The sequence below is a fragment of the Erwinia psychrophila genome (assembly GCF_039023475.1).
Lineage (GTDB): Bacteria > Pseudomonadota > Gammaproteobacteria > Enterobacterales > Enterobacteriaceae > Erwinia.
In genome coordinates this window covers 1-57,671 of record NZ_JBCHVB010000002.1, presented here as the reverse complement: position 1 = coordinate 57,671, position 57,671 = coordinate 1, and the positions used below count along the sequence as shown (strand labels likewise).

Sequence of the window (57,671 nt, the reverse complement as noted above, 5' to 3'; positions counted from 1 at the left end):
ATTTTTAATTAACTCTCAATCCCGAATTTCGGAATGGGGGGCATTATGGACCCATTACTTTCCGATGACAAGCTCTTTTTAGCCCTGCAAATAAGCGCAGGCGGCGTAATAAATCAGAGAGGATAGCGCGTGCTGATTGAGCCTGGTGCCTAAAAAAGCTGGAGAATCAAGGGGTCGCAGTAACCAGTATTAGCCATCCCGCCACAGCCAGCGCCGGCCCAAAAGGCACGGGGCTGGCGAAGGTTTTTTTTCCGCGTAGCCAGGCCACCGTTAATCCCGCCAGTCCGATCGCTGAAGCCAGCAGCAGAAGCTCTGGCAGGCTTTGCCATCCGGTCCATGCGGCCAGACCTGCCGCCATTTTACAGTCCCCATACCCCAGACAGGGTTTACGAAAGATCCCCTCCCCCAGCGCACCAAGCAGTCTTAACGCTACGTACCCCACTATTACCCCGATCACCGCGTCGGATAATGAGGTGAAAGCGCCGTTTAAATTGAAGAGTAATCCCGACCAGAGCAGCGTGAGCGTCAGGCTGTCCGGCAAAAGCAACGTATTAAAATCAATGACCGACAGCGCCAGCAGTAACCAGCTGAAAATAAGCAGGCCCGCCAGATGAGGACCAGGCGGATAAAAGAGGCCCACCAGCAGCGTCAAACTAAGGGAAAGCGCTTCAACCAGGGGATACTGGCGGCTGACAGAGCGCCCGCAACACCGGCATCTCCCCTTTAACAGCCCCCAGCTTATCAGCGGTACTTTGTCGTACCAGCGAACAAGCGCATGGCATGATGTGCAGTGTGAAGGCGGGTAAAGCAGCCTGAAGATGCCAGCAGCAGCAGGCTCTGCTGATAATGCCAACGGCAAACGGTAGATCACAACGTTCAGAAAACTTCCCACGCACGCTCCCAGTATCGCCAGTCCTGAAAACCACACTTCAGGAAAGCGCTGCCACATCTCTTCGGGCACGTTCATCTGTTCTCCTCCCTCCGCCAGTGGAATTGTCGGGGCAGAAGGTAGCAGCCGCTTAGCGCAGGCTAAAGCGTAAGAGCGTTCATATGCGGCACGGGTTCAGAGAAACACTGCCCGGTTACTCTGTTTTGCTGTTCGCTGCGATACGTGCCGCAGGCTGACACACAGGAATGGGAGGTTCGGGAAGCGGGACAGCACAGGGATGCCAAAAGTTGGGTGTTGGGTGTTGGGTGTTGGGTGTTGGGTGTTGGGTGTTGGGTGTTGGGTGTTGGGTGTTGGGTGTTGGGTGTTGGGTGTTGAAATTATCGGATTTCAGGCACAAAAAAAGGAACCGCAGTTCCTTTTTCCGTTTATTGCACGCTGAGAGCCTGCAAATACTATCTGGAGCGGGAAACGAGACTCGAACTCGCGACCCCGACCTTGGCAAGGTCGTGCTCTACCAACTGAGCTATTCCCGCATTGATGCTGGTATCCTGCTGTCGCGTTTTGGAGCGGGAAACGAGACTCGAACTCGCGACCCCGACCTTGGCAAGGTCGTGCTCTACCAACTGAGCTATTCCCGCATTAACGCTGATACCTGTTCTGACATTCTGGAGCGGGAAACGAGACTCGAACTCGCGACCCCGACCTTGGCAAGGTCGTGCTCTACCAACTGAGCTATTCCCGCTTAAAATGCTGCCTGCAGGCCAGATAACGTTAACTTATAACAACAAAACTCGCCACCTGTTTAAGGTAACTGGTTGTTTAAAAAGAACTTTATCAAAACCGCATTCTGGAACGTGGGGAATTATGAACGCATCAGGAGGGAATGGCAAGCCCTTTCTTCGCCCGCGCGGCTAAGTGGTTATTACGCAACCAGGCGCGCCGGAAACAGCCTTTCAGGCACTTCCTGTCTCTTCTCCTTAGGCAATTACCTCAGTAAGCGTTCAGCCGGTATGGCGGCGCTAAGGGCAGCTTCCCTCATATCCCGTAGATACGGTCTGCTTAGCGACGAATGAAAAGCAAAGTTTTGCAGCCATACCGCAGACTTTTTTACGGGTAAGCGCATAGCGGGAAGCCAGCCCTCAGTAACGCCCGGATGCGGGTGTTACAGCTTGAACAACTGCTCGCGATACCAGCTCAGTTCAGCTACGGATTCGCGGATATCGTCCATCGCCTGATGCGTCCCCTGCTTTTTAAAGCCGGTCAGTACCTCAGGCTTCCAGCGGCGGGCAAGTTCTTTAACGGTGCTGACATCCAGATAGCGGTAATGGAAATAAGCTTCCAGCTCCGGCATATATTTAAACAGGAAGCGGCGATCCTGCCCGATGCTGTTACCGCAGATCGGCGAACTGTTCTCCGGGACCCACTGCTTTAAGAACTCAATTGTCGCCAGTTCCGCGGCGCGATCGTCAATGCTGCTCGCTTTAACACGATCCACCAGACCGCTGCCGGTATGAGTACGTACATTCCACTCATCCATTAACGCAAGCTGCGCGTCTGACTGATGAACGGCAAAAACCGGGCCTTCTGCCAGAATGTTCAGATCGGAATCGGTGACCAGCGTGGCGATCTCAATAATACGGTCCTGCTCCGGGTCCAGCCCGGTCATTTCAAGATCAATCCAAATCAGATTATTGGCATTTACAGTCATGGGGTTCCTCGCCGTGGCTTATATCATCAAACGTAAGGGTGTATCATAAACGTTTTGCCCTGCCAGGGCGAAACCTGCCAAGCCGTGTGAGGAAGAGTGAGTAAAAACAAACTGTCGAAAGGTCAGCAGCGTCGCGTCAGCGCCAACCATGAGCGCCGCCTGAAGCAGCGTGCGGATAAGCCGGAACCGGACGACAGCCTGTTCGGTGAAGCGCGCGATGGCGTGGTAATCAGCCGCTTTGGTATGCACGCTGATGTGGAAGATGCGGATGCATCGGTTCACCGCTGTAATATCCGCCGTACTATCCGATCGCTGGTGACCGGCGATCGCGTACTCTGGCGTCCTGGTCAGGAGGGCGGCGCCACCGTCAAAGGAATTGTTGAGGCCGTGCACGAGCGCACCTCTGTCCTGACCCGCCCCGATTTTTATGACGGCGTAAAGCCCATTGCCGCCAATATTAATCAGATCGTTATCGTTTCAGCCATCCTGCCGGAGCTCTCGCTCAATATTATCGACCGCTATCTGGTCGCCAGTGAAACGCTGGATGTTGAGCCGCTGCTAGTCCTGAATAAAACCGATCTGCTGGATGAAGAAGGCCGTGCATTTGTCGATAAGCAGATGGAGATTTACCGCAAAATTGGTTACCGCGTGCTGATGGTTTCCAGCCACCGCAAGCGGGGCCTGGAAGAACTGGAGGCAGAGCTGACCAACCGGATCAGCATTTTTGCCGGGCAGTCCGGCGTGGGGAAATCCAGCCTGCTTAACGCTCTGCTGGGTCTGGAACTGGGTGACGGAGAAATTCTGACCAACGACGTGTCCGACGTTTCCGGGCTGGGGCAGCACACGACCACCGCCGCCAGGCTCTATCACTTCCCTCACGGCGGCGATGTTATCGATTCCCCCGGCGTGCGCGAGTTCGGTTTATGGCATCTTGAGCCGGAACAAATCACGCGGGGATTTGTCGAATTCCGTGAGTTTCTGGGCCATTGTAAGTTCCGTGACTGCAAACATGACACCGATCCCGGCTGCGCCATTCGTGAAGCGGTGGCAAACGGCGAGATCGATAAGGCGCGCTTTGAGAGTTATCACCGCATTCTGGACAGTATGTCGGATATGCAGCTCAAAACGCGCCGTAACTTTTCTGAGAGCAGCGACTGAACTTGCCTGCCCGCGCTTCCGGGCGGGCAACATAGCCTATTTGTAAGGGCACTGGTACAATCCGCCCCCTTTTCTCTAACTGCTATCTGATCAAGCCAGGAGGCTACCGTGTTGGATCGTTTAAAACTCGGCCTGAATCATGTTCTACCTAAAAAAGCCCTGACTGAACTGGCGGGCTGGGGCGCAGGCAAGCGCGCCGGCTGGCTCACCAAGGCCGTCATTGACGCTTTTGTCTGGTTCTACAAAGTGGATATGGCTGAAGCGCAGAAGCCGGATACCGCCAGCTATCGTACCTTCAATGATTTCTTCGTCCGTCCGCTGCGCGATGAAGCCCGTCCGATTGAAACCGATCCTAACCTGCTGGTACTGCCCGCTGATGGCGCAATCAGCCAGCTGGGTCACATTGATGGCGACCAGATTTTCCAGGCTAAGGGACACACTTACTCGCTGGAAGCGCTGCTTGCCGGCAACACCGCCATGACAGAAATGTTTCGTGACGGCGAGTTCGTGACAACGTATCTGGCGCCTCGCGACTATCACCGTGTGCATATGCCCTGCAACGGTATTCTGCGCGAAATGATCTATGTGCCTGGCGATCTCTACTCGGTTAATCCGCTGACGGCGCAGAATATCCCTAACCTTTTCGCCCGCAATGAGCGTGTTATCTGTCTGTTCGACACCGAATTTGGCCCGATGGCGCAAATTCTGGTTGGTGCGACCATCGTGGGCAGCATCGAAACGGTCTGGGCCGGCACGGTGACGCCGCCTCGCGAAGGCGTGATCAAACGCTGGAGCTGGCCGGGCGCGGAGGAAGACGGTGCCGTGGTCCTGCTGAAAGGCCAGGAGATGGGCCGCTTTAAGCTTGGCTCAACGGTTATCAACCTCTTTGCCTCCGGCAAGGTCAAACTGGCCGAAAGCCTGACGCCGGAAACCCAAACGCGTCTGGGCCAGACGCTGGCTATCGCACTGCAAAAAACCAGTGCGGAAGACGTTTTACATCACCCATAGCAGATACCTATGTTACGCCTGATTCTTACTATTTTGTTGAGCTGGATGCTTCTCCAGCCCGCCTGGTCAGCCAGCCCGCCGGATGCCGGCCAGATCAGAGAGCAGCTTGAAGAAGCCCAGTCTGACAAAAATGCCCCTAATCAGGCGGAAAGGGTGGACATCCTTCAGTCCACCCTAAACTGGCTGGAAGAGCGGCAGAAATCGCTCGATAACACTAAAACCTACCAGCAGGTTATCGACGATTTCCCCAAATTAAGCCGCGAGCTTCGCCAGCAGGCGGCCTCGCTGCTGGACAATGAAAAAAACGTTCGCAGTACGATGACGGCCGCCGAACTGGATCAGGAGATCCTGCAGGTCAGCAGTCAGCTACTGGAGGAGAGCCGTCAGGCACAGCAGGAGCAGGAGCGCGCGCGTGAAATCAGCGATTCGCTTTCCCAGCTTCCGCAACAGCAGTCTGAGGCCCGGCGGGCGCTGAATGAAATTGAACGTCGTTTGCAGGGCCAGCCCTCGCCCACCACGCCGCTGGCGCAGGCACAACTGGTCTCCCGCCAGGCTGAGTCTGCCGCCCGTAAAGCGCGGGTCGATGAACTGGAGCTGGCCCAGCTTTCGGCGAACAACCGCCAGGAGCTGGCGCGCATGCGCAGCGAGGTGCATCAGCGCAAGGCTGCCCAGCTCGACAGCTATCTTCAGGCTCTGCGTAACCATCTCAACAGCCAGCGTCAGCGAGAGGCGGAACTGGCGCTGGAGCGTACCGAACAGCTGGCGGAAAACAGCGGCGATCTGCCGGAAAGTATCAGCCAGCAGTTTCGCGTAAACCGCGAGCTCTCTGCCGCCCTCAATCAGCAGGCGCTGCGTCTGGATCTGATCGCCTCGCAGCAGCGGACGGCGATGAACCAGACCATTCAGGTACGCCAGGCGCTGGGAACTATCCGCGAGCAGTCAGAGTGGCTGGGCGTATCAAACTTGCTCGGCGAAGCTCTGCGGGCGCAGGTAGCGCGCCTGCCGGAGATGCCGAAACCGCAGCAGCTCGATAATGAGATGGGGCAACTGCGGGTGCAGCGCCTTCGCTATGAGGATCTGCTTGAACGCCAGCAGTTATTACGCCAGCAAAAACAGGACGATGGCTCGCCGCTAACCAACAACCAGCGCCGTATCCTTGATGCTCAGCTTAAAACCCAGCGCGAGCTGATCAATTCCCTGCTTGCCGGCTGCGATAACCTGATTCTGGAAGTCACCAAGCTGAAAGTGGCCAACGGACAGCTTGAAGATGCCCTGAATCAGGTGAAGGAGGCCGCCCACCGTTATCTGTTCTGGACGGCGGATGTCAGCCCCATTGGCCTGAGTTTTCCCCTCGATCTGGTGCGGGACCTGAAGAGTCTGCTCTCACTGGATACGCTGGGACAAATGGGCGGCGCGCTGGTGATGATGTTCACCAGCAAGGAAACCGTCGTGCCTGTTCTGGGCGCCCTGCTGCTGGTCGGCTTCAGCCTTAGCTCACGCCGTCACTATCGGGACTTCCTCAACCGCTCCTCCCAAAAGGTGGGTAAGGTCACTCAGGACCATTTCAGCCTGACGATGCGTACCGTTTTCTGGTCGATTCTGGTGGCGCTGCCGCTGCCGGTTTTGTGGATGGCCTTTGGCTACGGGTTACAGCATGCCTGGCCCTGGCCGATCGCGGTGGCAATAGGCGACGGCGTGACCGCAACGGTTCCCCTGCTCTGGGCATTTATGATCAGCGCCGCCTTTGCCCGTCCTCAGGGCCTGTTTATCGCCCACTTCCGCTGGCCAAAAACCCGCGTGGCGCGGGCGATGCGCTTTTACTCCCTCTGCGTCGGCCTGGCCGTGCCGCTGATCATGCTGCTGATTAGCTTCGATAATCTTGACGACCGTCAGTTCTCTTCCACGCTGGGGCGGCTCTGCTTTATTCTGATTTGCGGCACGCTCAGCCTGGTCACCGTAAGCCTGAAGCGGGCCGGCATTCCACTCTATCTGGATAAGGAAGGCAGCGGCGAGAACCTCATTAACAGTATCTTATGGAACATGATGATCGGCATCCCGCTGATCGCCGCGTTCGCCTCCTGCATCGGCTATCTCGCCACGGCGCAGGCGCTGCTGGCGCGGCTGGAAACCTCGGTGGCGATCTGGTTCCTGCTGCTGGTGATTTACCATATTATCCGGCGCTGGATGCTGATCCAGCGTCGTCGTATCGCTTTCGATCGCGCCCGCACGCGCCGCGCGGAGATCCTGGCCCAGCGCGCCAAAGGTGAAGACGAGATTGCCGCCCAGCAGACCAGTTCCGATGCGCTTGACGTGGAGGAACCGGTTATCGATCTGGACGCGATCAGTGCGCAGTCACTGCGTCTTGTCCGCTCGATCCTGACGCTGATCGCGCTGCTCTCGGTCATTGTCCTCTGGTCAGAGATCCACTCCGCTTTCGGTTTTCTGGAGAATATCCGGCTGTGGGACGCCAGCACTACCGTGCAGGGCGTGGAAAGCCTGCAACCTATTACGCTTGGTTCGGTGCTGATCGCCATTCTGGTGCTGATTATCACCACGCAGCTGGTACGTAACATGCCTGCCCTGCTGGAGCTGGCGCTGCTTCAGCACCTTAATCTGACGCCGGGAACCGGCTACGCCATTACCACCCTGCTGAAATATATGCTGATTCTGGTGGGAGGATTGCTCGGCTTTTCCATGCTTGGCGTGGACTGGTCGAAGCTTCAGTGGCTGGTGGCGGCTTTAGGTGTGGGACTCGGTTTCGGTTTACAGGAGATTTTCGCCAACTTTGTCTCCGGCTTGATTATCCTGTTCGAAAAGCCGATTCGCATTGGCGATACCGTCACCATCCGCGATCTCACCGGCAGCATTACCCGTATTAATACGCGTGCCACCACCATCACCGACTGGGATCGCAAAGAGATCATCGTGCCGAATAAGGCCTTTATCACCGAGCAGTTTATCAACTGGTCGCTTTCCGATTCGGTCACGCGCGTCGTCCTGACTATTCCCGCCGCGGCAGAAGCCAACAGTGAGGAGGTGACCAACGTGCTGCTGACGGCCGCCCAGCGCTGCCAGTACGTGCTGGATACGCCGCCGCCGGAGGCTTTCCTGGTTGATTTACAGCAGGGGATTCAGCTGTTTGAGCTGCGTATTCACGCGGCGGAGATGGTGCACCGTATGCCGCTACGCCATGAACTGCATAAGCTTATCTTGCAGGGCTACCATGAACATGGTCTGGAAATGCCGTTCCCGCCGTTCCAGGTCCGGATGGAAACCGTTGGCGGTAAAACGCCGCTAAACCCTGCCGCGCCGGTGGCGCGCACCTACAAATCGGGCGGGCTCTGACTGAATGAGCGGGGCGGCCACCAGACCCCCCGCTCACCCTCAGCAGCGATCGACGGAAAAAGCGATGACCTCGCTCAGCGTCTCCGCTTTCAGGGCCAGCATCACGATGCGATCCACGCCCAGCGCCACGCCGGAACAGTCGGGCATGCCATGCGCCAGCGCGTCCAGCAGGTGGGTATCAATCGGCTGCTGCGGCAGGCCGCGGGCGGCACGCTTGCGGTTATCCTGCTCAAACCGCTGACGCTGCTCGCGGCTGTCCGTCAGCTCCCGGAAGCCGTTTGCCAGTTCAATTCCCCTGAAGTAAACCTCAAAGCGTTCCGCGACGCGGTGATCTTCCGTACTGATTTCGGCCAGCGCCGCCTGCGATGCCGGGAAGTGATAGACGAAGGCCGGCTTCTCTTTGCCGATATGCGGCTCCACGCCCACCATAAACAGCAGCTGTAACAGCGTATCGCGATCGTCGATACGTTCAGCAATTTCTCCCTCCCCCAGCTTAACGGCCGCTTCACGCAGCTGCGGCTTATCGGCGGAAAGCGGATCGATCTCCAGATGGCGAATAAACGCCTGCTGGTAAGAGAGCGTCTCTGCCGGCGCGCACTCCAGTACCTGCTGAAGCAGATCGTCCACTTCGTTCATCAGCCGGTACATATCGTAATGGGGACGATACCACTCAAGCATGGTGAACTCGGGATTATGATGGCGGCCCGCCTCTTCGTTACGAAAGCTGCGGCAGAGCTGATAGATCGGCCCGCTGCCCGCCGCCAGCAGCCGTTTCATATGGTATTCCGGGCTGGTCATCAGATAGAGGTCAATCCCTTCCGCCGCGCCCGGTCCGACAAACCGCGTCTGGAACGGCACCAGATGGATATCGGTCACGGTGGCCTGGCTCATCGCCGGGGTCTCCACTTCCAGCACGCCACGATCGGCAAAGAAACGTCGTATTTCCGCCATAATCGCCGCGCGTTTCAATAAGTTGGCGATGGGGGCGCTCGGCTGCCAGCTGGCCGTATCGCTCATAGTTTTAACTCCTCAGGAAGAAGGTGAAGCAGTCTACCCGTACAGGCTGAGACACACAAATCTGCGGGAAGATAAAGCCCGCTTTGTTGTTTTGCTTTTGCCCGGTAAATCTTCCGGTTTATAAAAAACGGCGGCCCGATCGCGCTTTTCCTGTTTATTTTTCACCCCAATACCTGAACACATCAAGTTTAGCCCCCTCAGGCACTTTTATACTACCTCGCGCCAAGAGTGAGGGGGCATCCCCAACTTTCATCATGACAAGCTGACAGGGAGAACACCGTGCAAAGCTATACAGTCGATCTGGTCATTGTCGGGGCGGGCGGAGCCGGACTGCGGGCCGCTATCGCCGCCGCCGAGGCCAACCCCACCTTATCTATTGCGCTGGTTTCCAAAGTCTACCCGATGCGGAGCCATACCGTTGCCGCTGAAGGCGGCTCCGCCGCAGTCACCCAGTCCCATGACAGTTTTGAACTCCACTTTCAGGATACCGTCTCCGGCGGCGACTGGCTGTGCGAGCAGGATGTGGTGGACTATTTTGTCGCGCACTGCCCGCGCGAGATGGCGCAGCTGGAAAGCTGGGGCTGCCCGTGGAGCCGGCGCGAAGATGGCTCAGTTAACGTACGCCGCTTCGGCGGCATGAAGATAGAGCGCACTTGGTTTGCCGCCGATAAAACCGGCTTCCATATGCTGCATACGCTGTTTCAGACCTCGCTGAAGTATCCTCAAATCACCCGTTTCGACGAGCATTTCGTCCTGGACTTGCTGGTCGATGAGGGCGAAGCTCGCGGGCTGGTGGCGATGAATATGATGGAAGGAACGCTGATTCAGATTCAGGCGAATGCCGTGGTGCTGGCTACCGGCGGCGCCGGACGCGTTTATCGCTACAACACCAACGGCGGCATCGTTACCGGGGACGGTATGGCCATGGCCTTGCGCCACGGCGTACCGCTGCGCGATATGGAATTTGTGCAGTATCACCCTACGGGACTGCCCGGCTCGGGGATCCTGATCACCGAGGGCTGTCGTGGTGAAGGCGGGATCCTGATCAATAAGGATGGCTATCGCTATCTACAGGACTACGGTCTGGGACCGGAAACACCGGCAGGTCAGCCAAAGAATAAATATATGGAGCTTGGTCCCCGGGACAAGCTTTCCCAGGCCTTCTGGCACGAATGGCGGCAGGGCCGCACTATTTCCAGCCCGCGTGGCGATGTTGTCCACCTCGACCTGCGTCACCTTGGCGAGAAAAAGCTGCTTGAACGACTGCCTTTTATCTGCGAGCTGAGCAAAGCCTACGTTGGTGTCGATCCGGTCAGCGCCCCCATTCCTGTCCGGCCCACCGCGCACTATACGATGGGTGGGATCGAAACCGATGCGCGCTGCGAAACCCGCATTCGCGGCCTGTTTGCGGTAGGGGAATGCTCTTCTGTTGGCCTGCATGGCGCAAACCGTCTCGGCTCCAACTCCCTGGCGGAGCTGGTGGTATTTGGCCGGCTGGCAGGAGAGCAAGCCGCCGGACGTGCGCTTCAGGCCGGCAAAGCCTCCGCCTCCGCGCTGAATGCACAGGCCAGCGACTGCGAACGACGGCTGCACGCGCTCGTCGCTCAGCAAGGGGATGAAACCTGGTCCGGGCTGCGCGATGAAATGGGCATGGCGATGGAGGAAGGCTGCGGCATCTACCGCACGCCGGAGCTGATGCAGAAAACCATCGACAAGCTGGCCGAACTTAAAGCCCGCTTCGCCCGGGTACGTATCACCGACGCTTCCAGCGTATTCAATACCCAGCTGCTCTACAGCATTGAGCTGGCCCAGGGGCTGGACGTCGCCGAGTGCATGGCGCATGCCGCCTTTCAGCGCAAAGAGTCCCGCGGCGCGCATCAGCGGCTTGATGCGGGCTGCACCGAAAGAGACGACGCCGGTTTCCTCCGGCATTCACTGGCTTTTTACCGTGCCGGGAGCGCGCCCGATATCGCCTGGGATGCGGTAACCATCACCCATCTTCCGCCTGCGAAGCGCGTTTACGGTGAGGAGTCTGAGCGAAAGGAGAAGATCAATGAGTGACAACATGCGCTGTAAAATTGCTATCCAGCGCTATAACCCTGAAGCAGACAAAGTACCGCGCCGGGAGATTTTTGAGGTGCCCTGGGATGAGCAGACCTCCCTGCTCGACGCGCTGGGCTATATCAAAGATAACCTGGCGTATGACCTTTCATACCGCTGGTCCTGCCGTATGGCAATCTGCGGCTCCTGCGGCATGATGGTGGATGGCGTTCCAAAACTGGCCTGTAAAACGTTCCTGCGTGACTACCCTGAAGGGCTTTCCGTAGAGCCGCTGGCGCATTTTCCGGTTGAGCGCGACCTGATTGTGGATATGAGTCACTTCATCGAAAGCCTTGCCGCAATCAGGCCCTGGATTATCGGCAATAAGTCCGATCCGCAAGCGGGCCCGGGCATCCAGACGCCGGGCCAGATGGCGAAGTATCACCAGTACGCAGGCTGTATTAACTGTGGCTTGTGCTACGCCGCCTGCCCGCAGTTTGGTCTCAATCCAGCCTTTCTCGGACCGGCGGTTATCACCCTCGCGCACCGCTACAATCTGGACAGCCGCGATCGGGGTAAGGCGGAAAGGATGCCGCAGCTAAACGGCGAAAATGGCGTCTGGCCCTGCACCTTTGTAGGTTACTGTTCTGAAGTCTGCCCGAAACAGGTCGATCCCGCCGCCGCCATCCAGCAGAGCAAGGTGGAGAGTGCGAAAGACTTTATGATTACCCGGCTCAGACCGCAATAAGGAGTGGCTGATGATGACAAAACGTAAGCCCTATTCCCGGCCAATGGATGCCAGCTGGTGGCGCAGGTCCGCCTTTTACCGGTTTTATATGCTGCGCGAGGCAACGGCGCTGCCCGCGATCTGGTTCAGCATTGAGCTGATTGCCGGCCTCTTCTCCCTCCGGCACGGCCCTGAAAGCTGGGTCGCGTTTGTTGCCTTCCTCCAGCACCCTGTCGTGCTGCTGTTAAACGTGGTGACGCTGGCTGCTGCCCTCCTGCACAGTAAGACCTGGTTTGAGCTGGCGCCGAAAGCGTCCATCATCATCCTGGGCGATAAAAAGCTGCCGCCCGGTCCGGTTATTAAAGGGTTATGGGCGGTGATGCTGTTAGTGAGCGCAGGCTTACTGTTCTGGCTGGTATGGTCATAAGGAGACGAAGATGAAATCGCAACCGGTGCGTTCTGACGAACCTCTGTTCTGGGGATTATTTGGTGCGGGCGGCATGTGGGCGGCGCTAGTTTCACCAGCGCTGGTGCTGCTGGTCGGGTTACTTTTGCCGCTGAGCGGCGCGTCAGATCCAACCTACAGCTATGAGCGAATTTTAGGCCTGGCCCAGTCGCTGCCCGGTAAAGGCTTTCTGTTTCTGGCTGTTGTGATGCCGTTATGGTGCGGCTTGCACCGACTTCATCACGGCATGCACGATCTGAAGATCGCGGTGCCAGCCGGCAAATGGGTCTTTTACGGCCTTGCCGCCATCCTCAGCGTGGTGACGGCAACGGGTCTGCTGGCGCTGTGAATTAAGCCGCTGAGCGCTGGTTGCCCGCTGAAAATACCCTATACTTAAGCCATTCATACTTAAAGGAATAGCTTATGTCTCTCTGGAAAATGGTGGCAGCAGGCGGCGCAGCGCTGCTTTCGGTTGCCTGTAGCACCACGCCGCCCAAAGGCGTTACGCCAGTGGCCGGTTTTAACGCAGAACGCTATCTGGGTAGCTGGTATGAAATTGCCAGGCTGGATCATCGTTTTGAGCGCGGCCTTACTCAGGTAACCGCGACCTACAGCAAGCGCGAAGACGGCGGCCTGAAAGTGGTTAACCGGGGCTTTAATGAGAAAAAGCAGCGCTGGCAGGAAAGCGTGGGTAAAGCGTATTTCACCGGACCGGCCGATCGGGCGGCGCTTAAAGTTTCCTTCTTTGGCCCCTTCTATGGCGGCTATAACGTTATTGCGCTCGATGATGCCTATCAGCATGCGCTGGTATGCGGCCCGAACCGGGACTATTTATGGATTTTAGCGCGAACGCCGGAGATTGCGGATGACGTAAAAGCGTCGCTATTGACGAAGGCTAGTCAGGCAGGTTTTGACGTGTCGAAGCTGATCTGGGTAAAACAGGGCTAAGGGAGCCGGTGCCCATTGTGCACCGGCACGCGGATTACTGTGCGCTGCGCTGAATGGCTTCGCCGCCCGCTTCCACATCTTCACCTACGCCCTGCGTGGTGTTACAGGCGGAGAGCAGAGAAGAAAGCACCAGAACGGAAAAAATTGTAGCAATACTTTTCTTTAACATAACAATTTCCTTTTAAGTAGAAGTCGAAACCACGCTTTAAGCATAGCCGTAATTCAGCCGAATGCTTCAGCTACGAAGAAGGAAACAGAAATTTCTGACAGGAATAGAGGGCAGGTATAAAGGGACTGAGAAAGCAGGAGGGGCCGTCAGGCTATTGTCATCCTCAGCGAAGCCGCAGAGCGTTTATTCAGGAGCGCCCGGACGACATCCACGGATAAAAACGGGGCCTGAGGTTCAGGCCCACAGCACGCAAATTTATTTTACGCGTGAAACGTATTCGCCAGAGCGGGTGTCAACTTTGATCACTTCGCCAATCTGAACAAACAGCGGCACTTTTACAACGGCGCCGGTAGTCAGCGTTGCAGGCTTACCGCCCGTACCCGCGGTATCGCCTTTCAGGCCTGGGTCAGTATCAACAATTTCCAGCTCAACGAAGTTTGGCGGCAGAACCTGGATAGGCTTGCCGTTCCACAGCGTTACGATACATTCTGCGTTATCCAGCAGCCACTTGGCAGCATCGCCCACGGTTTTCTCTTCAACAGGATGTTGTTCGAAAGTTTCCGGGTGCATAAAGTGGTAGAACTCACCGTCGTTGTACAGGTAGTTCAGGTTGGTATCTACTACGTCAGCGCCTTCAGCGGAGTCGGTAGATTTAAAGGTTTTTTCCACACGGGTGCCGGTCAGCAGGCGGCGCATTTTCACGCGGGCAAAAGCCTGACCTTTACCGGGTTTAACGAACTCGCTGGATTCGACAGCGTAAGGTTCGCCTTCGAACATGATTTTAAGACCGGGACGGAAATCGTTGCTAGAATAAGTCGCCATAAAGGCCCTCTACAATTTAACACTGGTACTTAGCCAAAAAAATGGCACACATTGTAACCCTAAATAACCCTTCACGAGAAGAATGGTTGCATCAACTTGCAGATGTAATCACCGATCCAGACGAATTATTGCGGCTTTTAGGCCTTGATTCGCATCCGGCGCTGACGGCAGGCCGTGACGCCCGTCGCCTTTTTGCCTTACGCGTCCCCCGGGCCTTTGCCGCCAGGATGCGCAAGGGCGATCCGCAAGATCCTCTCCTGCTGCAAACGATCACTGCCAGCCAGGAGTTTATTGATGCGCCGGGTTACAGTACCGATCCGCTCGATGAGCAGACCAGCGTGGTGCCGGGTCTGTTACATAAATATCGTAACCGTGCGCTGCTGTTGGTGAAAGGCGGCTGCGCGGTCAACTGCCGCTACTGTTTCCGCCGCCATTTCCCTTATTCTGAGAACCAGGGCAACAAGCGCAACTGGCAGCAGGCCCTGGAGTATATCCGAGAGCAGCCAGAACTGGATGAGATTATTTTCTCCGGTGGCGATCCGCTGATGGCGAAAGATGGAGAACTGGACTGGCTGATCGGCCAGCTGGAAGAAATCCCCCATCTGAAACGGCTGAGGATCCACAGCCGGTTGCCGGTGGTGATCCCAAGCCGCATCACGCCTGCGCTCTGCCGCCGCCTGGCGGAATCACGTCTGCAGACGCTTATGGTGACCCATATCAACCATGCTCAGGAGATTGACGAAGAGCTGCGCGAGGCGATGCAGCAGCTGAAGCGCGCGGGCGTGACGCTGTTAAATCAAAGCGTGCTGCTGCGGCATATCAATGACGATGCAGCGACCCTTGCCGCGCTCAGTAACGCCCTGTTTGATGCCGGCATCCTGCCCTATTATCTGCACGTGCTGGATAAAGTGCAGGGCGCAGCGCATTTCTTTGTGTCTGATGAGGAGGCCCGGCGCATTATGCGGGAGCTTCTGACGAGAGTGTCGGGCTATATGGTGCCGAAGCTGGCGAGGGAGATTGGCGGTGAACCGAGCAAAACGCCGCTCGATTTGCAGCTGCGCCAGAGCTAGCGGGCGTTCGGCAGGGGAAGATTAACTCGCCTTCCCTGCTCTACGTTCTCTTCGCGGCGGGCGAGGAGATCCGGTGCTGAAGCGCCGGTAACGCTTCGCCCGCCGCTTTAAGCGATCAAGGACACTTGTAGACCTGGCCGCTCATCTTGCTGTCCAGGGGAGCAAAGCTGGACCAGAAATTTTGCGTCGGGCTGGTTGCACCGTAAATCACGTTGCCACCCATCTCAGCCGCACGGTTGCGCAGGTCATTGGCCGCGCCGCGCAGCGAGCTGCCTTCACCGCCGGCACCGCTTAACCAGTTGCTCTGAGAACCGGTCAGGTTCCCCAGCAGCTGACACTCACCGGCGGGCTGTTGATCGGTGAAAGTCACTTTTTCGCCCGCTGTGCTGAGCGTGTTGTTCGAACTGCTACAGCCGGCCAGAAGTACCGCTGCGACAGAGAGCCCCAGCAAAACGTTAATCCGCATTGTAATCCCCATTTATTATCATCAGAGTCGGGTGGCAGCGTAGCAGAAAAAAGCCTTTTTTTTCTGAACATTCATTGCCCTGATCCCGTTATAGCCGAACGATTGCGCTACTACTTATACTATTTTCCGGCCCAAAAGAAAAACCCCCGGCCGTTTCCGGTCGGGGGTTTCTGATGACTTAAGCAGTCAGCAGCAATTACATCATGCCGCCCATACCGCCCATGCCACCCATGCCGCCGCCAGCACCTAAGTCAGGCGCATCGCCTTTAGGCAGGTCGGTCACCATGCATTCGGTGGTGATCATCAGGCCAGCCACAGAGGCCGCGTACTGCAGCGCAGAACGGGTCACTTTGGTTGGGTCCAGGATACCGAAGTCGATCATGTTGCCGTACTCTTCGGTCTGAGCGTTGTAACCGTAGTTACCTTCTCCCGCTTTCACCATGTTCGCGACCACGGACGGCTCTTCACCGGCGTTGGAAACGATCTGACGCAGTGGAGACTCCATTGCGCGCAGCGCAACTTTGATACCCACGTTCTGGTCTTCGTTCTGGCCACGCAGCTCGGTCAGCTGTGCCGCAACGCGCACCAGCGCCACGCCACCACCAGCAACCACACCTTCTTCAACCGCAGCACGGGTCGCGTGCAGGGCATCTTCAACGCGGGCTTTCTTCTCTTTCATTTCAACTTCAGTGGCTGCGCCAACTTTCAGTACGGCAACGCCGCCTGCAAGTTTCGCTACGCGCTCCTGCAGTTTTTCCTTGTCGTAATCAGAGGTCGCTTCTTCGATCTGCTGACGAATCTGCGTTACGCGAGAAGAGATAGCGGTTTCTTCACCCACGCCATCGATGATGGTGGTGGTGTCTTTGTTGATAACAACGCGTTTCGCCTGGCCCAGATCTTCCAGCGCCGCTTTTTCCAGCTCCATACCGATCTCTTCAGAGATAACGGTACCACCGGTCAGCACAGCGATATCCTGCAGCATCGCTTTACGACGATCGCCGAAGCCAGGTGCTTTAACCGCAGCCACTTTCACGATGCCGCGCATGGTGTTCACTACCAGGGTCGCCAGCGCTTCACCTTCAACATCTTCTGCAATAATCAGCAGAGGCTTACCGGCTTTTGCAACGGCTTCCAGCACGGGCAGCATTTCACGGATGTTGGAGATTTTTTTATCTGCCAGCAGGATGAATGGCGTTTCCAGCTCAACAGCGCCAGTTTCTGGCTTGTTGATGAAGTAAGGAGAGAGGTAACCACGGTCGAACTGCATACCTTCAACCACGTCCAGCTCGTCCTGAAGGCCGGTGCCTTCTTCAACGGTGATAACGCCTTCTTTGCCCACTTTTTCCATCGCCTGAGCAATCAGTTCGCCCACGGTTTCATCGGAGTTAGCAGAGATGGTACCTACCTGAGCGATAGCTTTAGAGTCGGAGCAAGGCACAGAAAGGTTTTTCAGTTCCTGAACCGCAGCGATAACGGCCTGATCGATACCGCGCTTCAGATCCATCGGGTTCATGCCCGCAGCGACGGCTTTCAGACCTTCGGTGATGATGGACTGAGCCAGTACGGTTGCGGTGGTGGTGCCGTCGCCTGCAGCGTCGTTCGCTTTAGAGGCTACTTCTTTCACCATCTGCGCGCCCATGTTCTCGAACTTGTCTTCCAGCTCGATTTCACGCGCTACGGAAACACCATCTTTAGTGATGGTCGGTGCACCAAAAGATTTATCCAGAACCACGTTACGGCCTTTCGGGCCCAGGGTAACTTTTACTGCATCTGCCAGTACGTTAACGCCACGGAGCATTTTTACACGAGCGTCATTACCGAATTTTACGTCTTTAGCTGCCATCTTAAATATCCCTTAAATTCGTTTCGTTCAGTGAGGTTCGCGTCGATTACGCTTCAACAATTGCCAGAATGTCGCTTTCGGAGATGATCAGCACCTCTTCGTTGTCGATTTTCTCAGTCTTGGCACCGTAGCCTTCGCTGAAAATGACCACATCGCCCACTTTCACGTCCAGCGGCTTAACATCACCGCTTTCCAGGATACGGCCATTGCCGACGGCCAGCACTTCGCCACGGGTAGATTTACCCGCCGCAGAGCCGGTCAGAACGATGCCACCTGCTGATTTAGATTCCACTTCTTTACGCTTGACGATAACACGGTCGTGCAGAGGACGAATTTTCATTGATAGCTCTCCTTTGAGAAGTCCAATCAGTCTTTTGGGATGAAAGCCGGGCTTCACTGGCACCGGCCTCGTGACGGAAGAGATAGGGACGCGAAGGGACGCTTTCAAGGGTAAAAAAATAAAAAATTTTGCTTCTGCGTCACAACTGGTCAATTTACGAGCGGATAGTACAGAACGGCAAAAAAAAAGGCGGATATCTCCGCCCTTAGCTTATTTACGCTCGTCCCGGTCGTCGTGTTCAATCAGCGTTGAGTCTTTTCGTTCATACTCTCCCTCAACGGTGTAGCCGCTGTCCGGGCCTGCGCCTGCACCGCGCCAGACGCGTAAATGCGGCATCAGCTTCAGCGTCAAATGCTTCTGTACCGGAGGCAGCAGCAGCAGCAGCCCCAGGAAGTCAGTAAAGAAGCCGGGGAGCAGCAGCAGGAAGCCCGCCAGAATCAGCGAAACGCTTTTGATCATCTCCGCCGCCGGGCTTTCGCCCGCCTGAAGCTTCTGCTGCATCAGCATAAAGTTTTTCATTCCCTGGTTTTTGACCAGCGAAATACCAATGACGGAGCTGAAGACCACCAGCAGCAGCGTCAGCAGCACGCCCATCACGTGCGCCACCTGTATGAACAGGCTTATCTCGATCCAGGCGAGAAGGAAAAGTACTAAAAACGGTATCCAGCGCACCGCAATCTCCTGTATATCAGCGCCAGTCCGCAGCGGGCGTACCGGCAAAAATGGGATCTTAACGATCGTAATAAAGAGAACTGGGGGCAGTACAGGCGCTTTTCAACCTTAACCGCCTTATCTCCTGCAGGTAATCATAGTGGGATCGGGATCAAAGCATCGCGTTAAAAGATAAAAAAATGCGGGCTGGGTGTTATGCCATCAAGCTTTTTATCGCTGACAGCGTATGATCAATGCACAAACGGATAAAGTCAGGGTTTTACGCCCGCTCTCCTCCTGAAACTGGCTGGAGTGTAGTAATATTTACCCGATAATTTTTTGCGTGAGCGCCTCTTTACCCGAAGATAAATGCGCTGGCGATAATAAGAAGGTTCCCATGACGACAAGCATCCGCATCGAAGAAGATCTGTTAGGCATGCGTGAAGTTCCGGCAGAGGCTTACTACGGCGTTCACACTCTGCGCGCAATTGAAAATTTTTATATCAGCAGCAGCAAAATCAGCGATATTCCCGAATTTGTTCGCGGTATGGTAATGGTGAAAAAAGCGGCGGCGATGGCGAATAAAGCGCTGCAAACTATTCCCCGTAACGTGGCCGACGCCATCATCATGGCCTGTGACGAAGTGCTGGTAAACGGGAAATGTATGGACCAGTTCCCGGTGGACGTCTATCAGGGCGGCGCGGGCACCTCGGTCAATATGAACACCAATGAAGTGCTGGCTAATATTGGTCTGGAGCTGATGGGGCATCAGAAAGGGGAATACCAGTTTCTTAATCCCAACGACCACGTCAACAAGTGCCAGTCCACTAACGACGCCTACCCGACCGGCTTTCGCATTGCGCTTTATACCTCCATCGAAACCCTGCTGGAGGCAATTGGCCAGCTGAGCGAAGGTTTTCAGCGCAAGGCCAAAGAGTTCGAATCTATCCTGAAAATGGGGCGTACCCAGCTTCAGGATGCCGTGCCCATGACGCTGGGCCAGGAGTTTCACGCCTTTAACGTGCTGCTCAACGAAGAGATTAAAAACATCCGCCGCACCGCCGAGCTGCTGCTGGAAGTGAATCTGGGTGCCACCGCTATTGGTACGCGACTGAATACGCCGGAGGGTTACCAGCAGCTGGCGGTACAGAAGCTGGCGGAAGTCAGTAACCTGCCCTGCGTGCCGGCGGAAGATTTGATTGAAGCGACCTCCGACTGCGGCGCTTACGTGATGGTCCACAGCGCGCTTAAGCGTCTGGCGGTTAAGCTCTCAAAAATCTGTAACGATCTTCGCCTGCTCTCCTCGGGGCCCCGGGCGGGCCTGAATGAGATCAACTTACCGGAGCTTCAGGCCGGGTCATCGATCATGCCGGCGAAAGTAAATCCGGTTGTGCCTGAGGTCGTCAACCAGGTCTGTTTCAAGGTGATTGGCAATGATGTGACCGTCACCCTGGCTTCCGAAGCGGGTCAGCTACAGCTCAACGTTATGGAACCGGTTATCGGCCAGGCCATGTTCGAGTCCGTGCATATCCTGAGCAATGCCTGTCTGAACCTGCTGGAGAAATGCGTCAACGGCATCACGGCTAACAAAGCCGTTTGTGAAGCCTATGTCTTCAACTCTATCGGCATCGTTACCTACCTCAATCCCTACATTGGTCATCATAACGGCGATATCGTGGGGAAAATTTGCGCGGAAACGGGCAAGAGCGTACGGGAAGTCGTGCTGGAGCGCGGCCTGCTTACCGAAGCGGAGCTGGATGACATATTTTCCACCCAGAACCTGATGTTCCCGGTCTATAAAGCCAGACGTTACACTGATGAAAATGCGTAACTGCAGCACATCCTGACCTGATTAAGGCGCGCCGGTTTCCATAACGATGCGCCTTTTTTAATGGCGTGGCCTACATATTTTTAACGTTTAGTTTTCAAAATACTTAAGGAGAAAACCATGATCGTGCCGGAGTTAATTATTGTTCTTCTGGCGATCTACCTGGGCGCCCGCCTGGGCGGCATCGGCATCGGCTTTGCGGGCGGTGTGGGGATACTGATCCTGACGCTGGGCTTTCAAATCCCACCTGGCGCCATTCCCTTTGACGTCATTGAAATTATTATGAGTGTAATAGCCGCGATTGCGGCGATGCAGGTCGCGGGCGGCATGGATTATCTGGTGAGTCTGGCTGAACGACTGCTGCGCAGGCATCCCCGCTATATTACCTTTCTCGCCCCGCTGGTGACGTACAGCATGACGCTTCTGGCCGGCACCGGCCATACGGCGTTTTCCACTTTGCCGGTTATCGCCGAGGTGGCTAAAGAGCAGGGCGTACGTCCCTCCCGGCCGCTTTCTATTGCCGTCGTCGCCTCGCAAATTGCCATCACCGCTTCACCTATTTCGGCGGCCGTGGTGTTTCTTGCCGGGATACTGGAGCCGAAGGGCATAAGTTATCTCGCCCTGCTTGCGGTTTCTATTCCTTCAACCATGGTCGCCATTTTTATCGCGGCCCTGGTTACCAACTTTTTGGGAAAAGAGCTGAAGGACGATCCGGTTTATCAGGCGCGCCTGGCGAAGGGTGAAGTATCACTGCGCGGAGCCAGCGTGTTTGAAGAAAAACCTGGGGCAAAGCGTTCCGTCCTGCTGTTTTTGATCGGGATCGTTGCCGTCGTGCTCTACGCTACGGCCATCAGCGATGCCGTCGGCCTGATTACCAACCCTGTTCTGCCCCGCAATGAAGCCATTGTGGTATTTATGCTGACTATCGCCGCGCTGATCTGCCTGAGCTGTAAGGTGGATACCGCCAGAATTCTGTCAGCCAGTACCTTTAAGTCCGGCATGAGCGCCTGTATCTGCGTGCTGGGCGTGGCCTGGCTGGGAGATACCTTCGTGAAGGCGCATATCACTGAAATTCAGCAGTTCGCCGGGGAGCTGCTCACCGATTTCCCGTGGATGCTGGCGGTCGTGCTGTTCTTTGCCTCCACGCTGCTTTACTCCCAGGCCGCCACCACCAAAGCGTTGATGCCTGCGGCACTGCTGCTCGGCGTCTCTCCCGTGACCGCCGTCGCGTCATTTGCTGCGGTATCCGCGCTGTTTGTCCTGCCCACCTACCCCACTCTGCTGGCGGCGGTGGAAATGGATGACACCGGAACAACCCGCATCGGCAAATTTGTTTTCAATCACTCTTTTATTATCCCCGGTACGCTGGCGATTATTCTCTCGGTGATTTTTGGCTTTATCTTCGGTCACCTGATCCTCTGACGGTTGATCCTTCCCTGCCTTCACGGCGGTCACTGCCGCCATGGAGGCCGGTTACAACCTGAAAGACCTGCCGCTACCACTGCATGATATAGTCTGCGCTGTCCGTATAAGGATTACTCAGGGCTTCCTGCCATTATTTATTCCCCCGGACGTTTTATTCAGTCAGTTCAACATGGAAAGAGCGGTTACCTTTTATGGCCCAGCGCATCACAACACTTATTTTTCTGCTGCTTGCTGCCCTCGCAGGCGGCAGCGCGCATGCTTCGCTATTCGGGCAGAGCAGCAGCAGCCAGTTTGTACCGGTCAATCAGGCCTTTGCCTTCGATTTCACCCAGCAGGCCGATCGGCTGACCCTGAGCTGGCAGGTGAAGCCCGGCTACTATCTCTACCGCCAACAGATAAAAATCAGCGCGCAGGGCGCACAGCTTGCTGACTGGCAGTTACCGCCAGGAGAAGCGCATGAGGATGAGTTCTACGGCAAAACGGCGATTTTCCCTGAAAGCCTGACCTTACCGCTGAGGCTGCGCCAGGCGAATCAGGGCGCGACGGTGACGGTTACCTGGCAGGGCTGCGCGGCGGCAGGCTTCTGCTATCCGCCGGAGACGCGAACCCTCCCGTTAGATGCAGTCGCCGCGCCAACAGCGGCTTCGGCTTCGGCTTCGGCTTCGGCTTCGGCTTCGGCTTCGGCTTCGGCTTCGGCTTCGGCTTCGGCTTCAGCAAGCTTAACCGCCGCGCCCGCACACAAGCTGCCTTTTTCGCCGCTGTGGGCGCTGCTTATCGGCATCGGCGTGGCCTTTACGCCCTGCGTTCTGCCGATGTACCCCCTGATCTCCGGCATCATCCTTGGCGGTAGCCGCAGCTACTCGACGGGCCGTCTTTTTACGCTGGCGATGGTCTACGTGCAGGGTATGGCGCTGACCTATACGGTAATGGGGATCGTCGTGGCGGCGGCTGGATTACGTTTTCAGGCCGCCTTGCAGGCACCCGCCGTGCTTATCGGGCTCTCCGTGCTGTTTATCCTGCTGGCCCTTTCAATGTTTGGCCTGTTCAGCCTCCAGCTGCCTTCATCGCTGCAAACGCGCCTCACGCTGTGGAGCAACCGTCAGAAAGGCGGTTCGCTGCCGGGGGTGTTTCTGATGGGCGCGCTTGCCGGTCTGATTTGCTCACCCTGCACCACCGCGCCGCTGAGCGCTATTCTGCTTTACATTGCCCAGAGCGGGAACATGCTGGCCGGTGCGGGTACGCTCTGGCTTTACGCGCTGGGAATGGGCCTGCCGCTGATTGCCGTCACCGTATTCGGCAACCGCCTGCTGCCAAAGCGCGGCGTCTGGATGCAAACCGTCAAGGAAGGTTTCGGCTTTGTGATCCTTGCCCTGCCGGTTTTTCTGCTTGAACGCCTTACCGGCGAAGTCTGGGGGCTGCGCCTCTGGAGCGCGCTGGCGGTGGCCTTCTTCGGCTGGGCCTTCATCAGCCTGAAATCGTCTAACGGCTGGCTGCGGCTGGGCCAGATTATAATGCTTGCCGCCGCGCTGGTCGCGGCACGCCCGCTTCAGGACTGGGCCTTTGGCGCAGCTGAAACCCGGCATGCAGCTTCCCAGCTGGCATTTGACCGCGTGACGGATAGCGCAGAGCTGGATGCCGCTCTGGCTCAGAGCCGGGGCAGAATCACGATGCTCGATCTCTACGCTGACTGGTGTGTTGCCTGCAAAGAGTTTGAAAAATATACCTTCAGCGATCCCGGCGTTCAGACCTCGCTGAGCAATGTACAGCTGCTTCAGGCGGACGTGACCCGCAACAGCCCACGTGACAGTGAATTACTTCATCGTCTACAGGTCCTTGGCCTGCCGACGATCCTGTTCTTTGACGCCAACGGGAAAGAGATCCCGCATTCACGGGTGACGGGCTTTATGAAGGCTCCCGCCTTTCAGCAGCATTTGCAGAAACTGGCGCAGTAAACGACACTGGAAAACGACTTTCGGGCTAAGATGTGAAAAATGCAGACAAGAGGTGATCCACTTGCAACGTGAACAGGTACTCGAGCATGCGCTAAACATCCTTGAGCAAAATGGCCTGGCTCCCACCACCTCATTCGCTATGATGGCAAAAGAGGTGCAGTGTGAAGAGCAGGATTTGAAACGATTCTGGCCTGACCGCGAGGCGCTGCTCTACGACGCCCTGCGCTACCACAGCCAGCAGATTGATATCTGGCGTCGCAAACTGCTGCTCGACGATACGCTAAACGCGGAGCAGAAGCTGCTGGCGCGCTATCAGGTGCTGGCCGAAGCCGTAAACAATAATCGCTATCCCGGCTGTCTGTTTATTGCCGCCTGTAGCTTTTACCCCCAGCCCGACCATCCTGTTCATCAGGTTGCCGAACAGCAGAAACGTGCCTCGTGGCAGTACACGCACGATCTGCTGACCGAGCTGGGAACCGATAATCCCGAGCTGGTCGCCCATCAGATGGAGCTGATTCTGGAAGGCTGCCTCAGCCGCCTGCTGGTTAAACGCAATGTGCAGGAAGTGGAAACGGCCCGCACCCTGGCGGAAGACGTGCTGAGCTTCGCGCTGTGTCGCAAAAACGGCGCGCTAACCTGAACAAGTTTCGCACTGACTGACCGAAAAGCAGGCAGTCAGTGCGGGTTTAGCCACTTTCTTTGACAAACCCGTTGACGGCAGGCCGCCTTTACGGTTTAATGCGCCCCGTTGCCCGGATAGCTCAGTCGGTAGAGCAGGGGATTGAAAATCCCCGTGTCCTTGGTTCGATTCCGAGTCCGGGCACCATCATTTAAAGAACCCGCCTTACGGCGGGTTTTTGCATTTCAGGGCTAGCCCAGCAATTCAACGATACTACAAAAGTCTTACACTGCCGTGCCGCTTCAGGTAGCCTCTACAGGGCTGGATTCTCCCAGCGGAAATTCGCAGCAATCCCCATGGGCCGCAAACATACGCCATTTACCTCCCTTTCGCGTCGAAAAAGTCGGGCTCACACTCTAAAAATCAAAACCTTTATCCACCGTGAACGCGACACCATGGGTGGCATCCTCTATGACGAATGCGACTATGATATGGCAGCTGCCAGTGTCAATTTGACCTTGAGTGACATTATTTTTCCTCGGCTATGATCCAGCTGTTTTCTGGAATGCAGAGATTATCACCGCGAATGTGGCCTTTGCCGATGCTGTAGAAGAAACAGCATTCAATGAGGCCCTATCGAGGCTTGATGCTGTCAGCAAATATCAGGCAACGTATCTTGATTTAGCGCGGGGTATCAGTAGTAATAGCAAAATTTTCAGCCATACGTGGGAACATAAACCTGACCTGATATACCCGTAGCTTGATGGACTGGCTTTCAGTAATTTTGCCGCCAAACGGGCGGGGGAAATTGCACGTGATAATCCTCCAGCCGTTTACTGCGGTTATCAAATCCTACCGGGGTACGTTGCAGGGATTGGCTTGCGGATTATCGTTGAGGATGATGTATTAAATCGTGATGCGATTGAAGCAGCCATTTCAGATTTCCTTGCTCGCGCGGAACGCAACTGGGTTTCTGACATACCAGCACGTGCCCGCTATTCGAACAAGATTCACTGCAAACCGCTCAACATCACAGACGTGAATAAGCAAAAATGAACATCTTAAACCCCAAAATAATATTCCTCATATCCGGGCGGTTGGCGACCGCGCTTAATATGAGGAAAAACCATGGCAACAACCCGTACTGAACGACGCCACCATATGCGTCGAATGAAAAAAAGACGACGACACGACAACGCGGTTGGCGACGGCAGCCCAAAACATCTGGGCCAACATTATAAAACCCCGTGTAGCTGTTCCTGCTGGATGTGTGGACACCAGCGTTACTGGTATGGACCAGGCATGCAGGAGCGACGCGCACGGGCAAAAAATACGTAAGGAGGACACATGAGGTAACTATTCATAACAGGAACCTACTATGTCTGTTTTTAATACACGAAGGGACCGCGATCGTAACGGTAAACCAAAACCCCATTACCATGTGGGTTATCCTGGATTCGACGGCAAGATGATGCACCATCACGATCGCATCTCTGGGTTCTGGCCGAACTGGAACGCCAGTCATTGCCCGTCAGCCTGGACGCGTATGTTTATGACCAGGCCACGCCGGGCAAAGGAATCCGTCGCTATTGCGCGAATCATGAAGGGAAATGATCCCAACGGGATCCTGTTCCCTCACCGCACTAAGCCGTATGTATATTATTACTGAACCCTGCCCCCTTCCTGGGGGCTTTATTACCGGAATCAGTGGCAATAAGAACGGGCTGGTCTGTATCGATAGACTGTTAGTATCCGGGTAAAACGGGCCACACCTTATTACAGAACTGACACGCGTTTTGAAAATCTTCTTGTCCCTGGTTCGATTCCGGGTCGGACACCATCGTTTAAAGAACCCGCCCTACGGCGGTTTTTTGCTTTTCTGAGCTAGCTTAGCAATTCAATCTTGCCCTCTTCTGCCATTACCACACACACCTGTGCACCGCAGTTCGCTCTCACTTTCTGCATTTCTTCGCAACGCGGTTCTCCTGCATTCACTGGCGCTATTCCACAGCGTTAAGCCTTAAAGATATTTGGTTAACAAAGCAATCGAAGCGCAGCATTGCGTGCTGTAGATTACTTAAAAAACCGCAAAAGAGTTGCTTAGTATTATTAAAAACTGCCCCTACTCCAGCTCTCTTTCACACTGTTTGAACATTGCCGAGATTTTCCCATCTACCTCCGCTTCTTGTTTACCGTAGTAGGCGTATACGCTGGTTTGATGATGACCAAAATGCGATGCCTCCAGCCACGCGACGAGCGTACCCTTTTCCAGCAGATTAAAACGTCTATCGCCATCTGCAGAGGGATCATCTTTTTCCAGGAGCAAGTTCTGCCGGTAAGCTTCCCTCTCCAGACAATCCTCGACCTGCCTGACATTTCCGGAAAAATAGGCGTTCTTTACAGATGGATGTGAGCCTACTGTGCCTGTATCCACGCAGCCGGAAAGCAGCACGCTCAAAATAACTATGAAAAGCTTATTCATCTTCAACCTCCTTTATCAGGCACTTTTAATGGCAGATGTTAATAGCATGATTCACTTGTATAATCATTTTACTATGAAATGCTTACGGCGGAGACATCTTACTGTAACCTCTTTTAAACGAGATATGGTTAATGGCCCCCCTTCTTGAGGATTTATTCTGCTGAAGAATACCGATCTTTAATTTAAACTGACGTTGATGCAATATACCTTCTATGAAAGCCATTTTTAACAAAAAATAGTTTTATGTTTGTCCTCTCTGGTTAGCCGGGTCAGTACATTGCGCAATGTTAAAAAGAAATATATCAAACAACATTTGATTTACATTTTATTCAATTATTCATTCTCATTGTTATTCTTCTATTACTCTTTTCCAACGTAAAACTCTCAGGCTCAATATTATTGTGGTTACTGAAAAATCCAGAAACAAATGCAGGCAATTTTCGCCCTGTTGTCATGGGTCTGGCCGCCTGTTCATTGCCTGCAATCTCTTTTACGGCCTCACTAAGCAAGGATGATATTGCAGGCTTTCGAAACCTTCCCCACGCTACGCCTTATGCCATACTGACTGACAGGATGAGTAGCTATTGATATGAGCCTATAAAATAACATTATCAATTATTTGTTCTGAACAGCCTGAAATGGATACTGACACCCGAATCCTCGTGAATACCTTAATAAAATCAAAAAGTTATAATTTATTTCAGCTGCATTTAATTTATAAGCATTGCTGTTATGCTGCAATATCACAATTTTGGCATAGAAAAATTCATTACAGGCATTCCGTTTACGCGTGACAGGAAGTATGATTGTCTTAAATGTTACAATTTGAAACACAGGAGGCATCTTTATTTAAAAGAGACAGTTTTTTTTAAAATCATTAATTAATATAAGATATTGGACAGATAAGAAAAAAAATGAAAAGAAAATATATAATCAATAAAAACATTTGTTTCGATCCGATGTTAAAAACCTTAACAAGGATGGATATTAACACTTCAGCCACCATTAATTATCCCGCAGCATTATGTTTTCTTAAGCTAGTTAAGAATCAGGGAGAGATTATCAGGCAGGAAGAGTTCATGGATGAGGTCTGGCATAAAAATGGCCGCTATGTATCGTCTAATACATTTTATCAAAATATTTCAATCTTGCGAAAAGCGCTAAAAAAAATTGGCCTCGGTGATAACACACTGATTACAATACCACGAAAAGGCATAATATTATCAGAAGATATCACGATTGAAGTCGCTCATCACAATATAGGCATCCACGATACTCACATAAATGTAAAAATGAAAAGACCAGAGGATAGCTTTCTTTCAGTTCAGAGCGATACCTGCGCAGTAAAAACAGAAGAAAGGAGCAAGCCCGTTCCTCTCCATAGCGATTATACAAGCGCGCCGAAAAATAGCGATGAATTGACAATACGTAACCCCCCACATTCTAACTTTATCGTCAGGGAGAAAATCATAAGTACAATAAAATCATTACAGAATATAAAATGCAAATCACCAAAATTAAACAGACAGTTAATATTAATCAGCCTGATTATCTTTTCCCAGGACATCAACTTTAAAAAGCATATCGGGAATAATCCTCTCCCTACTATGAGCGAATGTCAGCTTTTGAAATGAAAATAATTAAGTGATGCTAATGATATATTATCATTCTAGTCGCTAATTTGGCACAATTGCGAAGTTTATAGCTATCCTGTAGTTATGCTCTGTGAGCATTGCTCGCGGACCAGATTTATCTTGCATAAATCAGATCCTTTTCAGCAACGATGAGAATTTCAGTATTCAACTTATGCTGCGTGCCGATCGCCAGACTCATCGCAATTGTGCCATAACCTGGAAAATCCAATATATTTTATAATGATAACTTAGCGTTAAATTAATATAAAAGTCAATCTTTTCAATAAGTTAAGCCTTGCGCATGATGGAAATTCATATTAATCTCAAGTATAAATAATACCATTTAAGTTTTAGAGAAATAAAATTCATATTGACCCATCTGGACTTCATAGTGTTATTCCGATAACTATATAGTTTATATGCTGCAGTCTATAAATTATACTTTACTATAAAAATCTTATGAATTTAATTTTTTATATAATTAAATAGATTTAAACATACCAGAGGTTAATATGAGAAAATTATCCATTACTAATGATTACAGAGAAGACATAGTTTTTATCATTAATGACAATACATACTTTTACCCCACCAGAAACCAACTAATAACAAAGCGCAATAAAAACACCAGAATAACGAGTATTAATGCACCTGCAAGTAAGTGCTTGCAAATACTTCTGATGAATCCAGGCAAAGTAATTTCACGGGAATTTTTTTTCGAAGAGGTTTGGGGGAAAAAGGGTATCATTGTTTCGCAGAACACCTATTATCAAAACATATCAATATTAAGAAAGGCCCTCAGGGAAACAGGCCTGACTGAAAAGTTCATAGTCACAGTTCCTCACAAAGGTCTGACGCTTAGCAAAACACTAAAAATAAAAATTTGCGAAAAAAACAAACTCTTAAATATTGATAGCTTAAGCTTTATCCAGGAAGGAAAAGACGCTCACTCTGATGATAATGAGGCAGAAGGTAATGTTCACATTAACGGCCCGGAAAAAAACAGGCTCATTTACATCATCATTAACACAGTAATACTGATATTCCTGATAGCATATTTAAGCAAAACGTTTTTATCCACCTCGTAAACCATTGTCCTGCTTACACCCTAAAAACATTGAATCTACAAAAGCATAAAATTTTTTACATAACAGAAATATTCATATATGAACAAAACTAAAGCATCATATAAAGTGAGAACGTGAAGAGAAAAACTCACATCCCCCTGGAAAAATTCATGCTGGGTGATACACAAATCTGGTTTACTTTAGTCGCTCTGCAGAAAATAGTAGCAGACTGAGCCGCGATAATTTGGCATTCATCATGCCATGCCGCATGACCATTTATCGTGAATGGATGAAGTAATAAAAAGGAAGAAATAATGAAAAAGTTAAATAAAACCCTGACAGCAGTAACCTTATTGGGTCTTATCTCATCAGCACCGGGAATGGCTGCTGACGGCACAATTAATTTCAAAGGGAACATTATAGATTCAGCATGTACCGTCGATGTTAACGGTACTGGCCTGGCAACGGCGGATGTGGATATGGGGAACGTGCATAAAAGTGCTTTCACCGGCGTTGGTTCTACCGCAGGCGGAGATGCAAGCGCAACGAAGTTCAACATTCTTCTGAAAAATTGCCCGGACACGGTATCAACAGCGAAAGTAAAATTTGATGGTGTTGCCTACGCGGGCGATAACACCGCTCTGGCGCTGAGTGAAGAAACTGGCGTAGCTACCGGCGTTGGTATTCAGCTCTCTGACAAAAATGGTATTTTACCTCTCTTTACAGAATCAGCAGCTTACACCCTGGTCAGTGGCGAAGAAAACGTCAATACGCTGGATTTCTATGCTCGCTATATTCAGAAAGCAGCGACGGTCACACCAGGTCCGGCCAACTCTGTAGCAACCTTCACTGTTAATTATTAATACGTGAGTTCTGGTGCCGCCCTGGCTTCAGGGTGGCGCTTTTTTCTGTCATAGTAAGGTTTGATAATGCGCAATATCTCACTGTTGTTCACCCTGGTTTTCCTTTTTATCTCCACAACGGTTAACGCAGGCGTAATCATTGGCGGCAGCCGTATGATTTATCACGGTGATAAAAAAGAAGATGCCATCAGCATTGAAAACCCTGATGCTTCACCCTTTCTTATTCAGTCATGGATAGAAGACGCCACCGGCACTCTGCTGAAAGACAATACCCCATTTATTGTCACACCTCCATTATTCCGTCTCGATAGTAAACAAAAAAACATTTTACGAATAGTCAGAACCATGAGGAGTCTGCCTCAGGATAAAGAGTCACTCTATTGGCTAAACATTAAATCTATTCCTTCAAAATCCAATACCGATAAAAATACTTTACAGATTGCCGTCCGTTCCCGGTTAAAACTGATCTATCGCCCTGACAGCTTGAGTGACGAAGGTCCGGAGCAGCAAGCGATTAAACTGCAATGGGTAAGGAAAAACAATAAATTAACCGTAACCAACCCCTCCGCTTACTTTATAAACTTTATGTCTGTCAGGATCAATAATAAAAAAATCACCGAAGGTGGTTTTGTTGCTCCGGGCGCTTTGGTTACTTTTGACATGCCCACAGGCGTAACAACAGGCGATCTTAGCTGGCGAATTATTAATGATTATGGCGGCATAGGGGCTGAGCATCACACTCAGATTTAATAATCTGTAAACTAGTATCTCACAAGGTGACACTGATATATCCACCTTATCTGGCAACGCATTTTATGTTCACGTAATGCCGGTATTTATGCAATGGAGTGTAAATATGAACAGCGCTAAAAAAAAGGACTTCCCGTGCCTGTTTTTCATCGCGGCGTTCATTCCCATCCTTTTTATAACAAAAAGCCTGGCGGGTGAAACCTTCAATCCTGATTTTCTGAAAAATAGTGCTGATAACAGCTTTAGCACAGACCTTTCCGTCTTTGAGAATAGCCGTGCTCAGGCGCCGGGTAACTATATTGTTGATATCTGGCTAAACAATCGTTTTATTGAATCGCAAAATGTAGCATTTTACGCCGCGCAAAAGGAAGAGAGCGGTCTGACGCCGTGCTTAAAGCTGATAATGTTGCAATCTTATGGCATCAGGACAAAAGCTTTTCCGGAAATGAAAGAAGACGAACGCGGCTGCGTGAATATTTCGGCCATCCCTCAGGCCACCGCAACATTTAACTTTAATAGCCAGCGTCTGATACTAAGTATCCCACAAGCCGCTCTGCTGGCGAGTGCAAGAGGTTACGTATCCCCGGCACAGTTTGATGAAGGCATCACTGCACTATTACTTAACTATCGTTTTGCCGGCGCCAAAAATTACGCACTTAATGAAACGGCCCGTGACAATGAGAGCTATTATCTTAACCTGAGACCCGGCCTTAACATTGGCGCATGGCGCTTACGCAATTACACTATCTGGAATCGTTACAGTACTTCATCGCATAGCGGTAAGTGGGATTCGGTTTATACCTATCTGCAACGCAATATTGTGCCGATTAGATCGCAACTGACGTTGGGTGAGAGCACGTCTCCTTCCGATATATTTGAGAGCGTACCTTTCCGCGGCGCGCAGCTGGCTTCTGATGATGAGATGCTGCCGGAAAGCCTGCGTGGCTACGCACCAGTAGTGCGCGGCACAGCCCGCAGCAATGCGCAGGTCATCGTTCGCCAAAACGGTTACATTATATATCAAAGCTATGTTGCGCCAGGTTTTTTTGAAATCAACGACTTATACGCTACCGGCGGCAGCGGCGATCTTTATGTCACGATTAAAGAAGCTGACGGCAGCGAACAAAATTTAGTTGTCCCCTATGCTTCTCTGCCGGTTTTAGTACGCGAAGGCCATCTTAAACACAGCTTCACTTCCGGCCAGTACCGCCCCCATGATAGTTCGGTTGACAGCCAAAGTTTCAGCCAGGCAACGCTAATTTATGGTCTGCCGGGAAATATCACGCTTTATGGCGGTGGACAGTTTGCGGCCAGCTATCAGTCGCTTGCTTTCGGATTCGGCAAAAACTTTGGTCAGTTTGGTGCTTTTTCTACAGATATTATCAACGCGTGGGCAACGCCAAAAGACAAGAGCAAAGTAAACGGCCAGTCGTTACGGGTGCGCTACAGTAAAAATTTCGCTGAGACCGGGACTAACTTCGCCATCGCAGGCTATCGCTACTCAACGCGTGATTACTATTCCCTGACGGAACTGATGGACACTTACCGTAACGATCCGACGCCCGCATGGCAGGAACAGGCCCGCAATCGTACAGAATTAACCCTCAATCAGAATCTGGGAACCCGTGCCGGGTCGATCAGTATCAGCCTGCTGCGTGAAGATTTCTGGCAGACGGATCGCCGTCTGGAATCCTTTTCGTCCAGCTATAACAATAGTTATAACGGCATCAGCTACGGCGTGAATTATAGCTTTAACCGTAATTCTTCCAGCCTGTCTGGCGGGTATTACGGTAAAGACCAGGTTATTTCATGCAACGTCTCGGTACCGCTGGATCGCTGGCTGTCTAATACCTGGGCTAGCTATACGGTTACCAGCAGCAAGCCGGGTAATACCGGACAAAGTCTGGGCTTAAGCGGCATGGCGCTCGAACATAACAATCTGACATGGAACGTCCGGGAAGGATACGCCAGCCAGGGAGTGGGAAATAGCGGCAATCTTGATGCCGGATATCGCGGTACATATGGTGAAGTTACCGCGGGTTATGGTTACGACAGAACAATGCGCAGACTGAATTACGGCTTAGAAGGCGGGCTTGCGGTACATAAAGATGGCGTGACGTTAGGTCAGGCATTTGGCGATACGGCAGCGTTAGTGATGGCGCCAGGGGCCAGCGGAGTGCAGGTCATTAACCACACCGGGGTAAAGACGGATTTCCGTGGTTACACAATCGTGCCTAATATTACGCCCTATCGGCAGTCGGATATTGTGCTTGATACCACTACGTTACCTGAAGAGGTTGATCTGGAGTTAGCCACTAAAAGCGTGGTCCCCACCAGAGGTGCACTTGTTCACGCGCCCTTCTCAGCTCAAGTAGGCGCGCGCGCCATTATGACGCTGCGCTATAAGGGCCAGCCAGTACCTTTTGGTGCTATTGCTGTCGACCAGGCTCAGCCCGACAAGCAGGGATATATTGTTGGTAATGACGGCCAGGTCTATCTGAATGGTTTGAAATCTACAGGCAATCTTCTGGTTCAGTGGGGGACATCCAATGATAAAAAATGCCATGTCGCCTTTAAATTACCGGACCAAAAATCAGAGACCGGCATTCAGATGTTAAACGGTATTTGCCAGTAACCTGAAATAATAAACCCGCAGCGCTACCTGGAATAAAAAAATGGACTTCTTCAAAATCAATTTGCAGTTACAATTTCTGTTCATATTATTATCTCTTTCTTCAGTATGCCATGCCGGAAGTTGCATGATGGGAACCTCCGTAAAAGCCACTACTGGCGCCCTGAATCTTGCTATCGATCCAGGTGTCGCTATAGGTGATATTTTGGGTTATCGCTACAGTAAGGGTTTTGCAGGGCAAACCCTGGTTCTTGGCTGCACCGGCAGTTCCCCCTATCGTTCAGCATCGTTATTAACTGCCAGCACCACGGTTGCAGGGGCGTATGAAACTGGTATACCCGGTGTGGGCGTGATAATTGGCGATTTGTATAAAACAGGTATGACAGTTCCCTATACGACTTCGCTCGGCCCTGGCGCATTAACACCCTGGACTACCCGGGATGAGGTCAGGCTTACCTTCGTCAAAACGGGTCCAGTAACGCCCGGCACTAGCGGCAACAAGGTTTATGGTAATTTTTATCTGAACTCTAGTGTCTTCGCCACTCTAACGGTCAGCAGTCTGACTGTGATACAGAAAAGCTGTCTGGCTGATGTGAATTCTAAAAATCAGATCGTTGATTTGGGAAGCCCCAATCGCAGTGAGTTTAGCGGTGTGGGCAGTACGGCCGTGTCCTCAGAACGAAACTTCAGCGTTATCATGCAGTGTGAAGCAGACAATATCCCGGTCCAGGTAACGTTTGACCCGGTCGGAACTTCTCAGGGAGAGGGACAGCTCCCCCTGACCACGGACAATAATTCTGCTTCAGGCGTCGCCGTAGAGATCCTTGATATAAATCGGGTTCCTTTAACTTTTGCCACAGCAAAGACTTATCATAATAGTGCGGAGAGAAAAATTGAAATACCGCTAATCGCACGCTATAAACAAACTGGAAGTATTACGCCGGGAACAGCAAATGCTGCTATGACATTTACCATTACTCAAAATTGACCTGTGGGTGAAACGCCCATTGCGAATAAATAATCACCTGCGCAATCATCATATAATCAGAAAAGCACCTTTTATACCAGTTAAGACTCAATTTTTAAGATAAAAGCAAAAAAGTTAAGTTAAAGACAAGATCAATTCACATTAAATAATTTGCCCATCTAAATAAAAACATTTAAGGTTTATTTACCGTGAAAGCGGGAAATCAATGGAAGGCCATATCAAAGGCTTTTTTACACAAAAGGAGCAATAAAATGAAAGAAATTTCTCTCAATGAAATGGATGATGTATCTGGCGCGTATAGCTGGGATTTTAGCAGCTTTACCTCCCTGCTTGGCAGTACTATCGCAAATGCGGGCGAACTGGTTGCTTCTGCGACTATCGGGGCCTGCGTGGGCACCATGGCGGGCGCCGTTATTGGCGGTAAGCATGGCGGCGACGGCGGCGGTATTCTTGGATTTGGTATCATCGGTCAGGGAGTAGGTATGATCGGTGCAGGCATCATTGGTGGCGTCGCCAGCGGTATCGCTGCTGCGGTTGTTGGCTGGGATACTACCGAAAAATATGCTTTTCAGGCTGTCGATGGTCTGATCAACGGTACAATTTCTTAATAATACCTGTTTCAAAGAGCCACATTCGTGGCTCTTTTTTTTCCGCTGGAACACCCCATGGAAAACAATAATAAAAAAAGTATATTCCGCAGTAATGCAATAAATTATCAACGCCAGAAATGGGTGGGAAAAGCGCTGCTCCTCTCTAAAATTCCGGCGCCACTGGTGGCAGTGACTTGCCTGGTTTTCGTGATTACTATTTTGCTGGCGATGGTTTTTTTTGACTATAACAGAAGAATTGACGTTGATGGCGAAGTCATCACTCTCCCTCACGCTATTAACATATACTCGCCTCAGCAGGGCTATATTATCACCCGCTTTGTTAAAGTTGGCGACCGGATTAAGAAAGGCGATCCGATCTATGAAATAGATGTTTCCCGCACGATCGCCTCCGGTAGTGTAACCAGCGCCGCCCTTGAGTCGATTAAGATCCAGAAAGAAAAGCACCTTGAAATCATCTCCAAGCTAAAAAATAATAAAAGATCCACGTTAGAAAACGTGCAAACGCAAATTGATAACTATGCTGCTGCACATAAAGAAACGGAAAAAATGGTCAAAAGCGCCCGCGAAGGGGTGCGAAAAATGAATGCCAGCCTGAGTAATTATGAAAACTATCTGAAAAGAGGATTGATTACGCAGGATCAGCTTAATTACCAGCGTGCGCAGTCACTTTCACAGCAGAGTGTTTATCAGGGGCTGAACAATCAGAGCATGCAGGAAATTATTCAACTTTCCCAGCTACGTAGCGATATGCTTACTCGCGCGGCGGACTTTGATAATCAAATTTCACAAAATGAATCGCAGCTCAGCGACCTCGAACGGCAGCTGGCAGAGTATAAGGCCAGTGGCAGTCTCATTATCACCTCCAGAGTGGACGGACTGATTCAATCCCTGAGCGTAACGCCTGGACAGATGGTCGATACGGGTGCCAGCCTGGCACAGATAAAGCCTACAGATAATGTTCAGTATTATCTGCTACTGTGGCTACCGGACCACAGCCTGCCCTACGCAAAAAGAGGCGATCGCATTAATATTCGCTATAACGCATTCCCCTCGGATAAGTTCGGTCAGTTCCCCGGAGAAATAGCATCAATCTCCTCTATTCCAGCCTCGCCTCAGGAAATGAGTGGCTACAGCAGCGGCACTCATCAGGACAAAGGCGCATACTACAAGGTTCTTGTCTCAATTAATCAAACCGCCTTTAGCGATAAAGGCAAGACGCTTGAAATAGCCAGCGGTCTCCAGGCAAAGGCAATTATCTTCCTTGAGAAAAGGCCATTATACCAGTGGGCTATTGCGCCAGTTAATAAAATTAAAAATAGCGTGAGCGGAGTTGTCGATGACAAGTAAGTCTCTTTTTGAAAAAATTAACAGTAAAATTAATTTCTCCTTGCGCCGAAAGGTCCCCAAAATATTGCAGTCTGAATCGTCAGAATGTGGACTGGCCTGCCTGGCGATGGTTTCTTCATACTATGGCCTTAACGTTGATCTTTTTAACCTGCGTCAGCAATTTGGCATATCGACAAAAGGGGCGACGTTAAAGCTTGTGGCCAATATCGCCTCTCAGCTTCAGCTGAAAACTCGGGCACTTTCACTGGATATCGATGATGTAAAAAAACTAAGAACACCCTGCATATTACATTGGGATATGAACCATTTTGTTGTGCTGGTAAAAGTTCGCCATAATGCATTTGTTATCCACGATCCCGCTTTCGGACGGCGAGTCGTCGGCATACAGGATATGTCAAATCATTTTACTGGCGTAGCACTGGAACTCTGGCCTGATAAAGAATTTCAAAAGGAAACGATAAAGACGAAACTCCGCCTGACAGACCTGATGCGAAACATTAACGGTCTTACGGGCGCGCTGATAAAAATATTTTCACTGTCGGTAGTGATTGAATCTGTTAATTTACTTTTACCCGTTGGTACGCAGCTGGTTACCGATCACGTCATTCAGGCGCATGATTACGATCTCTTAACCGTAATCTGCCTTGGCTTGATTGTTTTTACCTTGTTCAAGGCTTTTGTCAGCGCCATCCGCGCATGGACATCTATCGCGCTTGGAACCCTTACTGATGTGCAGTGGAAAACCACCCTGTTCGATCATCTTATGAAATTACCGTTGTCTTTTTTTGAGAAAAGACACCTGGGGGATATTCAGTCCCGCTTCTCATCCCTGGACGCCATACGGACAACCTTTACCAACAGTATTGTCACCGGCATTATTGATACCATTATGACTGTTGGCCTTTTTGCGATGATGATGGTTTATGGCGGCTGGCTGGTATGGGTGGTGTCAGGTTTTACCCTTTGTTATGCACTGTTGCGTCTGCTGACCTATCGCCTTTATCGCCAGTTATCCGAAGAGCAGATTGTGAAGGGAGCCAAAGCCAGTTCTCATTTTATGGAGACGCTTTACGGGATTTCGACGGTCAAAGTACTCGGCATTGACCGCATCCGTTCAGGCCACTGGCTAAACCTGAATATTGACGCCACCAATACCGGTATTAAGATCACGCGTTTCAATATGCTGTTTGGCGGCATTAATACGCTTATTTCTGCGCTGGATCAGGTTGCGATTCTCTGGCTGGGTGCGGCCATGGTAATTGATAACACTATGACGCTCGGGATGTTTATGGCATTTAACTCTTATCGCGGGCAGTTTTCGCAGCGTGCTTCCAGCCTGATCGATCTGACATTAAGCTTGCGTATGCTCTCACTACATAATGAGAGGATCTCCGATCTTATTTTTACGGAGGCGGAAGCAGAAGTCCCCCCACGTACCGTTTTTCAACCAGGAACAGGCATTGCTCTTGAAGTTAAAAAGCTGACTTATCAGTATGATGCTGTATCCAGACCTGTATTTGTCGATATAGATATGACGATCCAGCCCGGTGAAAGCGTAGCGATAGTGGGCGCTTCCGGTGCCGGAAAAACCACACTTCTTAAAGTCATGAGCGGACTTTTAATACCAACCAGCGGACAGATACTGGCGGGAGGTCTTGATATTCATAAAATTGGTCTGAATAATTTTCGGCAAAGTATCGCCTGCGTACTACAGGATGACAGGCTTTTCTCAGGATCCATCGCTGATAATATCAGCGGCTTTACCCCAGATGCTGACAGAGAGTTGATTATGGCCTGCGCCATTTACAGTAATATCCATCATGAGATTATGAGTATGCCTATGGGCTATGAAACGTTGATTGGTGAGCTGGGATCGGGAATTTCGGGTGGCCAGAAACAGCGGCTCTTTATCGCCCGCGCACTGTATCGCCGGCCGGGTATATTGTTTATGGATGAAGCGACCAGTCATCTGGACATTGATAACGAAACCGCGATTAATAATGCTATCTCTTCGCTAAAAATCACCCGTATTATTGTAGCTCACCGCCCCTCAACGATTGCGTCTGCGAACAGGGTGATCACGTTATAGTATGCTGGTTAAAGCAAAATAACATTATTTCAATATATAGCAATATCAGATGATATTAGCATACTGACGAACAGAGTCTCTTCTGACAGAAGGATAATGACATTACGTTCAGGAGTACCGCGCTGACGGAACAACTCTGACAGCGCACCTCTTTTTTATTATTATTTCTTTAATCAGAATGTTATTATGGCATTATCAAATCCAGCCCCTTCCATGATCATTCTTTCTTCCTCTCGGATTCTGTTTGACGGGAAAGTTAAAACTCATGTTAAATATTTATAAAATTTGTGTTGATAGTTTGTTTTACTGATTATAATTTCATTTATATCTTTCTCTTTTTGCATTAGCGGTACTGAGTAAGCGCTAAAAATAGCTTTTGGTTGCCGAAAGATTAACTTTTGCCTGGGTATTATCTCAGCAATTAAAGTTGACCTTATAATCAGGAGTAAATAATGCAACAGAACCACCCAGCGAAGCCTTCCCGCCGGAAGATCCTCAAACAAACGCTGGCAATTTCCGCCCTGTCGTTCACCGGTCTGGCAACCTTATCAGTGCCGACTATCTCTTTTGCAGCCTCGCTGAGCAAAGAAGAACGTGATGGTATGACGCCAGAGGCGGTCATTGAACGCTTTAAAGAGGGCAATCTGCGCTTTCGTGAAAACCGTCCGGTTAAACATGATTTTCTGGAGCAGAAACGCAGCAGTATTGCGGGTCAGTATCCGGCTGCCGTGATCCTGAGCTGCATCGACTCACGCGCGCCAGCGGAAATTGTGCTGGATGCTGGCATTGGTGAGACCTTTAACTCCAGGGTAGCGGGCAATATCAGCAACCGGGATATTCTGGGCAGTATGGAGTTCGCCTGTGCAGTGGCTGGGGCGAAAGTGGTGCTGGTCATGGGACATACGCGCTGCGGAGCGGTACGCGGCGCGATTGATAATGCTCAACTGGGTAACCTGACGGGCCTGCTGGATGAAATTAAACCAGCCATTGCAAAAACGTCGTACAGCGGTGAGCGTAAAGGCAGTAACTACGATTTCGTCGATGCTGTTGCGCGCAAGAACGTGGAATTGACCATCGAAAATATCCGTAAAAACAGTCCAGTACTGAAAGATCTTGAAGATCGTAAGAAAATCAAAATTGTTGGCAGCATGTATCATCTTGCTGGCGGTAAGGTCGAATTTTTCGAAGTATAACGCGATGTGCTCCCAGGCGTGAGGCGTTTAAAACGCGCATAAATAAGTATCCTCTGACGGCGGCGCCTTCGCCACTGGCTTATACGGGCAACCCAGGCGATTGCGCTTACTCAGGCTCGCCTGGGTTAATTTCACTGACTACGTTAAATGACTTCCTTAATGCGGCAGAGAACGTGCTGCTGGTCCATCTTTGCTAAGATATTCCACTGAGCACATGTTCTATCCCCCAGTGATACTCTTCCCATCCGCTATCGCTCTTCTCATCACTTTCCGTACAGCGTCAGCCCTTTTCCTTCAGCTAAACCTTTCTGCCGGCGATCCGCTCCTGTATTGATGGCACGATTAAGCCGCTGCAACAGGTCATTTTTTTGAAAAAATGAGAGCCGAAAGACTCATCATAAAACCATTCCTAATGTGAAAACAGATCACGGCAATATCATTACATTTCGCCATGCTGTTTAAAACATGTTAACTAAAATAGCCCCAGAGTGCTGAATTTTAACTTGCGTGGGATAATAAGAGAAGTTTAATGGACAGTTTACGATTGGAGATAGAACATTCTTATATGTTCAATGATAAAATTCACTTCATCTTGTCAGGTTATGACAATAACACACTTGTACAATGGCCGCTTATGTCGCATGCATATAACAGAACTAATAAAATCATCTGTCTCTGGGTACTGACAGGATTTTTTGTGTTTATTTTATTTTTGCATCATATTCATGCCGCATCCATGATTCACACGGCCAGTTGCCTCTTACATAAGGAACCGGACAACTATAAAGGGTGGTTTTCACATAGTGCACAACTGGTCTACCGGACATTATTCGAGACCTGTGAACATGACTACCGTTAGCATCAACGTTCAGATTTTATGTAAAATAAAATGCAGCAGTGAGCGCCACTCAAACAAAAGTAGCCACACCACATAACCCGCTGCACAGTAAAAAAGTAAAAATAGTACCACTCCCGTCACTTTCTCAGAGCATCGCACCTGAACAGACTCCAACCTGATTAATAAAAAATAAATATGAACGACATAGCCGATGCTGCACTTAACGTATCAGGCTCCGTATAATGAACAGTATCTGATACGAATTATCAATATCATGTCAACGCACTGCGTTGAATATTTTTATAATTTTAAGCCGCAATAAGATTCATTTAAACAGGGTTTATATTTCGTATGATGTAATAGTGTCATAAACGCCTCATTGCTGCTAACACGAACTAAAATAATTATGCAGCTTAAACCTGGCTGCGCTCCTTTTTCAGGAGCGTTTTTTTTACCTTAAATACGATTATTTCAGGCTGAACAGCATCCGTTATGGATGAAGGAACAGACACTGTCGGCCAGCATCCTGGCGGCAAAATTGCTTCCCTGTTTATCAGCAGCGGAAGATATATATCATGAATTCGCGCTTACTCTGGGAAAACTGCCCTGCCTTACCGAATCAAAAGTATAGCGCAACAGCCTGTTGTACCGTTGTGAACATACCGTTGGCGATGACAGCCCGGCGGACGGCAAATGCAGGAGCCTGAACAGGGGTCACACCACGTCATCTCCCGCTGCCCGGCCTGTTCCACCGTGAACCGACTGGCCGGTTCGTTCACGCAGCTCCAAAATTTCCTGACAGGTCACACAGGTCGTTACCGAGGGCAGCAGTTGCCGTCTTGCCGCCGGGATTTCTTCGTCACAGTTTTCACATGTCATGCGGCCGGGCTGGCTTAGCTGACTACGTATTACCGCTACTTTTATCTCCGCGTTGAGATCGATGACCTCCATCGCTTCATCAATAATATCTGCCATATCTGCGTTCTCCTTATTACTAACGTGAACGGCGCAATTTAGCCTCAGGCATGAAGCCGCTCGCGCTATGCACATTACCTGCACGCCCGATGCTGGATCATCATCAAGCCCGGGATTGCGCATTAACACACTCGTACCTCTGCCTCACCGTGTGATGCTTTTTTCTGGCCTTAATCCTGGCCGGCAGGTGACGCGACAATCATCCAGTATGTCGTATTGTCAGTGACGGCTCACTTGCCGTAGCGTACGGTTTTTTCATTAACGGATTCCCTGGTGAATATCATTACCTGCGCAACCGAAACGCTTTATCAATAAACCATTATTTATTTCATCCATAACCTGACAAACAGGCGCGAATCACAATACTTATGCGGCGGTTATAGCCTCTGATAAGTAAGTCTCCTCTTCGTAAAATGCTTGATAATTAAAATAATTATATTCAAATGGCATTCAGTGTGGGCGTTTTATTCCGCCCGTTATTTAACGAAAAATCTGAGCCACCATTCCTTGCTGCGGGGAATTAAACGATCGGTAAACCGATTTTTATGTTTTCGAACGACATGGCATCATTGGTTATAAAGCTTCATAATTTTTGTTAGATGAAATCACCCAAGCCGCCCACTTAGTACCAGCTTATAAATTATAAAAAACCAACCCTTACATGCGGTTACCAATCACAAAATTAGATCGCGTTGTAATACTTTGTTAAATAAACCTGTGAAAAGTTTTCACAAGACTGCGCTACTCATGTTTTCAAGAAGTTGCTATTAATCTCATTCAATATTATAAATTAATCACATCAATGCAAAGCGTGGTTTCTCCACAACGTGGCTTTCCCATTTTTACAGGGGCCTGCATAATTCCGACGCATGATTAATTTTTAAGTTACAGGGAATCAGACGAATGAAAGAAAGCACAGGGAACATGCATCAAGTCACTACCATTAATCAGTTGGACTGTATTATTTTAGAAACAAGCTGCCATTGTTCAGGCAAGGGCATTACATCAATGATTTTTGCAAGTACCACAGAGAAGAGACAACCAACCGGGCGTTACCGTAATTTGCGAAGGCGAGCCCGTGTACGTTAAGGCACTGGGATCCAGGTTCATCGAAATCTACCTGAGGACCCGTTCCGAATGTCAGCAGCATTCCTTCGTTTACGATAGAAAAAAAACGTGGCTGATAAAATTTTCCACTGCCGGGATGATAAACCGAACAGGCTTCATTCTTTTAAGCTTTACCAGCAGGCCTGCCTTCTGTGTAATTACAGGTTCTGAATCCGGCAACGATAGTACCCTTTATACTCCAGTTTAGAGGATGACTGCGGTCAGACAGTTGGGTCACCTGAATGCTCTGGCGCGATCCCATCACCATGGGCCGCCAACATCAGCATATAATCATAAACATCAATAAAATTACAGATTAAAAATCTAATTAACAGGCATTAACTTATTTAATGCTCCATTTGATTCGTTCTATATTACTCTTTTAGCAGGTTTACATCCCTATTCTTACCGGATTTTAAGGCGAGGTTTATGAAAATAAATTTTCACGATAATATAACGGCACTTCCACAATCTGAGTTACTGAATCGTGAGCAGTTAATCAAAAGGATAGGCTTTTATGGTTTTGTTGAATGTGGCTGCATCCTCAACTTTTTATACAATGTCTGTGAACATAATCCGGATCTTGCCGCCTATCGTTTTATACATGAAAAACTTAAAGAGTGTTTGTACAATCACTACAATGGATCATCAGAGTCTTATTTCAAAGAGTTAAAAAAACTTCAGGCTGAGATTGAGTATATTCTCTCAGTCTGTGAGTGAGGTATCTTTGTATAATTAACAGCAGAGTGCTACCCTCTTTTAGCATCTCATCGGGCTTTATCCGAAAAATTACCTACCCGCTTAACTATAAAGGCGACGCCACGACTGATTCATTTGATTTATGGCCCGCCTCATCCTCCACTCATGACGACACCAAAAAACTATCGGTGGTTGACGAGTTCATTATCGATACGGTTTGTTGATGCGCTTTTTCAGGCCAAATAATTCGGGTAGCTTGAATAGCCATGACCCCAGAGGAAAAAGCAGGAGCTGAAAGCAGAACTGCCAAAATGGTTAAAAAGGTTTCCCTGGAAAAAATTACAACCTTCCCAAACCTTAAGTTAATACATATAAATTAGCTTGCAGAAATCAGAATGCAATCCAGTTCGGACATTAGCTTACGTAGCGCAGAGTAATCCTGCTTCATATCATCATAGATAAACAGGAAACGGTTTATCCCTGCCCGGAGATATTGATAATCCGCAAGCTGGAGCTGTAAACCACATCGCTTGTCTAAAAAAACCACTAGCTCACCGAGCTGGGGAGGTGCATTTTTTAATCTTTCGATAAGTTCATCCTTGGACAGGACCATGGCCTCAGGCATACAGTTTAAAAAATTATTTTCCTTCATATTACATCCACTCAAAGTTATAAAATTAACTGGACGCAATATTAAAACCAGCAGGGTTAACCGTCAACGACGCCATATGATTTCGAATAGAAAAAATTTAACAAAAGAAAGGAGCCAAAAAAAATAAAAAAACTATTAATAAAATTAAATAAAAGTAAGAAATCAACAAATTGTAGCAAGTGAAAATAAAATTACCCCTTCTTAAATTAACAAACAAAAAACAATAATTAACCTTAATGATACAAATAACCCTGATTTTGTTTAAGGCTGATTTAGAATCGATCTCAGGCATAAAATCATGAACAGCATTGATGAAATCATTTTTCTGTGGGGAGGTTTTAAAGATTCTTTCTGGATCGAAAAACGACTTGCGTGACGTCGAACAGACGTTGTGCGGCAGTGGGCATAGCTAACAAAGGGGCTATCTGATGGGTGCCTGGTATGGCTTACAGTGAACCTGATAGACTATTTGGGGGGGAACTATCGCATTCAGTCGAGCCCCGTCACCAGGTGTGAATTACTTCATTAACGATAAGAATAAAATGACGCCACCGCTCCAAAAGAGGGTGCAAAAAAACAGCAACAGCCACCAGGTCCTACTACGTGAATAATTTTTACTTACGAATCTCATCTTATACCCTTTGAATCGGTAAAATTAAAAAGCTTCTTACAGGGAAATAATTATTGAACCTCTCCTCACAAAGAATAAACCGGCGTCACTAAACCTGACATAAACCACTTCACAACTGGCAGGTTGGCTTTTTATTTATATCAATTTTCAGATACAATTTATTATGCCTTATTTAATTCGATCGTCAGAAAATCAGAACCTACGAAAGTCACCCCTCGCCTTTGTGTATATTAAAAACACCGACGAGTAATAAGAAGATTTCCTGAATGTGAAATGCAAAGAAAATATACCGGTTCGTAAATATAAAAGGTCAAAAAAGAGAGCATCATCCCAGATGATGCTCTGATAATGGTTAGAAGTGATAAGAAAGTCCGACTACGCCGCTGTAGTCTGTTTTAAACTCACCGCTAAAACTGCTTTCCGCCTTTGCATTTAAGGAGAGTGATGGCGTAATTATGCCTTCTATACCTATCTTTGCACGATAGCGGTTATCGGACCAGGCATCATATTGGCGCTTTGACTGACGATCCGCGAGCGTTGTTTCAGGGCCATTTTTACCTGGAGAATACTGGTACGTCACAGATGTAAACAGGTTCACATTTTCGAGTCCGGTGCCCAGACCATATTTTTGCACCATAACGCCAGCGTTGCCGTAATAAACGTTGCCAGAGCTGAGAGACACCTCAGCATCATCTCCCTGAAGGGAATAACCTGAAAGTACGCCTCCGCTGACGCCAATAAACGGGGAAACCCTGATGGTGTCGCTAGCGAATCTAAACTGATAGCCTGTTCTCAGACCACCAGCCAGCATATGGCTATCCGGTTTTTTTCCGTTAATACCTAGTGCCGGATCCAGGGTTAACTCCTGTTTCAGGTACATGAACTGACCCGCAGCATCTGCAAACCATCCGTTATCCGACTGCCATGAGTAATAGCCTCCCAGGGTGGCCAGACGGTGGTTTTCTTTCCCTTTACCTTCGATCTGCCCCTGAGTGTAGCTGGCGCTCAGCCCCGCTATCTGGGTTCCTTCCTGCCGATCCCACCCAAGATTCAGGGTTTGCTGACTGGCATTCAGGCCGAGGAAACGCCCTTTCCTTTGCTCAAGCGTACCCCACGAACCGCTGCTGCCCGGCGAAGTCCTCAGGCTGTCTGTCCGGCTATGCAACTGGCTGACCGCTTCACTAAAGATATACTGCCGCGAGGCCATCATTGCACGCGTATCCTGAATAAGCGGCTGGTTATCATAAATGGTAAACCAGTCATCCGGGTTGAATGCCGGCTTTTCCGCTGTATCCGTCCGGTCGGCTGACGCTTCAGGATCCGTTTTTTCTTCCTTGCCCTGACCATTTGACTCACCTGGTGTAGTATTGCCCTGGGTTTGCGAGTCAATCCCCGTATCTGGTTTAGTCTCTCCCTGTGCCGGCACATCCATGTCCGTATCCGGGATGCTATTACCTTCTTCTGGCGTATCTGCGCCTGTATCCGGGATGGTATTCCCTTCTGCCGGCGTATTTGTGCCCGCATCCGGGACGGTATTCCCTTCTGCCGGCGTATCTGCGCCTGTATCCGGGACGGTATTCCCTTCTGCCGGCGTATCTGCGCCTGTATCCGGGACGGTATTCCCTTCTGCCGGCGTATCTGCGCCTGTATCCGGGACGGTATTACCTTCTGCCGGCGTATCTGTGCCGATATCCGGGACGGTATTACCTTCTGCCGGCGTATCTGTGCCGATATCCGGGACGGTATTACCTTCTGCCGGCGTAACCGGAGCCGCATCCGGTGTGGCAGGCTTGTCAGGAATTTCCGGCTCTACGGTCTGGTTATGCTTAAGCACCCAGGTCACCCGTCCACCTTCCTCCTTTACCTGATAATTTGGCGTATAAACACTGAAGCCGCTGTAGCTATCCGCAAAAGAGAAATAGTCATGCGCGGTGCCCGCTGGCGCATCAACCATCACCAAATCCTGAGTAAGCGCAACCGGCTCTTCAGCGTCAACTAACAGGCTTACATCCAGTAAATTATTGCCCCCCTGGCCGAATTTTTGATGGTAAGCAGATCGCTTTCCAGCGAGGCTGGTTTTATGCCTGACATCAGCCGCAGACCCGAAGCATCAAGCGAATCCACGCTGAGGGTTTTCGCCTGCCACGTTCCTGCCGGCACCATGGAAAGCATGGCTCCGCTCTGCGCCTGCAATTCACTGATATGACTGTTGCCGGTCATCTGCCAGTTGGCATCCTTGTTCAGCGTCATGCGTGTCGTACCGGATGAAGTAACCGCGCCCTGGTAATTCACTTTACCCAGATAGAGGCTGGCATTATTCGCCAGTTGAACATCGCCCACCACCTGACTTGCAGGCAGGAGCGACAGCGCAAGAGTATCGCGCTGAGGCTGACCACAGGTGGCGTCATCCTGATAAATAACGGCATAACAGCGCCAGCTCTTTTCATCTGCCCGGCCGCTGTCGTTGTAGCCGAAAGCGAGGCGTGCCGACTCGTCAGCGATAATGCTGGCCTGTACGCGGGCATATTCGCCCACCTGAAAATGCGCGCCTTTACCCACGCTGATTTCGCTGGCGTTAAACAGCGACGTCGCCCAGTCATCATCAATAACAACGCCACCCGCATGCGCAACCGGCTGACCGGAAAGAATCAGCGTCCCGTTATCAACGGTGAGATTGCCATTCAGGTTCATGCCACCCGTCAGCGCCGTTATCGCCGTGACATTCTCCGGCTGCAAGGTGACGTTCATCGCTCCATTAACTGCCGCTTCTTCAGTTTCCCCCAGAAAGCCGCGAAAAACCTGCTGGTTTAACTGGGCTAAACGGGAATTCACCACTGCACTGGCATCTGTTCCCAGATAGGTCCAGGTTGAGGTTGAACTTTTATCCGTCGGGAAATACCAGTAAGACTGAGTATTCAGCTGGAAATATTCGGTCTCTTTTGTGTACGGGTTGTTGTAAACATAAATTGAACCCGGCGTCCCCTGAGGATTACTGCTACTGAACTTATTTAGCGCGACATCGGCAGTGCCGTAGCCAGAGAGGGTCAGATTCGCGCTTTGATCGGGGCTATGGTTAACCAGCACTGCGCCGCTGTCGGTATGGTTGATTTTTTTAAAGCTCAACGCGTTACCCTTCAAATCCAGCTTGCCGCCGCGGTAGCCAAAGAAGATATTGCTGGTTGCAACCTGTTCCGCATCCTGAAGGACCACTGTCGGACGACCGCTGACTAAAGTGACCGAGGAGAAAGCCTGCTTATTTCCCGAAGCATCCTCACGCTGATCGAGGATCACCGTGCCATCGCCCACATTGAGACTGCCGGCGTTAATACCTTCTGCATTGATATGCAGCGTTCCCGCGCCGATTTTATGCAGTGCGTCATCAGCCAGACCATTAACCTGCCAGAGCACCTCTTTGCCTGCGTCAACCTCGACGCCTCCCCCGACCCAGGTTGCCTTCAGACCGTCAGCTGCTTTCACCGTGTAATTATTGGAAAACTGCAGCTTACCCGCGCCCATATTGACGGAGGTATTAAGCATAATCGGACCGCCGGCACCGTTAAAGCGTAAATCTTTGGTGGCATCCAGTTCATCATTGCTGGCGGCAGAAGGCGCAATCTCAGCGTAAGCGGCATCCAGTCCACGCCAGGCCCAGGCGATATCCTGTTGCGTTATCGCCTCTTTATTCCAGTAAAGAGGGCCCTTACCTGCAACATCAACCACATCAGGAGAGGTGTTTGCGGCAATGATGTTCTGAATATAACCATCAGGAATGTATTCCCAGATGCTGGTTTCACTGGTGATTTTGTCATCCACGACGGCCCCGTGCAGGACGCCTGCAATTTTCCATTTTTTATCCTGCTCGTCGTACACCATAATCGGGCTGCCGCTGTCTCCCCCCATGGTGCCAATTGAGAGCGGAGAAGTCAGTGAATTATCCGCGCCATAACTGGTTGCCCGGAGGGATGAGGCATTCAGCGCAACAGCTCCGGCGTTGATGGTACCGCCACTCACCCAGTTATAAGCTCCGCTCAGCGTAATACGTTCTGATTCATCATCACTGACCTGGCTTTGCGTACCGCCTCCGACGCGGGTGTACCAGCTGTAGCGAGCGGTATCACCTTTGCGTATTTCTGATTTTTCTACCGCCTCAACAGCAACGGCGTCCGTCACGACCTTATTCAGGCGCGGCAGGTGAAAATCTTCTTCTGCGAGAGGTGATTCATTACGATTAATAAGCGTGTAGGTTGCGCCATACTGCGCGCCGTTACCAAATCCCACCGTTTGATAACCGGTGTTATGGCGGGCGCTGGCAAGGTAAGAAGGCGCAATAAGGGTGCTGTATCCATAATTCGCCACCATACCGAAATCGGGCATGGCAAAATCAAGATAGCCCGACAGCGCTCCCTCTTTTTTGTATACCGGTAAGTTGCTGGCGCCGACTGTATACTTACCCAGGTTTTCCGCGAAATCACGGTATTCCTGGACATCGACATCGTTACGCATAATACCTGCATAGGATTTTGTGCAGATAAATACCGTGCAGCAAATTGCTGCTTTCCCGAAGTATTTCAATTAATCACCCTCAATAAAAAAACATTTAAGAAAGGACTTTTATAATCAAAGAAATACTACCATCAGAAAAACAGCCACCTGTAATTAACTTCCCTTGGTTTGTTGATTGAGATCAAATACATCATTAAAGGCGCCTGAAAAAAAGCAACATCATGATTATAAAAATAATTATAACTATTACAAAAATGGAATGTAGTTTGTTGATTTATTAAAAATATATTAATAATAAAATAACGCTTAATCTGCTAATTAAATTTTAGCTGACGTCAAAATTATTTTCAGCCCACTATATTATTACTGAACTTTACATTTATAAAGATTAATATTTAGACGGGAAATTTAATAAAGAAAACATAGCCCCTCTGCCATTTATTTACATAAATCAGCATTGAATAAATCAATAACCGTATGGATGGTTTTTTAAGAGCCTTACTTTTATTTTCTTCAGCGCTGAACTGCCCTCAGGTGGAAACGGCTCTGGCTTTACCTGATTGACTGGGGCTCGATATATACGCTTTGCCTATGTCACGCCGCTTACATATGGCCTTTTACGCCGACCGGCGTTCCTGCCTGTGCTGGGTAGCGAGACGCGTTTTGCTGCATACAAGGTCTGTATAGGATGCGGTTTTATGATCGGATGCGAATAACGTCGTGCTTCACCACTCCTCCTGCCGGACAGTAACAGCCACTATTTACGTGCAAACAGAGCGACAGAGTGGCGAATTTTTCCAGTAATGGTGTGTCTTGCAGGAAGGCGATAACAGCGGACAGAGCGCGCCACCGTACGGGATCGCGGGCACAATCCACCGGAAAACAGGAGTAGCCCGCCAGCAGCTTAAGCCGGTGCAATAGCGCCGGCAGGTTGAATGAACGACCAGCTTAGTTGGTTTTCGCCTTCTCTGGGTGATCCCGGTGATAAAGCGCCCACTGCTCAATCCGTTCTCCGGAAGGCAGCGTACAGTAGCTGGTTGTACCGGCATCCGTTTTAATCTGCGATGGCTTTCCGTTTACCTGAAGGCACCAGTCGGCAGCCGGATTATGCATCGTTAAACGCGACGGTGCGGCTTCCTGTTGCGAACAGGCGGTGAGCATCACGCCTGCCAGCACGATGCCTGAATGTATTTTGGTGATTTTCATCGAATGATCTCCTGATAGGATTTTCTTTCAGCATAGCGTAAACAACTTAACGGCCGGTCGCCTGACGGCCAGAGAAAGGGTGCAGACATACTCACCGTCGCCGCTACCGGGTTTTTAGTCATTCTCTGTTAACGCTGGCCAGCACTTTGTTATTTAACCTGTCCTGAATGTTTTAATATCTGAAGCCTGAACTTTATCAAATAGCCGGTTAATACCGCTTCAACGCGCGCTTTTAAATTTTCTTTGGTGCCCCAATCCACTATGGTTGAAAAAGTAAATACTCCAGAAAAATGACAGGTGTGAATAAAATTAACAATATTACAGACTTGACAATGACCGCATCGCCTTAATTTTCAAAGGAAAACGTAATTAATGAAGGGTACGATATCAATCAATGTTAAAAAGGCCACTTCCCTGCCACCTTTACATAATTCAGCGTCCCCTGGCATAATCCTGCCAGCGTTAATAAAGTATCCGTCATAACGAGTCACCTCGATCCCGTACCCAATTAATTCCGTTTATCTGATGGCCGCGCAGGCTTTTACCTTAAGCCTCCGCGACAGCAATCACACTCTCTTTATGGAAGCTGACAGGGTAGACGGCGACCGCTTTAATCAGCACCAGATTAATACGGGCTATCGGTTTAGTTTTTAAGTTTCAACCAGCTACATGACGAAGCTGTATCTCTTCATTAAAGGAGTAGTAAATGAAAAGAACGTTATTGATCCTCCTTACCCTGCTGGGTTCAACATCGGCCTTTGCCCGCCAGGAGGTCACCGTCGCACAGGCCAAAAAAATGCATGACGATCGTCATGTGGCCCTGACGGGGACGATCAGCGGGCGGGCTGATGACGATCGCTACTGGTTGCAGGATTCGACCGGACGTATTCGTATTGATGTGGATGACGACGATGACGACCGTTATCTGGTCGGTAAGAAAGTGCGGGTAACAGGCGAAGTTGACCGGAACGATCGTCATACCGAAATCAGCGTCGATAATGTCTATATCCTGAAGTAACCTTTTATTAGTTGAGTAAAGCCAGCGCCAACGCTGGCTTTTTTACATCTGCATTATGGCTGCAAAAAAGCACGCCTTCCTTCCGGGTTAGCGTGCCTTTCCTTTTCAACCGTGCTTACTTCTCGCGAAACGCCTCCTGCACACGCAGTAATGGACGCAGCAGATATTGCAGCAGGCTCTTCTCACCCGTGCGGATATCTACCGTCGCGGTCATGCCGGGGATTACCCGCAGCTCCTGACTGCCGCTTTTAGTCAGCGTATTACTTTTCGTCAGCACCATTACCCGATAATAGGTGTCATCTGCGCCTGGTCGCCGTGCGCCTTTATTCTCCTCATCCTTCAGGGCTCCCGGACTGATGCTCTGTACGCGCCCTTCCAGGCCGCCGTAGATGGAATAGTCATAGGCGGAAATTTTTACCACGGCTTCCTGTCCCGGGGCCAGAAAAGCAACGTCCGAAGGACGGATGTGCGTTTCGACCAGCAGCTGGTCATCAAGCGGCGTGACTTCCATAATGGCTGCGCCGGGCTGGATCACTCCGCCGAGCGTGTTGATCTTGATGCTGTTAACGATCCCCCGCACCGGCGTACGCACTTCGGTACGTTCCAGCGTGTCATGCCGCCCCAGCGCGGTCTCCTGAAGACTGGTCATTTCGACCTCGACTTTCGACAGCTCATCGTTGGCTTCATTACGATAGCGGTTTTGCCGTTCGGTGATCTGTAATTCAGCATCGTTGGCCTGCCGCTCAAGCTTCAGCACCTCCGTTTTAGAGAGTAATGATTTAGCTGAAAGCTCTCGCGCCATCGCCAGCTCTTTAAGCAATAACGTTTTTGACTTCAGGTAGCCGGCCAGAGATTCATCCAGGGCGCGTTTACGCAGCTTCCACGCATCGGTTTCCCGCGTAACTAACTCAGGATCCTTCATGACCTCGGGCGGGAAAGTCAGATCGTTTCCTGTCGCCTCCGCTTCCAGGCGGGCAGCCTGCGCTTTAAGCGCCAGCAGGCGATTCGCGCTCTCGCGAAAGGAGGCTTCCGCCCTTGTCGGGTCGATCTTGGCCACAACCTGCCCTTTCTCAACGGTGTCACCTTCACGCACCATCAGCTCCTGCAAAATCCCGCCTTCCAGGCTTTGCAGTACCTGTTCACGAGAGCTTGGTACGATTTTGGCCGTACCGGTGGTCACTTCTTCAATATTGAAGTTGGCCGCCCAGAGCAGCATCAGCACCATCAGCGACACGCCGCCCCAGGCAATATAAAGCCACCCTTCCCAGCGATCCTGGCGCGCAGCCTGCACCATCTCACTGGCTACTGCTCCGGACAGGTTTTGCTTTTTACGTTTACCGCCAGAGGATAATTTACTCATGCTGTCACCTCTTCAGACTGGCGCGGGCTTTCCGCAGGGATCTCGATACCGGTGGGCCTGGCTGCGGTACGCAGCACAGAAGCTGCCGGGATCTTCCCACTGTTTAACAGGCCGATAATCTCGTCACGCGGGCCATCAGCAACCTTGATCCCCTCATCCATGACAATGACCCGATCGACATACTTCAGAACCGCCGGGCGATGCGTCACAATAATCACGGTTCGATCTTCCATGGCGGGGATCAGCGCCTGAAGGATCATGCGCTCGGATCCCATATCCATACCCGAGGTCGGCTCATCCAGCAGCAGCACATCGGGACGTGACAGCACCGCACGCGCCAGCGCTATCGCCTGTTTTTGACCGCCCGAGAAGTTTTCACCGCGCTCGCTGACCGGCATGCCAAATCCCATCGGATGAGTCGCAACTATATCGCTGACCCCGGTCATTCTGGCCACCTCCATCAGCTCTTCATCGCTGGCAAAGGGCGCGCCCATCACCAGATTGTCACGCAGGGTGCCAAACATAAAACGGGGTTCCTGATTGACCAGCGCAATACGGGTACGCAGCTCAACCGGTTCAACCTGACCGATATCCACGCCGGCGATGGTGATCGTGCCCGCCGTAGGCGGATAGAGACCGACCAGCAGACGCAGCAGGGTCGATTTTCCGCTGCCCATCTTGCCGAGAATGGCGACGCGTTCGCCCTGGCGGAACCGGACATCAAGTTGCTCAACCACGGCGGGCAGATCGTCTTTATAGCGTAAGGTCAGCCCTTCACAGACGATTTCGGTCTGGCTGCCCTGGGGGAGCTGTACATAGACTTTCTCTTTTTCACGTTCGGTGGGCGCCTGCATCACCTTATTGAGGATCGCCAGCGACGTTTTCGCCTGCTGGATGCGTAACCCCAGCGCCGCGAGCGTCGCAATAGGCATGATGGCGCGTCCCATCAGCGTCATGGTGGCGATAATCCCGCCCATGGAGATATCTCCGTCCCCAACCAGATACGCGCCCCAGACCAGCAGGATCACCGTACCGAACTGCTGAGTAGTCTGAATGACGCTCGATCCCATGGTGGCGAGAAAGCGCGATTTCATGTTCACCGAGGAGAGTTTGACGCTGGCGAGATCATGTTTCGAGGCCACAAGGTTTTCAGCACGCAGCACTTTGATCGTTTCAAGATTGTCCAGCGATTCAATCACCAGCCCGTAACGGTTACTACCGATTTTCATTGACTCTTCAGAGTGACGTTTTAACGGGATCTGCATCAGCAGCACCATCGCCACAATCACCAGCAAGATCAGAATGACACACCAGACAAGGGGGCCAGCAACGAGGTGAATAACCACCAGAAACAGTAATACAAAAGGCAGGTCGGCAACGGTGGTAAGCGCCGCCGAGGTGGTCAGCTCACGTACGCTGTCGAAGCTCTGCATAACGTTGCCAAAGGCGCCGCTTGACTGCGCACGGTTCGACATTTTTCCATTCAGTACGTGACGAAACAGCTGTGCACCCAGCACGAGATCGATCTTTTTACCGGCGCGATCGGTGATCCAGGCCCGGCCCAGGCGGGCGGCCAGTTCGAACAGTAACGCCAGCGTCACGCCAATCGCCATGGTCCAGAGCGTGACGTAGGTTTGATTGGGCAGCACCCGGTTATAGACCGTCATGGTGAAAATCGACATCGCCAGCACCAGCAGGTTGATCACCACCGACAGCGCGGCAGCCTCATAGATATAGCGCTTGAAGCCCCATAACGTGTGCCAGAACCAGTGTCCCTCACCGACGTGAACAATGTCATCGGCACGGTGGTCCAGATACGATTTCGGCCGCAGCAACAGAAGCTCGCCGCTATAATGCTGAGCCAGACGGGCAAAATCGACCTCGACCGGCTGACCGCCCAGCGCGGGATCGATAATGGCGCACTTCTTTTCGCTACACTGCGTCAGCACGCAGTAGCCTGTTTCCAGCCGCATCACCGCCGGCAGCACAAAGCTTTTCACATCCGCAAGATCAATCTGCTGCCAGGCCGCACTGATGCCGCGGCTCTGTAGTGCCCGCAGCGCCCACTGGTTTTGAGCGGAAGTATCGTCATGGGGAGGAAAAGCGGGCATATCAGCACGCAGTGCATTCAGCGTCAGGCGAACGTCAAATAGCCGTAGCGCGTTTTGCAGAGCAAGCAGCAGAGTTTCCTGCGTCTCTGGCCGCGATTTGGGGATAGCCCGGCTTTCAGCGTTCGGTTCAGCGCTCTCAGGCTCAAGATGAATTTCAGTCACGGTGTTGTCCTCTGGACAGCTCATTCATACAGGCGTGGCGGACGTTGAGCTGCCGCCATGCACAGCGTTCGTTATTCTTCAGGCGGCGTTACTGCACTGCCTGAATCGTGTTGGCAGGCAATGTGTTCACTTTTTGTGCCAGATCGCTCATTTTTCCCAGCGCCGCGACAATTTGCCATTGGGCCGCCAGGTACTGCATCTGCTGTTCCTGATAACTGGCCAGGCTGGTGTAATAATCCGTCGCAAATGAGATAAGATCGGTTAAGGGCCTTTGACCGGCAAAGAACTGCACTTCTCCCGCTTTCCAGGTTTGAAGCGCCGTTTCCGACTGCCTTTGCAGGGCGTTGATCTGTCGCTCACGCAAAGGTAATGAAACCCACAGCTGGTCAAGCTGCTGCTTTAATGAGCGCAACGTGGCGTCCTGTTCCGCCTCAGCGGCGATCAGACGTTGTGTTTCAGCTTTGGTATTCGCTCTCCCGCTACCGCCATCCCAAAGGTTAATATCGCTGCTTACCTGTAACGTGACGGCTTTGAACGGCTCCATTTCACCGTTGCGTTTCGGGCTGTCCAGACTCAGCTGCACGCTCCATTTTGGCCGGTTCCATTTTGATGCCAGATCCACGGCGGCTTTTGCCATCTCTTTCTGTTCGCGCGAAACGGCCCAGTTTGGGTTTTCCTTAAGGACCTGCCGCGCCTGATCCAGCGAGGCGGGCAAGAGACCTGCCTTTTTCAAATCGGGAAGATCGCGGGAGAGAACAATCTCCCTGTTTAATAGCGCACTGAGCTGCTGCAATGCCTGCTGGTAGCTGGTGTTGCTCATCTCGCGACTGGCGATGACCGCATTGAGACGGGTAGCGACCTGATTAATTTCTGAGGCTCTGCCGCTATCGATTCTGGCTATACTCTGCACCCGGTTTAACAGGTTCTGGAGTGCCGCAATTTCTTTATCCAGCACCGCGACAACTTTGGCGTTAGTGGCGGCCGAGGTGAACAGAGAAAGTACCTGCTGATTAAGGTTTTCGCGTGTCACATTAATTTGCGCCTGCTGCATAGAATAAGCAGCCTCTTTTCCGGCGACGCTGGCATCGGTACGACCATGATCGTAAAGTAACTTACTGATGGAAATATGAGGTGACAGGGGGTTATTTTCATTGCCGGGCTGACCTGAATAGCCTACGGCGCTTACGCCTGTACTGACCTGAAAACCGTCAGCCGCCTTAGCCTGCTCAATATCATAATAGGCGCCTGCGCTGTTCGAAAATGCCGATCGTACTGAAGGGTGATCGGCCGTCATACGAATCATATCAATAAAATCCGTTGCGCTGGCATTAAATACGGGATTTATAAATAGCAACCCCACGATAAAATGGCGCAACGTAAATGTGTATTTTGCTGCAAACAAGGTTGTCTTCATAGTTAACTCAAAAATAACAAGTGAAGTGGGTTGGCTATTTATCCTGCCGCCTGAACCCGTCTGCGACAGGACACTGTTGTAACCGCCCACAGTGTCATTTAACAACGTTAATTCTGCAAAATTGCCATATATAGGTTTTTAATCCTGACATGGCACCTTTATTTATAACTATATTTTACAAGGAGTGACCCCCGCCCATGCCGGTGCATGGGCGGGAGTTTATGCAATAGTCTGTTCTCTGACCGACTGCGACAGAGAACGGGCGGTGACCGAAGCCACCGCCGGCGGGTCAGATAACATTTAAGCCATGCTGGATTAACAGCTTGACGGTAGTGTCATCATTATTGGTATAGACATCGTAATTCACGCCATTTTCATTTTGTGATGTTGAAACGGTCCATTCCGATTTATTGATATTGACAGTATCACTCACATTATTGCTGTTTGAGTTACCCACATCACCGGTAATATGTAACGTATTTGCCTCACTACCATTATCTTTGGTCATTTCGAGTACGTCACTGGCGCTAATGACTAAGGTTTGCGCCGTGTTATTCCCCATGTGAATAGTTTCAACTCCGCTAATTTTGTTTGAGACCGTGCCAAGCTCTAAATCGTTATTAGAATCCCAGACCAGCGTGTCGTGACCTTCCCCTCCTTTAATGCTTGTGAAATTAGTGCTGTTGATCACAATCGTGTCATCACCCTCTTTCGCATCGACGGAGTTCGCGCCACGGGCATCCAGCACATCATTACCGGCCGTACCATTGAGATCGTACTGCGCAGGATGATATTCAATCTGCGTCGCACCGCTCTCCGTGGTCAGTCCCAGCGTCTCATTCAGGTCGATTAAGCGACCTTTGATAGCG

43 protein-coding genes, 4 tRNA genes and 1 pseudogene are annotated in these 57,671 nt (G+C 50.9%); 26 read left to right on the top strand and 22 right to left on the bottom strand.

The features are described from left to right. Window positions 1–166: 166 nt before the first annotated feature. From AAH446_RS06315 to orn, 5 genes are all read right to left on the bottom strand, one after another. Entirely contained in the window at window positions 167–967 is an 801-nt protein-coding gene (locus tag AAH446_RS06315; protein ID WP_342905876.1) for a prepilin peptidase, read from the bottom strand. Between the two features lie 379 nt (window positions 968–1,346). Next, a tRNA-Gly gene (locus AAH446_RS06310) sits at window positions 1,347–1,422 on the bottom strand. A 29-nt stretch (window positions 1,423–1,451) separates the two neighbouring features. Then, a tRNA-Gly gene (locus AAH446_RS06305) sits at window positions 1,452–1,527 on the bottom strand. A gap of 28 nt (window positions 1,528–1,555) precedes the next feature. After that, window positions 1,556–1,631 (bottom strand) — tRNA-Gly (locus AAH446_RS06300). Window positions 1,632–2,051: 420 nt separating this feature from the next. After that, window positions 2,052–2,597 (bottom strand): oligoribonuclease, encoded by a 546-nt coding sequence (gene orn, locus AAH446_RS06295; protein ID WP_342905875.1) that lies wholly within the window; start codon window positions 2,595–2,597, stop codon window positions 2,052–2,054. Window positions 2,598–2,693: 96 nt separating this feature from the next. Between orn and rsgA the strand changes: the two genes are divergently transcribed. The 3 genes from rsgA to mscM all read left to right on the top strand — a co-directional run bounded on the left by rsgA (window position 2,694) and on the right by mscM (window position 8,108). Beyond that, the gene (gene rsgA / locus AAH446_RS06290; RefSeq protein ID WP_342905874.1) at window positions 2,694–3,755 is read left to right on the top strand and encodes a small ribosomal subunit biogenesis GTPase RsgA; all 1,062 of its coding nucleotides are present in this window, start codon (window positions 2,694–2,696) and stop codon (window positions 3,753–3,755) included. 108 nt (window positions 3,756–3,863) lie between these two features. Further along, window positions 3,864–4,763, top strand: coding sequence for an archaetidylserine decarboxylase (gene asd, locus AAH446_RS06285; protein WP_342905873.1), 900 nt, complete (start codon window positions 3,864–3,866; stop codon window positions 4,761–4,763). Between the two features lie 9 nt (window positions 4,764–4,772). Further along, a complete protein-coding gene (gene mscM / locus AAH446_RS06280) occupies window positions 4,773–8,108 on the top strand; it encodes a miniconductance mechanosensitive channel MscM (protein ID WP_342905872.1) in 3,336 nt (1,111 codons plus the stop codon). A gap of 39 nt (window positions 8,109–8,147) precedes the next feature. Here mscM and epmA read toward each other — a convergent pair whose 3' ends face one another. After that, complete coding sequence (epmA, locus tag AAH446_RS06275) at window positions 8,148–9,125, bottom strand: elongation factor P--(R)-beta-lysine ligase (protein ID WP_342905871.1); 978 nt, start codon at window positions 9,123–9,125, stop codon at window positions 8,148–8,150. Window positions 9,126–9,404: 279 nt separating this feature from the next. Between epmA and frdA the strand changes: the two genes are divergently transcribed. The 5 genes from frdA (at window position 9,405) to AAH446_RS06250 (ending at window position 13,285) form a co-directional block, all read left to right on the top strand. Further along, window positions 9,405–11,186, top strand: a complete 1,782-nt coding sequence (gene frdA, locus AAH446_RS06270; protein ID WP_342905870.1) for a fumarate reductase (quinol) flavoprotein subunit — start codon at window positions 9,405–9,407, stop codon at window positions 11,184–11,186. Next, complete coding sequence (locus AAH446_RS06265) at window positions 11,179–11,913, top strand: succinate dehydrogenase/fumarate reductase iron-sulfur subunit (protein ID WP_342905869.1); 735 nt, start codon at window positions 11,179–11,181, stop codon at window positions 11,911–11,913. The genes frdA and AAH446_RS06265 overlap by 8 nt, the downstream gene beginning before the upstream one ends. Window positions 11,914–11,923: 10 nt before the next feature. Continuing rightward, window positions 11,924–12,319 (top strand): fumarate reductase subunit FrdC, encoded by a 396-nt coding sequence (frdC, locus tag AAH446_RS06260; RefSeq protein ID WP_342905868.1) that lies wholly within the window; start codon window positions 11,924–11,926, stop codon window positions 12,317–12,319. Between the two features lie 10 nt (window positions 12,320–12,329). Further along, window positions 12,330–12,686: a fumarate reductase subunit FrdD gene (frdD, locus tag AAH446_RS06255; protein ID WP_342905867.1), complete on the top strand. Its 357-nt coding sequence runs from the start codon at window positions 12,330–12,332 to the stop codon at window positions 12,684–12,686. Window positions 12,687–12,760: 74 nt separating this feature from the next. Then, on the top strand, window positions 12,761–13,285 hold the full coding sequence (locus tag AAH446_RS06250; RefSeq protein WP_342905866.1) for a lipocalin family protein: 525 nt from the start codon (window positions 12,761–12,763) through the stop codon (window positions 13,283–13,285). Window positions 13,286–13,319: 34 nt separating this feature from the next. On the opposite strand, the gene AAH446_RS06245 is transcribed toward AAH446_RS06250, so the two are convergent. Both AAH446_RS06245 and efp read right to left on the bottom strand, forming a co-directional pair. Continuing rightward, on the bottom strand, window positions 13,320–13,454 hold the full coding sequence (locus AAH446_RS06245) for an entericidin A/B family lipoprotein (RefSeq protein WP_342905865.1): 135 nt from the start codon (window positions 13,452–13,454) through the stop codon (window positions 13,320–13,322). 255 nt (window positions 13,455–13,709) lie between these two features. Continuing rightward, entirely contained in the window at window positions 13,710–14,276 is a 567-nt protein-coding gene (efp, locus tag AAH446_RS06240; RefSeq protein WP_342905864.1) for an elongation factor P, read from the bottom strand. A 41-nt stretch (window positions 14,277–14,317) separates the two neighbouring features. Here efp and epmB point away from each other — a divergent pair, with 41 nt between their 5' ends. Next, the gene (gene epmB, locus AAH446_RS06235) at window positions 14,318–15,346 is read left to right on the top strand and encodes an EF-P beta-lysylation protein EpmB (RefSeq protein WP_342905863.1); all 1,029 of its coding nucleotides are present in this window, start codon (window positions 14,318–14,320) and stop codon (window positions 15,344–15,346) included. Window positions 15,347–15,461: 115 nt separating this feature from the next. Here the strand turns inward: epmB and AAH446_RS06230 are convergent, their stop codons facing one another. The 4 genes from AAH446_RS06230 to AAH446_RS06215 all read right to left on the bottom strand — a co-directional run bounded on the left by AAH446_RS06230 (window position 15,462) and on the right by AAH446_RS06215 (window position 18,667). Beyond that, entirely contained in the window at window positions 15,462–15,812 is a 351-nt protein-coding gene (locus AAH446_RS06230) for a DUF4156 domain-containing protein (RefSeq protein ID WP_342905862.1), read from the bottom strand. A 196-nt stretch (window positions 15,813–16,008) separates the two neighbouring features. Beyond that, on the bottom strand, window positions 16,009–17,655 hold the full coding sequence (groL, locus tag AAH446_RS06225) for a chaperonin GroEL (protein WP_342905861.1): 1,647 nt from the start codon (window positions 17,653–17,655) through the stop codon (window positions 16,009–16,011). A 46-nt stretch (window positions 17,656–17,701) separates the two neighbouring features. After that, a complete protein-coding gene (locus AAH446_RS06220) occupies window positions 17,702–17,995 on the bottom strand; it encodes a co-chaperone GroES (protein ID WP_004160183.1) in 294 nt (97 codons plus the stop codon). A gap of 210 nt (window positions 17,996–18,205) precedes the next feature. After that, the gene (locus tag AAH446_RS06215) at window positions 18,206–18,667 is read right to left on the bottom strand and encodes an FxsA family protein (protein ID WP_342905860.1); all 462 of its coding nucleotides are present in this window, start codon (window positions 18,665–18,667) and stop codon (window positions 18,206–18,208) included. Between the two features lie 376 nt (window positions 18,668–19,043). Here AAH446_RS06215 and aspA point away from each other — a divergent pair, with 376 nt between their 5' ends. From aspA to AAH446_RS06190, 5 genes are all read left to right on the top strand, one after another. After that, the gene (gene aspA, locus AAH446_RS06210; RefSeq protein ID WP_342905859.1) at window positions 19,044–20,477 is read left to right on the top strand and encodes an aspartate ammonia-lyase; all 1,434 of its coding nucleotides are present in this window, start codon (window positions 19,044–19,046) and stop codon (window positions 20,475–20,477) included. Between the two features lie 117 nt (window positions 20,478–20,594). Further along, on the top strand, window positions 20,595–21,896 hold the full coding sequence (locus AAH446_RS06205) for an anaerobic C4-dicarboxylate transporter (protein WP_342905858.1): 1,302 nt from the start codon (window positions 20,595–20,597) through the stop codon (window positions 21,894–21,896). Window positions 21,897–22,090: 194 nt separating this feature from the next. Continuing rightward, the gene (locus AAH446_RS06200; RefSeq protein ID WP_342905857.1) at window positions 22,091–23,851 is read left to right on the top strand and encodes a protein-disulfide reductase DsbD; all 1,761 of its coding nucleotides are present in this window, start codon (window positions 22,091–22,093) and stop codon (window positions 23,849–23,851) included. A 61-nt stretch (window positions 23,852–23,912) separates the two neighbouring features. After that, window positions 23,913–24,491 (top strand): transcriptional regulator, encoded by a 579-nt coding sequence (locus AAH446_RS06195; protein ID WP_342905856.1) that lies wholly within the window; start codon window positions 23,913–23,915, stop codon window positions 24,489–24,491. A 110-nt stretch (window positions 24,492–24,601) separates the two neighbouring features. Next, window positions 24,602–24,677 (top strand) — tRNA-Phe (locus AAH446_RS06190). A 1,915-nt stretch (window positions 24,678–26,592) separates the two neighbouring features. Here AAH446_RS06190 and AAH446_RS06185 read toward each other — a convergent pair. Further along, the gene (locus AAH446_RS06185) at window positions 26,593–26,952 is read right to left on the bottom strand and encodes a hypothetical protein (RefSeq protein WP_342905855.1); all 360 of its coding nucleotides are present in this window, start codon (window positions 26,950–26,952) and stop codon (window positions 26,593–26,595) included. A 914-nt stretch (window positions 26,953–27,866) separates the two neighbouring features. On the opposite strand from AAH446_RS06185, the gene AAH446_RS06180 reads away from it, so the two are divergent. The 10 genes from AAH446_RS06180 to AAH446_RS06135 all read left to right on the top strand — a co-directional run bounded on the left by AAH446_RS06180 (window position 27,867) and on the right by AAH446_RS06135 (window position 40,126). Further along, window positions 27,867–28,586, top strand: a complete 720-nt coding sequence (locus tag AAH446_RS06180; protein ID WP_342905854.1) for a winged helix-turn-helix domain-containing protein — start codon at window positions 27,867–27,869, stop codon at window positions 28,584–28,586. Between the two features lie 512 nt (window positions 28,587–29,098). After that, window positions 29,099–29,674 (top strand): winged helix-turn-helix domain-containing protein, encoded by a 576-nt coding sequence (locus AAH446_RS06175; protein WP_342905853.1) that lies wholly within the window; start codon window positions 29,099–29,101, stop codon window positions 29,672–29,674. Between the two features lie 293 nt (window positions 29,675–29,967). Next, window positions 29,968–30,516, top strand: a complete 549-nt coding sequence (locus AAH446_RS06170; protein ID WP_342905852.1) for a fimbrial protein — start codon at window positions 29,968–29,970, stop codon at window positions 30,514–30,516. A gap of 66 nt (window positions 30,517–30,582) precedes the next feature. Continuing rightward, window positions 30,583–31,266: a fimbrial biogenesis chaperone gene (locus AAH446_RS06165; RefSeq protein ID WP_342905851.1), complete on the top strand. Its 684-nt coding sequence runs from the start codon at window positions 30,583–30,585 to the stop codon at window positions 31,264–31,266. 106 nt (window positions 31,267–31,372) lie between these two features. Then, a complete protein-coding gene (locus AAH446_RS06160) occupies window positions 31,373–33,901 on the top strand; it encodes a fimbria/pilus outer membrane usher protein (RefSeq protein WP_342905850.1) in 2,529 nt (842 codons plus the stop codon). Window positions 33,902–33,941: 40 nt separating this feature from the next. Further along, a complete protein-coding gene (locus AAH446_RS06155) occupies window positions 33,942–34,886 on the top strand; it encodes a fimbrial protein (protein ID WP_342905849.1) in 945 nt (314 codons plus the stop codon). Window positions 34,887–35,137: 251 nt separating this feature from the next. After that, on the top strand, window positions 35,138–35,494 hold the full coding sequence (locus AAH446_RS06150; RefSeq protein WP_342905848.1) for a hypothetical protein: 357 nt from the start codon (window positions 35,138–35,140) through the stop codon (window positions 35,492–35,494). A gap of 57 nt (window positions 35,495–35,551) precedes the next feature. After that, the gene (locus AAH446_RS06145; protein WP_342905847.1) at window positions 35,552–36,844 is read left to right on the top strand and encodes an HlyD family secretion protein; all 1,293 of its coding nucleotides are present in this window, start codon (window positions 35,552–35,554) and stop codon (window positions 36,842–36,844) included. Then, complete coding sequence (locus AAH446_RS06140) at window positions 36,834–38,933, top strand: peptidase domain-containing ABC transporter (protein ID WP_342905846.1); 2,100 nt, start codon at window positions 36,834–36,836, stop codon at window positions 38,931–38,933. Before AAH446_RS06145 ends, AAH446_RS06140 begins: the two co-directional genes overlap by 11 nt. A 452-nt stretch (window positions 38,934–39,385) precedes the next feature. Beyond that, window positions 39,386–40,126 carry a carbonic anhydrase gene (locus AAH446_RS06135; protein ID WP_342905845.1) on the top strand — a complete coding sequence of 247 codons (741 nt, stop codon included), beginning with the start codon at window positions 39,386–39,388 and terminating at the stop codon, window positions 40,124–40,126. Window positions 40,127–41,678: 1,552 nt separating this feature from the next. Here the strand turns inward: AAH446_RS06135 and AAH446_RS06130 are convergent. Beyond that, on the bottom strand, window positions 41,679–41,939 hold the full coding sequence (locus AAH446_RS06130) for a TraR/DksA C4-type zinc finger protein (protein ID WP_342905844.1): 261 nt from the start codon (window positions 41,937–41,939) through the stop codon (window positions 41,679–41,681). A 1,536-nt stretch (window positions 41,940–43,475) separates the two neighbouring features. On the opposite strand from AAH446_RS06130, the gene AAH446_RS06125 reads away from it, so the two are divergent. Beyond that, the gene (locus tag AAH446_RS06125) at window positions 43,476–43,766 is read left to right on the top strand and encodes a hypothetical protein (protein WP_342905843.1); all 291 of its coding nucleotides are present in this window, start codon (window positions 43,476–43,478) and stop codon (window positions 43,764–43,766) included. A 355-nt stretch (window positions 43,767–44,121) separates the two neighbouring features. On the opposite strand, the gene AAH446_RS06120 is transcribed toward AAH446_RS06125, so the two are convergent. The 4 genes from AAH446_RS06120 to AAH446_RS06105 form a co-directional block, all read right to left on the bottom strand. Further along, the gene (locus AAH446_RS06120; protein WP_342905842.1) at window positions 44,122–44,397 is read right to left on the bottom strand and encodes a hypothetical protein; all 276 of its coding nucleotides are present in this window, start codon (window positions 44,395–44,397) and stop codon (window positions 44,122–44,124) included. 983 nt (window positions 44,398–45,380) lie between these two features. Continuing rightward, a complete protein-coding gene (locus tag AAH446_RS06115) occupies window positions 45,381–46,982 on the bottom strand; it encodes an autotransporter outer membrane beta-barrel domain-containing protein (protein WP_342905841.1) in 1,602 nt (533 codons plus the stop codon). 50 nt (window positions 46,983–47,032) lie between these two features. Continuing rightward, entirely contained in the window at window positions 47,033–49,531 is a 2,499-nt protein-coding gene (locus AAH446_RS06110; RefSeq protein ID WP_342905840.1) for a S6 family peptidase, read from the bottom strand. Between the two features lie 948 nt (window positions 49,532–50,479). After that, on the bottom strand, window positions 50,480–50,737 hold the full coding sequence (locus AAH446_RS06105; protein ID WP_342905839.1) for a putative hemolysin: 258 nt from the start codon (window positions 50,735–50,737) through the stop codon (window positions 50,480–50,482). 706 nt (window positions 50,738–51,443) lie between these two features. Between AAH446_RS06105 and AAH446_RS06100 the strand changes: the two genes are divergently transcribed. Beyond that, window positions 51,444–51,755 (top strand): NirD/YgiW/YdeI family stress tolerance protein, encoded by a 312-nt coding sequence (locus tag AAH446_RS06100; protein WP_342905838.1) that lies wholly within the window; start codon window positions 51,444–51,446, stop codon window positions 51,753–51,755. 115 nt (window positions 51,756–51,870) lie between these two features. Here the strand turns inward: AAH446_RS06100 and AAH446_RS06095 are convergent, their stop codons facing one another. From AAH446_RS06095 to AAH446_RS06080, 4 genes and pseudogenes are all read right to left on the bottom strand, one after another. Further along, entirely contained in the window at window positions 51,871–53,115 is a 1,245-nt protein-coding gene (locus tag AAH446_RS06095) for an HlyD family type I secretion periplasmic adaptor subunit (RefSeq protein WP_342905837.1), read from the bottom strand. Then, window positions 53,112–55,388, bottom strand: a complete 2,277-nt coding sequence (locus AAH446_RS06090) for a type I secretion system permease/ATPase (RefSeq protein ID WP_342905836.1) — start codon at window positions 55,386–55,388, stop codon at window positions 53,112–53,114. The genes AAH446_RS06095 and AAH446_RS06090 overlap by 4 nt, the downstream gene beginning before the upstream one ends. Window positions 55,389–55,476: 88 nt before the next feature. After that, window positions 55,477–56,691, bottom strand: coding sequence for a TolC family protein (locus AAH446_RS06085; protein WP_342905835.1), 1,215 nt, complete (start codon window positions 56,689–56,691; stop codon window positions 55,477–55,479). Window positions 56,692–57,091: 400 nt separating this feature from the next. Then, window positions 57,092–57,671: pseudogene (locus AAH446_RS06080) on the bottom strand (hypothetical protein); the annotation flags it as partial.

What these genes read in the sequence shown, in the direction of transcription:
- AAH446_RS06315 (WP_342905876.1), bottom strand. Translation starts at nt 967, where the DNA reads ATGAACGTGCCCGAAGAGATGTGGCAGCGCTTTCCTGAAGTGTGGTTT.
- orn (WP_342905875.1), bottom strand. Translation starts at nt 2,597, where the DNA reads ATGACTGTAAATGCCAATAATCTGATTTGGATTGATCTTGAAATGACC.
- mscM (WP_342905872.1), top strand. Translation starts at nt 4,773, where the DNA reads ATGTTACGCCTGATTCTTACTATTTTGTTGAGCTGGATGCTTCTCCAG.
- epmA (WP_342905871.1), bottom strand. Translation starts at nt 9,125, where the DNA reads ATGAGCGATACGGCCAGCTGGCAGCCGAGCGCCCCCATCGCCAACTTA.
- AAH446_RS06265 (WP_342905869.1), top strand. Translation starts at nt 11,179, where the DNA reads ATGAGTGACAACATGCGCTGTAAAATTGCTATCCAGCGCTATAACCCT.
- frdC (WP_342905868.1), top strand. Translation starts at nt 11,924, where the DNA reads ATGATGACAAAACGTAAGCCCTATTCCCGGCCAATGGATGCCAGCTGG.
- frdD (WP_342905867.1), top strand. Translation starts at nt 12,330, where the DNA reads ATGAAATCGCAACCGGTGCGTTCTGACGAACCTCTGTTCTGGGGATTA.
- AAH446_RS06250 (WP_342905866.1), top strand. Translation starts at nt 12,761, where the DNA reads ATGTCTCTCTGGAAAATGGTGGCAGCAGGCGGCGCAGCGCTGCTTTCG.
- AAH446_RS06245 (WP_342905865.1), bottom strand. Translation starts at nt 13,454, where the DNA reads ATGTTAAAGAAAAGTATTGCTACAATTTTTTCCGTTCTGGTGCTTTCT.
- efp (WP_342905864.1), bottom strand. Translation starts at nt 14,276, where the DNA reads ATGGCGACTTATTCTAGCAACGATTTCCGTCCCGGTCTTAAAATCATG.
- epmB (WP_342905863.1), top strand. Translation starts at nt 14,318, where the DNA reads ATGGCACACATTGTAACCCTAAATAACCCTTCACGAGAAGAATGGTTG.
- AAH446_RS06230 (WP_342905862.1), bottom strand. Translation starts at nt 15,812, where the DNA reads ATGCGGATTAACGTTTTGCTGGGGCTCTCTGTCGCAGCGGTACTTCTG.
- groL (WP_342905861.1), bottom strand. Translation starts at nt 17,655, where the DNA reads ATGGCAGCTAAAGACGTAAAATTCGGTAATGACGCTCGTGTAAAAATG.
- AAH446_RS06220 (WP_004160183.1), bottom strand. Translation starts at nt 17,995, where the DNA reads ATGAAAATTCGTCCTCTGCACGACCGTGTTATCGTCAAGCGTAAAGAA.
- aspA (WP_342905859.1), top strand. Translation starts at nt 19,044, where the DNA reads ATGACGACAAGCATCCGCATCGAAGAAGATCTGTTAGGCATGCGTGAA.
- AAH446_RS06205 (WP_342905858.1), top strand. Translation starts at nt 20,595, where the DNA reads ATGATCGTGCCGGAGTTAATTATTGTTCTTCTGGCGATCTACCTGGGC.
- AAH446_RS06200 (WP_342905857.1), top strand. Translation starts at nt 22,091, where the DNA reads ATGGCCCAGCGCATCACAACACTTATTTTTCTGCTGCTTGCTGCCCTC.
- AAH446_RS06185 (WP_342905855.1), bottom strand. Translation starts at nt 26,952, where the DNA reads ATGAATAAGCTTTTCATAGTTATTTTGAGCGTGCTGCTTTCCGGCTGC.
- AAH446_RS06180 (WP_342905854.1), top strand. Translation starts at nt 27,867, where the DNA reads ATGAAAAGAAAATATATAATCAATAAAAACATTTGTTTCGATCCGATG.
- AAH446_RS06175 (WP_342905853.1), top strand. Translation starts at nt 29,099, where the DNA reads ATGAGAAAATTATCCATTACTAATGATTACAGAGAAGACATAGTTTTT.
- AAH446_RS06170 (WP_342905852.1), top strand. Translation starts at nt 29,968, where the DNA reads ATGAAAAAGTTAAATAAAACCCTGACAGCAGTAACCTTATTGGGTCTT.
- AAH446_RS06165 (WP_342905851.1), top strand. Translation starts at nt 30,583, where the DNA reads ATGCGCAATATCTCACTGTTGTTCACCCTGGTTTTCCTTTTTATCTCC.
- AAH446_RS06160 (WP_342905850.1), top strand. Translation starts at nt 31,373, where the DNA reads ATGAACAGCGCTAAAAAAAAGGACTTCCCGTGCCTGTTTTTCATCGCG.
- AAH446_RS06155 (WP_342905849.1), top strand. Translation starts at nt 33,942, where the DNA reads ATGGACTTCTTCAAAATCAATTTGCAGTTACAATTTCTGTTCATATTA.
- AAH446_RS06150 (WP_342905848.1), top strand. Translation starts at nt 35,138, where the DNA reads ATGAAAGAAATTTCTCTCAATGAAATGGATGATGTATCTGGCGCGTAT.
- AAH446_RS06145 (WP_342905847.1), top strand. Translation starts at nt 35,552, where the DNA reads ATGGAAAACAATAATAAAAAAAGTATATTCCGCAGTAATGCAATAAAT.
- AAH446_RS06140 (WP_342905846.1), top strand. Translation starts at nt 36,834, where the DNA reads ATGACAAGTAAGTCTCTTTTTGAAAAAATTAACAGTAAAATTAATTTC.
- AAH446_RS06135 (WP_342905845.1), top strand. Translation starts at nt 39,386, where the DNA reads ATGCAACAGAACCACCCAGCGAAGCCTTCCCGCCGGAAGATCCTCAAA.
- AAH446_RS06130 (WP_342905844.1), bottom strand. Translation starts at nt 41,939, where the DNA reads ATGGCAGATATTATTGATGAAGCGATGGAGGTCATCGATCTCAACGCG.
- AAH446_RS06125 (WP_342905843.1), top strand. Translation starts at nt 43,476, where the DNA reads ATGAAAATAAATTTTCACGATAATATAACGGCACTTCCACAATCTGAG.
- AAH446_RS06120 (WP_342905842.1), bottom strand. Translation starts at nt 44,397, where the DNA reads ATGAAGGAAAATAATTTTTTAAACTGTATGCCTGAGGCCATGGTCCTG.
- AAH446_RS06115 (WP_342905841.1), bottom strand. Translation starts at nt 46,982, where the DNA reads ATGGTTGATGCGCCAGCGGGCACCGCGCATGACTATTTCTCTTTTGCG.
- AAH446_RS06110 (WP_342905840.1), bottom strand. Translation starts at nt 49,531, where the DNA reads ATGCGTAACGATGTCGATGTCCAGGAATACCGTGATTTCGCGGAAAAC.
- AAH446_RS06105 (WP_342905839.1), bottom strand. Translation starts at nt 50,737, where the DNA reads ATGAAAATCACCAAAATACATTCAGGCATCGTGCTGGCAGGCGTGATG.
- AAH446_RS06100 (WP_342905838.1), top strand. Translation starts at nt 51,444, where the DNA reads ATGAAAAGAACGTTATTGATCCTCCTTACCCTGCTGGGTTCAACATCG.
- AAH446_RS06095 (WP_342905837.1), bottom strand. Translation starts at nt 53,115, where the DNA reads ATGAGTAAATTATCCTCTGGCGGTAAACGTAAAAAGCAAAACCTGTCC.
- AAH446_RS06085 (WP_342905835.1), bottom strand. Translation starts at nt 56,691, where the DNA reads ATGATTCGTATGACGGCCGATCACCCTTCAGTACGATCGGCATTTTCG.